The following is a 57,671-nucleotide window of genomic DNA, read 5'->3' as shown; positions in this document are numbered from 1 at the left end:
GCTCCTTCAATATCACGCCTGACAAAATGACAGCTGAGACCGGAAGAACGGATGTGAAAATGCCCGATACACCCGCCGGCACCTTCGTCACCCCGCTATACCATAAGTAAAACGCCAAAACAGTGACAAAAAGCGCGTAATACAGCACATACGACCAATCCAAAACAGTCGGCACGCTGTAATCAAATGAAGAGGCCTCAAACAAAGCAAACGGGAGAAAAAACAGGAAGCCGAAGAGCGATACGAAGGTCGAAATCGCCAGTGCCGAAATATGCGGGGATAGCAGCTTGGCCATCAATGTAAACAACGCTTCGCCAATGACTGCAGCAATGATCAGCATGTTCCCGAATAAGGCGTGCGGCGTCCCGTCTTGGCTCCCGGCTCCAAACAAATTAATCGCCATTACGCCGCAAACCGCCAGCAAAATGCCGATCAGCGTCTTTTTCTCAATTTTTTCTCTCAGCAGGAAAAAGGATAAAATACCGATCAACATGGGGGTTGTGCTTGTCAAAATGCCGCTTTCCGTTCCCGTCGTATATTGAACCCCATACAGCAGGCAAATACTGAACAAAAACACGCCTGTGAATGATTGCACCAGTAATACGAACACATCTTTTTTCGTCAAAGCCGGAAACCCTTTTTCAATGCAAAACAGCAGCATGAGCAATACGACAGAAGCGATCAAAAAACGCAATCCTGAGGAAAGAAAGACCGGAATCCGTTCGACCATCAGCTTGCCGACAACGACAGAACTGCCGACGATCGCCATAGCTGCTGCCAGAGATACATATGCGCCCATTTGTTTTTTCACCAATACTCCACCTGCCTTTTTGATGTATGGCAAAAAGCGCCTATCCAATGACAGACGCTTTTTCATTAATCATCACTGCTCAAAATGCCGAAGAAGCGGAGCAGGTTGATGAACAAGTTGATAAAGTCTAGGTACAGCGATAACGCCATAACCGGAATCAAGTCTTCCGTAATGTGGCGGTGCTTGATTTGGTTCAAATCATACAAAATGTAAAGGGAAAAGACGATGGTTCCGATCACGGAATACGCCATCATCGCCGCTGAGTTTAACGGGCTGAAAATGTTGAAAATCCCTACCACTGCGAGTGCGAGCACCGCAACCAGCAGAAACGACCACAGGAAGGATAAATCCTTCTTCATTTTTGCGCCGATTGTGCCCAAGACGGCAAAAATGACAAATGTAGAGCCAAAGGCTTCGAGCACGACATAGGCGCCGGCGATGGAAGCGTAATGGCTGACGATCGGAAATAAGGTAATGCCGGAAACGAACGCGAATGTATATACAAACGCATACCCGACCGCTTTTCTTCTGCGCATCCAGAAGGCCAGAATAATCATCGCCACTTCAAGAATAGAAAGCGGCAGCATCAAAGCGACAGGAACAAATTGGCCGATAAAAAGGCCGACAGTCGCGATCAGCAATGTGAAGACAAAGACTGTCAAAATGCGTTGCATGATCGATTGCTTACTCTCGTGAACCGTAGCTTGCATGTCAAAAATCCTCCTAAAAAATGATCTTAAAGGTCTATTATATAAAAATTGGATGAAATATGTATATGTTTTAAGGAGAATTTAATGAAAACAAACGCCCTTTACATTATCATTTTGATTCTTTCCTTTTCAGCGAAAAACGGTGCTTTTCTATTTTCTCAATTTGGGTAATCTGAGAATCATGAACCGTAATCTGAACCGTGCCGAAATCGAGTGTTTCCAGCGAGCTGATGATTTTTTCAATCACTTCCGGATCAATCGTTGATTTAGAAACCAAAAGACCTTCCCCCCTGTTGAATAGGTTTTAATTCACAGTATTCTTATAAGAATTATAATATTATGTTTTTTTCGATAAATCAATGGTGATTTCTGTTCAAATCAAAAAGGCATATGATCACCCGGTGACGGACAATCATATGCCTGGAAACTTCCTATTTGTTTTCTTCCAATTCCTCAACAATACAGCGGACACCCATGTTTTCTAATGCCTGCTTCAGCGTGCCGTACGTTTCATATTCACTAAAATCAAGCCCCAATTGAATCGATGTTTGGGCCACATCCGGGCGAATTCCTGAAAATACGGCTTTGACGCCTAATAAGAAAAGTGTTTTAGACAGGTTGTACAATTGCTGAGCCACCATGGTATCCACAATCGGAACACCCGAAAGATCAACGACGAGGCTTGTGATTTTTCTCTCGACACAGCGGACCGGCACTGTTTCTAAAATGACCTGTGCCCGTTTTGTATCAATGGAGCCGATAAGCGGCAATATCCCGATTCCATCGGCAATGGAAATGACCGGGCAGCCAAGCTCTGAGATCAGTTCCTGCTGAGATGTAAGCCTCATCAGCATGAATTTTTGGTACTGCTCGGAGAATTCAATAATCAGCTTATCGAACGACTGATTCACAATGCGGTTCCATCGGTCTGCATCCTCATTTGTCACAATCTCCTGATTCTCTTTTATAAATGTGGCGACTGCGTCCCAGAATGAGATTCTTGAATTGGATATGGCTTCTACGACCTCATGCACTTGAACATCCTGCTCTACCCTGTTTTTCGCAACGTTTTGCGCCCATTTTGTCATGTTTTCTTGAAAATCGGTTTGATCCTCCAGAAATGCGCTTGCGATTGTTATATTGGTAAATGTATGCTGCTCGGTTAAAAGTGTTTTCGTTTCTTCACTTAAATGGCTGGCGGAATATAGCTCGCCTTTTAGCTGGCAACGCAAACTGAACCATTTCTCAGTAATATCCGCAGTGTTGTCTATGATATATTGATATAATAATTGATCGATATTCACGGTCTGTCTCCTTTTTCGTAATAGAAGCACTTTCATTATAAAATGATAAATCGGAATTGTGAATAAGACTAGAGAAAAATCAAATGATTCTGCTCTCTGAGAGCATTCCAGCTTCATATCCTTAGGCGAATGCACCAATAAGAGTCCGCCCGCATAAACTGCAATGTACAGTTTACAATGAGAAAGGACGTTATCACATGTATTATGTTGATCCTTATATGTTTGCGGGGCATTTTTATGAGCCTTGGCCTGCTTTTGAATATGAATACCGATATCCATGGCCTGGCATTGGCAGCGGCGCTGTTCCGGGCTCTGGCGGCGGCTCCGGCCCTGGCATTGGCGGTGGCGCTGTTCCAGGCTTTGGCGGCGGCTCCGGCCCTGGTATTGGCAGCGGTGCCAGCCCAGGCTTCGGCGGTGCGCCCCAGGGACCTCCTCCTTCCCAAATACCAGCGAAACCCCCAAAACCGCAGGGTTCTCAAGGAGCCGTTTTGTTAGTTGAACCAATCACCATTCGTCCTTGCCTTTTCCGATTTACCTATGTTTGGTTAACCAATGGCCGCTCATTTTGGTTTTACCCGATCATCCTTGGCAGAAGATCCGTCGGCGGCTTTTATTGGGATTCCTCACGGCGCCGCTGGGTTTATTTCGCCTTAGACACAAATCACATCGATGTTGTGAGCTGCTCATTTTAATAATCAGCCGGTTTCCCGGCTGATTTTTTTATGTTACTTCGGCCGTAAACAGGTTATAGTATTATTATCTTTTCAACTTGGAGGTTTCCCTATGATCAAACAAATTGGCACTGTTGCTGTATATGTCGAGGACCAGCAGAAAGCGAAGCAATTTTGGACAGAGAAGGTAGGCTTTGATATTGCAGCGGACCACCCAATGGGACCTGAAGCAAGCTGGCTGGAGGTTGCGCCAAAAGGGGCCGAGACTCGTTTAGTCATTTACCCGAAAGCCATGATGAAAGGCTCAGAGCAAATGAAGGCTTCTATTGTGTTTGAATGCGAAGACATCTTTGGTACATACGAGAAAATGAAGACAAACGGTGTAGAATTTCTCGGTGAGCCCAATCAAATGGAGTGGGGCACCTTCGTTCAATTTAAGGACGAAGACGGAAATGTGTTTTTATTAAAAGAATAAACTGTTGCGCACGGCGGTTCGATTCCGCCCTGCGCTTTCTTTGACATTGAGAATGAATTTCATTTACAATTATTCATATGTGAGAATGATTGGAGTGAGACAAATGTTTGTACAGTTGAGAAAAATGACGGTTAAAGAAGGCTTTGCAGATAAAGTCATAGAACGTTTCAGCGCTGAAGGAATCATTGAAAAACAAGAAGGTTTAATTGATGTGACAGTGCTTGAGAAAAATGTGCGCCGCGGTGATGAAGAAGTTGTTGTCATGATTCGCTGGGAATCAGAGGATCACTGGAAGCAATGGGAAAAAAGCGATGCGCATATCGCCGGCCATAAAGCAAACAAAGGCAAACCAAAGCCTGACTATCTGATCAGCACTGAAGTGAGCATGTACCATGTACGTGCTGTCAAACAAGGGACATACAATCAATAAAAAGCTTGCGCCTTGCTGCAAGCTTTTTTCTAAGAGTCATGTTGATCTGCTTTGTTCGTATGTTACGGTATACAGCGGCTTATTTTTATGCCATTCTGCAAATAACACGTCCTCCGTCTTATCAATGTTCTTCTTTTTCAATTCTTGCTTCAGCCACTGTTCATCCACACCTGCTTCCTTCAGATTATCCCGGACAAGCTCTCCATCTATGATTAACGTGATTGGCAGGGAAACAGACTTCGAAGGAACCTGCAAATCCTTATTGGTCGGTTTGTCAAAGTCGGATTTTGGAAGCACACTGACCATCCCGTTTGTTTCCAAAATCGCATATTCTACTTCTTGAATCGAAAAGCTCCCCGCTTGCCTCAATAGGCTTTGCAGCTGGTTAATGTCCATCTTATTTTTCTTCAATACTTTATATTGAAGCTCCCCTTTGCGGATGACGATATTCGGCTCGCCCTCCAAGAACTTTCGCGATGATTTCATTTTTTGCGTGATAAATTCAATAATATAAATCAGCACGCCCCACAATAGCGAAGCAAAAATAATTTCTTTGATTTTGATTTCATGATCGTAAACGGCATTTCCGACCAATTCTCCTAAAATTAAAGCAGAGATAAAGTCAAACGGCGTAATTTGAGAAAATTGGGTTTTCCCGAGAAGCTTTAAGATGATAAATAAAATGCCTAAACCGCAGACCAGTTCTACCGCAACACTTAAATAATTTCCCATATTGATAGCACCTACTTCTTGATTATACTATCAGTATGGTCAATGCTTTCCTTTCTAAACCGGAAAAGCTCCGCTCAACGTTGCATGGTGCATTGGAGCATGTCATTGAAAAGCTGCTCTGCATCACTGCGATCAATCTTGACAAGCGGGTCATTGAGGAAGGCTTGAAACGCGAGGCCAGTATCCTTTGTTAAACCTGCGTCCGCCACTGCCTCCTGATTGGATATATGCCTAGCCGCCAGCATTTCCACACCTTTCGGAAGCGCTCCGGACAAAATCGGCTGGACACGGTTCCTTGTGATGAATGCGTTTGTTTCGACAATGGCTTGTATAGGGAGGTTTGAGACCTGGCCTTGATTCGGCATATTTACATTTGTGACGAGTTCACTCAATCCGAGAAGAGCCGCTATGATGTTCACGCCTTCTTCTCCCGAAGCTTTCTCAGCAACGCCCCGTTGTTGCACGATCAACCGTTCTGTTTCTTGTCGTTTCTCAGCTCTGTCTTGTTTTCTGAATGATATAGGTGTGAGATGAAATTTCCATACTTCAGGCTGTTTGAGGTATGGGCCGGGAAGAAACTCTGCCAGATGCCTGTCTCCCGCAGCAGGGATGGAGCCATACGTTTCAAATAAATCAAACGCAACACGGTGTGCCGAACAAAAGACGCTGTCCCTCCAGCTTTCCCCCTCCAGCTCATATCCTGATTCCCCATAGTGCGCGCTGAATTCACGGAATATAGGCAGCAGGTCAATATGGCGGTAAGAGGCTTTTGTGATCCATGTAAAATGGTTAATGCCGAGCACATTAACGCGGATATCCTCACGCCGCGGCACCTCTATCCCCAGCCTTTCCGTGACCATTTCCGCCAATAGCTTTTGCGTCCCGAATACCTCGTGGCAGCAGCCAATCGCTTTGATGCCGGGAAACACTTTATACAGCACTCTTGTACAGACAGACATCGGGTTTGTATAATTAATGACCCATGATTCAGGTGCGTAGTCTCTTATTGCCCGGGCAATTTCCGCAAATATCGGCACAGCACGCAAGCCCCTGATGATCCCTCCAGGCCCGACAGTATCACCTACAGACTGATAAATACCGCAGCGCTCAGGCAAGTGGACATCGACTTCCATATCATCCAGTGATCCCGGCAAAATGGAAATAATGACGATATCCGCGGCTGATAACGCCTTTTTCAAAGTAGAAACAGCCTCATATCTCCATCTGCCGTTCCCGCTGTGATTGCCGATCACTTCATTTTTCTGAGCGGCTTCAAAATCAAGATCATAGAGCGCCACCGTGCCTGACATACGTTCATCAATCGACAAATCACTCATCAGGCTTCTGACCCAGCCTTGGGACCCCCCGCCAATATAGGCAATCTTAATCTGATCTAATGTACTGATATGAAACACTCCCTTTCTCAGCCTTTCACCGAACCGATCAGCATTCCCTTTGCAAAGTGTTTTTGTAAAAATGGATAGACCGCCAAAATCGGCAGCGTCGCTATGACAATGACAGCGAGTTTAATTCCCTGCTCCGGCGGAACGGCATTTTGCATCGTATCGCCATTGGTCGCCGTTAAATCCGATAAAATCGTGACTTGGCGAAGCACCATTTGCAGCGGCCATTTTGCACTGTCATTGATATATAAGAGAGCGTGGAAGAAATCATTCCAAATCCCGACCGCATAAAACAGCGCAAAGGTCGCTATGACCGGCTTTGACAGAGGCAGGGCGATCCGCCAGAAGACGCCGATTTCGGAACAGCCGTCAATTTTTGCTGATTCCTCCAGCTCGCGCGGCAGCTGCTGAAAGAAGTTTTTGATAATAATAAGGTTGAACGGATTAATCGCCATCGGCAGAATCAATGCCCAATACGTATCCAAAAGGCCAAGTGATTTTACGACAAGGTACGTCGGAATCATGCCGCCTGAAAACAGCATGGAGAAAATCACCAGATTCAACAGCAGATTCCGTCCCTTCACATGCCGTTTCGCCAGCGGATACGCCATCGTGAAGGTAAAAAACAGCTGTACAGCCGTCCCAACCACCGTGATGAAGATGGACACGCCCATGCTTCGAAGGAACGTCGGTGTCGAAAACACATACTTGTAAGCATCAAGTGTAAAGGTTTTCGGGAAAATAAAGAAGCTCCGCTGGGCGAGTTCCGCTTCTGTCGCAAAGGAACCGGCGATAATATATAAAAACGGCAAAATGGTAATCGCGCCGACACCGCCGAGAAACAGAATGTTGCAGACGTCAAACACCCGTCCGGCTTTGGTGTTGTGCATCGTGTGAATTTCAGCCATACCTCTCCCTCCTCTAAAACAATCCTTCCTGATCAAACTTTTTCGCAATGTAATTGGCGCCAAAAATCAAGATAATCCCGACAACTGATTTAAACAAACCGACCGCCGTGCTGTAGCTATACGCCCCTTGGGTAATCCCCATCATGTACACATACGTGTCGAAGATGTCAGCCACACTGCGGTTGAGTGAGTTCGTCATCAAATACACCTGTTCAAAGCCAAGATTCAAAAAGCTGCCGATTCTTAAAATCAACAAAACGATAATGGTGCTTCTAATCGCCGGCAGCGTAATATGCCACATTCTCCTGAACCGCCCCGCTCCGTCCATGATGGCCGCTTCATACTGCTCTTGATCAACCGTAGCAAGCGCTGCCAAAAATAGAATCGTTCCCCAGCCTGTCTCCTTCCAAATGCTTTGCATCACAATCATTGGCCGGAACCAGTCTGCATCCGACAAGAAAGAAATCTGCTCACCTGTCAGGCTCATAATCAATTTGTTGATCACACCTGTATCGACAGTAAAGAAAACGAAGGTGATGCTGACCACAATTGTCCATGATACAAAATGGGGTACGTAAATAAAGGTTTGGATACATCTTTTATACACGGCCTTTCTTACCTCATTCAAAAGCAGAGCCAAAATGAGAGGCGCGGGAAAGGCAAACAAAAGATCCAGACTCGCCAGCATGAGGGTGTTGCGCAGCAGCCGGAAAAAATCCGGATTCATAAAAAAGTCTTTGAAATAATCAAAGCCGACCCATTCGCTTTTCCAGAAGCCGAGATATGGCGAATAGTCTTTAAAAGCGATCAGCACACCCCACATCGGCAAGTATTTGAAAATCAAGAAATAAAGCAGACCGGGAATAAGAAGAAGATAAAGCCATTTGTCCCGTTTGAGCGCAGCCATCCAGCTGATGCCTTTTCCAGCGGTGAGAACAGGTGCATCTCTCTTCTTCGGCACTGTTTCCATATCTGTTCTCCTTTCGTGATACCGGGGCGCCCGCCGAAAGGCAGGCGCATCGGTTTATTTTGACGATTGGTACAATTTGTTCAAGTCCTTCATCAGTTCATTGCCGCCGCTTTTTTTCCAAAGCTCCACCGCATCATCGAACCCTTTTTCATCAATTTCTCCAATGATAAATTGTGTTCTCGCGTCGAGGATGATGTTGTCAAGCTGGGCTCCTTTTTGGGTATAGACATCAGATACAAGCGACTCAGCAGGGTTAAAGACGGCTATTTTTTCTCCTTCGGTTATGATGTCCTTGCGATGCTGGAAGAGCTTGGTTTTCTGGTCTTCGATGTAATACTCGCTTTTCGGAATCGACATGCTGAACTGTGCCAAGCCTTCATGCTCATACAGGAGAGATTTATTGTTTTTTTCAAGTGAGGTGAATACGCCGTCCTTGAGCTCGTAATTGCGGCCCTTCACTCCGTTGTTCGTGAGAATCTGCGCTTCCTTATCATTCATCTTATCGAGGAAGGACAGCACCTCTTTCAGCTCTTTTTCGGTTTTGACGCTTGATTTTGGTATCGTGATCATGCCTGAATAACCAGATGTCGGGAAGGTGCGCTTGCCATTCGGTCCCTCAAGCGAGCCGACGATATCAATGATATCCTTGTTCGACTCATCCGCCTCCTCCATCGCGCTTTGGATTTGAGACGCTCTTGAGCCTGTATCAACGATGACACCCGCTTTTCCTTTTACAACCGGATCATTCCACTTCGCAGAATCCATGACAGCAAAGTCCTTATTGATCAAGCCCTCATCATAGAGCTTTTTAAAAAACGTGAGCGCATCCATGTATTCCTTCGTTGTAAAATCTGGAATCAGCTTTCCGTTTTCAACACCGTAGCGGTTCGGAGCGCCGAACCAGATTTGCAGAACATCCCATGGGCTTCCGTTGCCGAGTCCCATCCATTTCGGCACGACCATGCCGTACGTATCATCCTTGCCGTTTCCGTCAGGATCTTTTTCCTTAAAGGCTTTCAGCACTTCATAGAAATCATCAAGCGTTTCCGGCATATCCAGACCGACATTTTTCAGCCAGTCGGTTCTGATGATCATACACGCCCTGATCAGATCCCTCGTTCTGTAGATTCCGTACACCTCGCCGTTCACCGAGCTGTTCTTCAAAATCTTTTCATCTGCCTGGCTTAAATTCTTGTAGTCTTTTAAATAAGGAGACAGCTCCCAAAACGCCCCTGCTTTGACAGATTTGATAAAGCCGGCTGACTTATCTTTAATGACAATCGCGTGAGGCATCTCTCCTGAAGCCATGACGATGTTGAATTTGTCGTTGTAGGATGAATCAGGCACCCATGTGACCTTAATCTCTTTGCCTGTGTATTTTTCGAGCGCTTTTAATGAAGGGCTCTTATCACTTGGGCTTTCCGGCGATAAGAGCGGCGCCATAATTTTGATCGTATCTTTCGAACCGCTTGCTGAATTGGATGTTTCCGAATGGCTGCATCCGGCGATCATCATGGCAGCAAGCGGCAAGGCCATCCATTTTTTTCGCATTCTTATTTTCATGTTGCGTAAGTCCCCCTTTTTTCAATTTGCATTTCCCCTTTGCCCCTCTCAATATAAAGCGCTTACATAAATTCTTGCAATCTTCATTTTTTGCACCATTTCTCCTATGAAATTCCGGCTGTTATCCTTTTTTGCCCGATGTTTCTTTTTTTGCCGGAAGGGAATCTCCGATCAGTTCCAGCGCCGCTATGACATTTAAACACCATTGAGAGACAGTGTTCGTTGTCACCCATGGAAGCTCCTCTAGCTGCGTCCATGTCTCGATGCGCTCCGGTTTGATCGGAAGCGGCGTATGGCTGAGCTTATCTTCTAGCAAAAGATTCCACGCTTTGGCGGCGAGATGAGGATCTTGTTTTTTTCTCGCGGCGTAGGCTGTCATACCGGCGGCGAACATCGGCCAGTGAAAATGCCCGTCATGAAGAGCGCCTCCGCTTTTTTTCCGTTTTTCCTCATCACTGAGTGTGTAAAATTCGCCGAATTCACTCAGCATATCCTCCCATTCCCGGTCATCAAGAAGCTCAGCCAGCTCCATCCACACTTGCGGCGCGCCGAAGGCAATGATCATATGATATCCGCCCGCAATGCCGTCTCCCATGTGATGAAGCATCGAGGTCGCCGGGTCATATTCAAATGTCGGGCCGGATAATAAGCGGAGCGGCAGCAGCTTCAGACAGTTGATTCCAGTTTCGATTTTTTTGAGATATTTCGGATTTTCGGTCCGCTCCCATTCCGCCAGCCAGTTCGAGCAAAACGCCGCCCAGTCCGGTCCCGTTCTGGCGTGAGTCGGGTGCTTGCCTTTCTCGTAAAAAGCGCGCATCGGATCGGTTTTGACGAGGGCATAATCGGCATCCTTCACTTCTGTCAAAAGATCTCCCGTCCGCTCATCACCCGTCAGATAATAATAGAATTTATAAAGCCCGGCCATGCTGATTCTCGCTTCCTTGCAGCCGCATCCCCAGTGCACAACGTTATGCCGTGAACCAAGTCCTGCGTATTCACCGAGGTGAAAGCTGTCCGTTTCGCTCGTATGGCGGGTCATGGCTTCTGCCATGCGAAAGATATCCTCTCTGCCTGAGCGGAAAAACGTCTGCCACAGCCATAGGGTCGGAACGAGCTCATTGTTTTGCCATGCGTATCCGCCGAGATCGTACCGCCACATATGCCGGATCGGGTCATACGTATGCATGACATCGCCATAATGCCAAAAACCGTACCATCTGCGTTGCTCTACTTCCTTTTTATAAAACAGAAAGGCCGCATCGAGCTGTTCTTCCAGCTCTTTTTTGAGCGGATGGGATGTGTCAATGATGCTCCAAACCCCGAGTGCTTTTGATTCGTAATAGACGTCCGGCTCGCATACAATGAGCGGCGGCGCCTGCCATTTGTCAGCGAGCGCATTGAGGACTTCGTCAGACGGCATGTGCGAAAAGCACGCCAGGCTGATTTCATTTGTGTTCGCAATGCCTGTCGGATCAGAGCGCATTTCATCAAAGCCTTCATACGCGCTGGCCACGTGGGTGTTTCCTGTATAATGCCGCAAATCCATCGCTTCGCCGTCCGGGGGCCAAAGCCAGACGGTCATTTTGGGGCGGCTGCCGGCAAGACCTGTGATTTCCAGTGCTGAAGGGTATTTCTCAAAGAAATACCGCAGGCCGAGAGCCACACCGCCATTTTCTCCGCCCGCATAGCAAAGCCCCTTCGCCCGGCAGCCATGCAGCATGCCGATCCACGCATAATCTTTTCCGGTCCGTTTTGACAGGCTGTAATGATCGCTTGAATCCTGAACAAGCTTCACATCGTCCCAAACCGCATTCTGTGTTCCGTGCGCAAACCATTCCTTATGCTCTTCATCTGGAGACAGCATTTCGCCATTGATTTGTTTTTCATAAAGCGGATATCGTTCATTGAATTTACGTGTGCCAAACAGCTGGGCGGGTTCTTTGTACATCCCTTTCTCTCCCGCAAACCGGAAATGGCGGTTGTACGGCTCCCCCTCCAAAAAAAGGGCAAATTCGATACCGAGCCCCTTAATGAATTCTTGTTTACCGCTCCTGTCAATCAGCTGCGTGTGCACAAGGCCGATCTCAGACAGCCCGGCATAAAACGTCAATCGGATGACAAACGGCAGCCATTCTTCATTCGTTTTATGGAGCACATGCACTCCCTCGATTTTGACTACTGCTTTGACAGGACCACTCTGCTCAATCGCAGCCCGTTTGATAAAGCTGACAGACCTTTCATGCAAAAGAACCGTTTCCGCCGCTGACTCCTTTCTCGTTTCTCTTATGGCAACGAGCCTCCCGCCTGCGGCGATCGGCTTTCCATTGATCTGCAATGATTGAATGAAATCAGATCCTGTTTTATGAATGGTACAAACGACTGCTCCTGTATTCACTTGGATATCATGCTCTGTCTCATGAATGCTGAGCGATTCAGTTGGCTGCGGCACTTCTCTTTTGTGCACTGTAAAACTTTGGTTTTCCTGACCGCCAAACACCGCCGCGTGCTTCGTCCACTTGATGCTCCCGTCCGGCCAATAGGCCGACGGTTCGCTTTGCACATATCGCGTTTCCGCGTTTTCATTCATAAGCGCCAGACGATCACCCTTTTTTAATTCTCCTTTTTTCCATGGCACGCCCCACGTCACACCGCTTATCACCTTTGGCTGTCCTGATAACCATTTGATCTTTTTCATCGGTCTCTCCCTCCATAGAAAAAAGCTGATTCGATGCAAAGAATCAGCTGGGATTGTCAAATTGAATCACACGGTATTCATGCGGTCCGACCGCCAGCCTCCCCGCCTTTTCCAAGCGGTGCGTCAACAGATCTGTTCCCGCTTCCGGCAGTGTCACACTTCCTCCTTTTCCATCCATATTCACGATGATCCACACAAGGCCGTTATCGCCTTTGCGCGGGGCAACGATTGTGCCGGGCGTAACATCCGACCGGCTGGAAATAACAGCTTCCTCCGCGTAATGCCTAACGAGCGCTTCCAGCATCGCATCCCCTTCTTTCCCGGATGGAAGCGAGCCCAGCATGACAATTTTCCCCTCGCCGTAATTCCGTTCCGTCAGAAATGCATGGCCCGCCCCCGGTCCTGATTCAACCGTGCCAAGGGTGTTTCCGCTCTCTGTGTCAAACACCGCGCTCCATAGTCCGAGCGGCGCCGTGATGCCAAACGCTTTTCCTGTATTCACGTTCTCATTCATCGGAAAGGTAAACAGTGTTTTGATCCCTGACGTTTTCTCAAGTTCGCCAAGTCCGCAATCGGTATGAATCGTATGCTCGCATGTGCGCCCTCCTGTCAGCGGCCCGGCGATCCAGATGCCGCCCGCTTCAGCGAATGCCGAAGCTTTTTTGATAAATTCAGCAGACAAATACGGCACAAATGGCGTAAACAGCAAGCGGTAGCCGTCCAGCGGAGCGCCTTCCGGAATAAGGTCACGGTGAATCCCCGTGTTGAGAATACGTTCATAAAAATGCGTCACAAGCGAACGATGCCGGAGTCCCCGGTGAGGCTCAGTTTTAATAAATGCTTTTGCTCTGTCAGAGTAAGTCATCGCCGCCTCGGCTTGAACGGGTTCAGTCGATAGAATAATAGGCTCGATTTCCTTTCTTGCCCGCTCAACCGCCAGCACATTTTGGTAGCCGATGGCGGGTTCGCCCCAGGCGCTGAGAACCGAACCGTGGGAAATCTCGCTGCCTGAACGCTGCTGTCGCCATAGCCAGTAGCAAAATCCCTGGCTTCCTAAGGCGTAGGACGATACGGCTTCGGCCTGCAAATACCCGTCTGCGTGCGGGTAAGCGGAGCTTTCAAGCGAGGCGGCATACGACGGACTCGTTTCCAAAATCCAAAACGGGCGCCCCTGTTTCAGATTTCTCCATAAATCACAGTTCAATAAAAAGGCAGAGGCGTTTTCCTGCGAAGCGTACGTGTCATAGGAGGCAAAATCGAGATTCTGAAACATTCGCTCATTGTCCACGCTGAACATGACTGATCCGTTATGCGTGATCGGCGCATCTGAATAGCAGCGGATGATTTTGGCCTGTTCATCCGCAAACGAAGCGATCATCTCCATCGAAAACAGCTGATACATGGTGCTTAGAGAAGCGTGATGCAGAAACGGGGCCGGTCCCGGCTGCGGGACTTGCTCAAACGTCTGATAGGTTTCGCTCCACACATCGGTTCCCCAAGCTTCATTCAAGCGCTCAATCACCCCGTAGCGATTTTTGAGCCAGTCATGCCATAAGCGCAAACATGTCTCACACATGCATTCTGCAACATGGCATTTAAACTCATTGTCTAGCTGCCATCCGATCAGCCCCGGGAGCCGGCCAAGCTCCTTGGCGATGGCTGTGGTGATGATGGCGGCTTTTTTTCGGAAATACGGGTTGTTCGTACAGGCATGCTGACGGGAGCCATGCCCCATGATCTCTCTTTTTTCATTGACATGCATGCGTTCGGGCCGGCCGTGTGAGAACCAAATTGGCGGGGTAGGCGTCGGCGTGCACATAATCGTTTCGATCCCGCTTTCATACAGCCGGGCGATGATTTCTTTGAAAAAACCGACGTCAATTTTTCCTTCTTCAGGTTCCATGACAGACCAGGCAAATTCGCCGATCCGCACAACATTTACGCCAACTTCACGCATGATGTCAATGTCCTGCTGAATCGTCTCTTCATCCCATAATTCCGGATAATAGCAAGCGCCATGATACAGTTTTCTCATCCCATTTTCACCTTTCTTTGATGATCGATTCTGTCAATGGCAGGCCGAGCTCCTTTATGCCTTTTGCCACAAGTTTCGCCATTTCATTTGCGCCTTTTTTTGTAAAATGCGTGTAATCATTAATCCCTTCTGAAATCATAAAATAGGTGTACACTTTTTCCTCGCCCTTCTCAGTAAAGAAAGCGAGACTTTTCTCCATCAGATCAATGAGCTGGACATTCTCCTCTTCAGCCGTCTGCTTCATGGCAATGCAGTAATCAGGAAAATCGTTCAAAAACACGCCGTTTTCGTAATGAAAGCGGGCTACGGGGGTAATGAGAAGCGGATGGGCGCCTTTTTCCCGCGCGCCTGCGATATACTGCTTTAAATATTGTTTATAAGTAGTATAGGGCTCGGTGTAGCGCTCCGGCTTATTTTTTGACGCGTCATTATGGCCCATCTGCACGAACAGCCAATCATCCGGCTCGATCACATCGAGGATTGCCTGAAGCCTGCCCTCCTCCACAAATGTTTTCGAGCTTCTTCCCCCGATCGCTCTGTTGATCACTTGAATATGCTCAGGCAGATGCGAGCCGAGAAACTGCCCCCAGCCCCCTTGATTTGTGCTGTCTCCATACGTTTGAACAGTCGAATCGCCGGCAAGATAAATATGATTTGCCATTTTTTCATTCCTCCTCGTTTTTTCGTTTTATATGACATCAATCATGGACAGCTCTTCCTTTAAAACAGCCGATCGTGTAGCGCCTGAATATTGGCTGGTCCCGCCCGTTGATAAAATCATCTTGTTGCCTGCTTCTTATCCTTAGTCCTCCTACAGCGGCGCCTCCGCTTTACTTCCCGCTATGTACAGGGCGGGCTTCGGCGGTTTTTTCATTCCCGTTCCGAGGTGAAAGCTCGTGTGCGGCGGCTGGTTGTAGGCGGTATTCTGCCAGGCGATCCCGAGCCTGTAAACTGGATCATGCATCAGCGTGTAAAAGCGGTGGCGGGTGAGATGTGTCGTTGTATAGATACGGAGCGCGCTGCTGTCTTCCGTTCTCCATATCACTTCTTCCCGCCAGTCTCCGAACAGGTTGGCCTGAAGAACCGGGTTTCCTTTCGTGCCGTTGTTGGACAGCACGCCGGCCGGCTGAAATATCGTCTTCAGACAGCCGTTTTCAGCATCCCATTTTTCAATCTTTGGCCTGCCGATCGTTCCGTCCCAGTCATGATCAAGCAGTTCTCTGACCAAATCACCGTCCCACCAGATGGCGAAATTGGCTGAAGGGGGCGCTTTGTCGCTGATTTTTTCGCCTTTGCTCGTGAAAAGCCCGTACGACATGCCATCATTGCCCGGCGGATCAATTCCCCAGACGAGCGACCCTTTGTAGCTTGGGTCAATATGAGCCGCCATGCCCCGGCCAACGTCAGTTCCAGCATGGACGCCCCATAATATCTCACCGGTTCCGGCATCTCGCAGTGACAGTCCGTACGGCTTCGTTGCATCCTCATGCACCTGGAACACTTCAAGCCCTTTTCGTGACGGGTCCAGATCCCCTACATGCATCGCGTCTCCGTGCCCGAGCCCCGTTGAGTACAGGCCGGTTCCGTCATGATCGACAGCCATTGCGCCGTATATGATTTCATCTTTTCCGTCTCCGTCGACGTCCGCCACGCTTAAGCTGTGGTTCCCCTGTCCTGCATAGGCTTCATGTCCCGGCTGGTTGGAGTCAAATACCCAGCGTTTTTTGAGCCTTCCGTTTCTGAAATCGTATGCCACGAGCACGGCTCTCGTATAGTAGCCGCGCGCCATTACAAGGCTCGGCCGCTCCCCATCCAAATAAGCGATCCCGGCGAGAAAACGGTCCATCCGGTTTCCATATCCGTCTCCCCAATCCTCCAGCTTGCCGCGGGGCGGTTCATATTCCACGGTCGTGAGCGCCTCACCGGTTTCTCCTTTAAACACGGTCAAATATTCCGGACCGGACAAAATTCTGCCCTGTTCGTTTCTAAAATCGGCCTGCTCATCACCGATGATATGTCCTTTCCCGTCTGTTGTGCCGTCAGCTGTTTTCATGGCGATTTCTGCTTTTCCGTCACCATCCAGGTCATACACCATAAATTGTGTGTAATGAGCACCCGCTCTGATGTTTCTGCCGAGGTTGATGCGCCACAAAAAGGTGCCGTCCAGTTTATAGGCATCTATGAGCACCTCCCCGGTATAACCGTCATGAGCGTTGTCTTTTGAATTGGATGGGTCCCACTTCAGGATCATTTCATATTCTCCATCCCCGTCTATATCCCCGACACTGGCATCATTGGCGCTGTAAGTGTACGGCTTTCCGTCCGGCGCCACACCGCCTTCCGGTTTGGCAAGCGGAACCTCCAGGACATTTTCCTGCCAAACACGAGCTTCCTTGGAAAGCTTTTCTTCCCGTCCTTTATTGACAGCCGCCACTTGATAAACAGAGTCAGCCGTTCCATTTTGATCGAGAAAATTAGTGCTTTCAGCGATTGGATCGCGGGTGATCCGCTTTCCATCTCGATAAAGGTGAAAAGCCGTCGTCTCATGATCCGTGCCGAGAAAACGCCAGCTGACAAACACGCCCTGTTCTGTCTTTACCGCAATCAAACCTCTGGTCAGGTATTCCATTTGCCTCTTTTTTGGTTTCATTTTAATGGGAACGGGCTGCGCGCAGCCCGTTCCTTCCCCCTTTCAGTTAAGGCGTATACATATTCGGTTTTGGCTGTTCCGCCATGCCGTCTCCTAAAAAGAAGCTTGTGTGCGGCGGCTGGTTATAGGCGACATTTTGCCAGGCGATGCCAAGCCGGTACACCGGATCGTGCATCAGCGTATACAGCCTGTGCTCAGTCGGAATGGTCGTCGTGTAAATGCGCAGTGCACTGCTGTCCTCCGTTCTCCACACCACTTCCTCGCGCCAGTCACCGAGCAGATCAGCCTGAAGCGCCGGTGTTGCTTTTGTGCCGTTGTTAGCCGCTGCGCCTGATGCAGTCAGCACATTTTTCGATACGCCGTTTTGATAATCCCACTTATCAATTCGGTTGCTGTCCAGCTGTTCCCGGAGCAGATCGCCGTCCCACCAGATGCCGAAGTTGGTCGAGGACGGAACCCCGCTTCCGATTTTGACCCCTTTCGCCGAGTAAAGAGAACCGTTTGCCCACACCTCCTGTCCCGGATAACGCGGGTCAATATCAGCAGCCATTCCCCGGCCTACATCCTTGCCGGCATAAACGCCCCAAAGGATTTTTCCGGTTGCAGCATCCCGGAAAGATAAGCCGTATTTTGCATTTTTGTCCTCATGTACTTGAAACACCTCAAGCCCCGGCCGTCCCGGATCAAGATCTCCTGTATGGAGGGCATCCCCATGGCCTAAGCCGGTCGAGTACATGCCTTTCCCGTCATGATCAACAGCCGTTGAGCCGAAAATAATCTCATCTTTTCCATCCCCGTCAACGTCCGCGATGCTCATGTTGTGATTCCCCTGTCCGGCAAACGCTTCATTTCCTGACTTTGAGGAGTCCAGCGTCCAAAGCTTTGACAGCTTTCCATCCCTGAAGTTATAGGCAACTAGCATGGTTTTAGCGTAATACCCTCTGGTCATGATCAGGCTCGGCCTCTGTCCATCAAGGTAGGCAATGCCGGCGAGAAAACGGTCAACACGGTTGCCGTAGCTGTCTCCCCAATCCGACACATTGCCGCGCGCCGGTTCAAAATTTGCGGTGACAAGCTCTTTCCCGGTTGAACCTTGAAACACAGTGAGATATTCAGGGCCTGAAAGCACACGCCCCTGTTCATTTCTGTAATCAGCATTGGCATTTCCAATTACTTTGCCCGTGCCGTCTTTTGTCCCGTCTGCCGTTTTCATTGCCACTTCCGCTTTTCCGTCACCATCAAGGTCATACACCATAAACTGGGTGTAGTGCGCGCCCGCTCTGATGTTTTTGCCGAGATTGATCCGCCATAACTTTGTGCCATCCAGTTTATACGCGTCAATCAGCACGTCACCCGTATAGCCATCCTGTGAATTGTCTTTTGAGTTAGACGGGTCCCATTTCAGGATCAGCTCGTATTGCCCGTCACCATCCACATCGCCAACACTTGCGTCATTAGCGCTGTACGTGTAAGCTTCACCCTTTGGCGTCGTGCCGCCAGCCGGTTTATCCAGCGGGACGAAATGATACGGCTGCGCCCATACGGAGGCTTTTTCAGAAGCCGGCTGTTCGGTACCGTTTACAACAGCCCGAACCGTATACGTTGAGCCCGCCGAACCGTTTTTATCCACATAGTTCGTGGTTTTGACAGGCGCAGCATTCAGTTTTTGCCCGTCTCTGTACACATTGAACAAAACAGATGCGTTTTCAGTTCCAAGAAACCGCCAGCTGACAAAAATGCCCCCGTCCGTCTTGACCGCTACAAGCCCCCGGTTCAGCGCTTCCATCTGCCGCGCTGCCCCTTCAGCTTTCACAGGACATACAGAGGTTCCCATCACCAACAAGACCAGCAACGTAACAGCGGTAAACATGCGTTTCCTTCGTGTAATCATCAGACAGCTCCTTCTCATTTATATGTAAGCGCTTACTTAAATTGGATTTTATGCGCTTTGTGAGCTGTCTTCAATTTCACTTTTTTGCATCTGCCTATTTCGGACACTGCACTTTTTTGCGTATTTGTCATTTTTTTGTTACCCGGCTTGATGGTGCTGGGCCTCCGTCTTTTGAAATCCCCTAAGAGCAAAAAACATCAACACAAGCCCAAATAAACACGGGCCGTAAAATGGGATCAGGCCAGGAAGCGTATAAAGCAAATAAAGGACAAATCCGCACCCGATCAGCATACAGCCGGTTGTCAGCGGCCTCATGGCGCCAAACAGCAGTGCCTGCGGTATATATTTGCGAAGCGGGAGCTGGTAATGCACATAAAGGGGAAACACATACATCAGCGCGATGATATACAAAAGCCCTGCAAGCAGCGTGCAGCTTGTTACGGCAAAGGACAGCCAATCTGTACTGGCAGAAAAATAATGATAGTTGGCGGACAATATGAGCAAAAGAGCCGAAAACGCCAATCCGATCGCATTAACCTTGAGAAACTCTTTTTTATAGGTATCGAGAAATAACGGTAATACCGGGACATCCTTTTGCCCCATCAGCCATTTCCTTATAACGGCACACATCGCAGCTGTGCTCGGCGCCCATCCGAAAAGAACGCCGCCCAAAAGTGTAAACAACAGCCACAGCCCGTTGAGCCATGCTATTTTCACCACCGCTTCGCAGCCTGCATAAAGCGCATCCGTTACAGTCGTCTTCATCTTCTCACCGCTTGATGCACGGCAAAATCCCTGTAAGCTGCTTTCATGGGGGCCATCTGCCGGAACCCGATTTTTCCTTTTGTTAACACAGGCCCATATGTGCTGCCGTCGTCCATCCACTCAAGAATGGGCAGACCATTGATTGAAAAGTGCACATAGCCTTTGTCTTTGATCAGCTTCATACGATACGGAGAATCAGCGTCGTCTGGAGAAGGCAGCGGATCGGCCCCCATTGCGGCGAGGTGGAAACCGCGGCTTTTTCTTAAATTGCAGGTGCGGAATGCTCTTTCCTCCGGGTATTTTCTGCGGAAATACGACAGGTGGAGAGCGTTGATGTCCCCCGAATGATACTCGGGGTATTTTCCCGTTCTTTTCTGGAGACTTGGATCAAACAAATCCTCGCCTCCCATTCCCGCAGCAGAAAAAAACAGCATACACAATCCCGGCTGCTCGATCGGAGAGAAGTCCCATGTCACAATGATGCCGTCTGGAAAGGTTTCCGGACACCAAAAGACAAAGTGCGCTTCGTCCTGGACATGTGACAGGTGCAAGCTGTGATCGTCAAATGAGATCTGTCCGCCTCCCTCCATCCGCCAGTCCTTCACATCGCTTTTAGACCGGAGCGGATTGCGGTACAGGCACGCGCCTTCCTTATACATGTTCTTTCCCCTCTCGGCTCACAAGGTGGTCCTTAAGCGGAAGTCCGAGCTCTTCAATGCCTTCTGCCACAAGCTTCGCAACCTCCATTGCACCTTTTTCCGAAAAATGCGTATTGTCCTCAATACCGTGCGGGTAATTCGGATGTTCATTCGGCTGAAACCAAACGAACAATCGCTTCGACTCCTCCGGCCCGTATGCTTCATACAGCACCTTTGTTTTCGCAAGCAGATCAATCACAGGTACATCGAGCTCCTTCGCCAGTGCTTTCATCGCATCGGGATACTCACCGAGGGAATGCTCGATCCGTCCGTTTTCATCAAAGCGGCGGCGCTGCACCGATGTGACGAACACAGGATGCGCGCCCTTTTCGCGTGCCGTATCTGCAAACAAGGTAAGAAACTGCTGAAATGTGGAGTACGGCTTCGTCCCCCGCGGTTTTTGGTCATTGTGGCCGAATTGAATCAACAAATAATCGCCTTGTGTGATGCGTTCGACAATTGCTTGAAGCCTTCCTTCCTCCACAAAAGAATTGGTGCTCGCTCCTCCTTTGGCATGATTGTGCACCACTACCTCTTCAGAAAACAATTGCCCGAATACCTGCCCCCACCCCGCCATCGGCGCTTCATGAGGCGGGCAGTCACTCACAGTGGAATCTCCCGCTAAAAATACTTGAATTGGTTTCTTCATCACATGTTCTCTCCTTTCACGGCGTTTCCTGATACATTTGCCTGAAGACACCCGGCGGCATGCCGACCTGTTTTTTAAAAATCCGGTTGAAGTAATTGTGGCGGTAACCGACTTCTTCTGACACGTCATGAATTTTTTTATTCGTATTGACCAGCAATTCTTTCGCCTTTTCGATTCTGATCTGGGTCACATAATCGATAAAATTAATGCCGGTCACTTGCTTAAATGCCTTGCTTAACGTATAGGAATTCATGCCAAGCGCATCGGCACAGCTTTCCAATGAAATATCCGCCATATACTGTTCGTGAATCATCGCAATCACACGTTCTGCCAGCTGCTTTTGCTGTCTGTTTTTTCTGCCCTCAAGCTTGGAAAGGTAAGGCGTCACCACTACATCCATCAGCCAGGCCGCCGCTTCATTAGGTTCGCGCAATTCTGAAATATCAAGAAACGGGTTCCGATGCTGAAACAGTTCGCTAGGATTGAGCCCGGAATGCAAAATATCCTCCTGAATGCGGGAAAACAGCTGAATCAGGGCGGAATGCACATGCCTGTCTATGGCCGCTTTTTCCGACAGTTCCCTCATACATCCATCTATCAGTTCCTTGGCTTCCTGTTTTCTTTCCAGCCGGATGGCCTGAACAATTTGTTTTTCCAGCTCAAAAGGGTAATAAGGAGCGAACTGCTCATCCTGAGGGAAGTCGGCCTGCAAATCAATGACCTGATCCCGGTTAGCAAACTTCCTGCGGGATTTGCCGCTTTTCACATTCTGAAATAAAGAAGGGATTTCCGTGATACGCTCCGTTTTGCTGCTCAATGTCGAGGTCAGGCATAATCCGGTTACATCTCCAAATTGGCGTGCCAGCTCCGTTATATACACCTTGAGATCAGAGCTGTTTGTTTTCATCACAAGAACGGTGACAGAAAGCCGGTCGATATCAAGTATGGAGAGCTGAAAAACGCGTTTAGCCGCCAATTCCTCAGCGATATTAGTCAGTGTAAACACGGCAAGCTGTTCATCATCGCAACAGAAGATGCTTTTTTCACAACGGAGCCCTGTCACCTGTAGATCAAGCACATGAAACGCGTTTCCGCTGATGTTCCAGCCAGCCTCCTCCATCCGCAATCTGAGGCTTTCCTCGTTGTCATAGTAAAAATCGCCCTGTAAGAGATGCTGCAAAAAACTCTTTTTCATATGGGGCGTCTGACGCAGGAGCTGCTCTTGGAGCTTCCGGCTTTCAAGGGATAGATCCTGCCATCTCTTTTCAATCCACTTGAATTCATCCTGCCCGGACGCCTGCCATGTTTTCTTCTCTCCTCCGGTAAACAAGCCAAGCAAATGCTGAATGGGACGATAGATTTTTTTTGATGCATACCATGTCATGCATACCGCCAAACCGATGCAAATGACCAGCATCACGATGATCACTTTTGATAAAAACACCATCGGCGCTGTAATAGCTGAAAGAGGCGCCGCTGACACAAAGGTCCATTGCTGATGCATCCGGTTCATTTCTCCAAAGGAGACAGAATACACCTTGCCTTCCCATTCCATCTGAAAATGGCCGTTCTCAGCAGGCTGTTTTTTTATCTCTTGAAGTAAAGTCTTTTCAAAATCTTTTTCCCCTTCATGAAACAGCACCTCTTGATTTTGATCTAAAAGCAGCGCACTGCCATCAGGATAGGGGGACAAGCTTTGCAGGATTGATTCCATTTCTTTCGGATCAACCGCCAGCATGATCGCGCCGAACGGTTTCTCCGCCGCGCCCGGAATGAGCTGGATCAGCATCGCTTGATTTCCCGACCGTTTCCAATAAATGCTGTGGTCTGTGGCAAGCAGCGAGCGATACTTGCGAAGGCCCTCTTGTTCTGTCAAAGCGCTGTATTCAGGGCTCAGCACAAGTGGCCGGGGGCTGTTCAGAAAGATGGAAGCCTGCTCGATCAGCGGCTGCTGATCCCGCAAAAGAAACAGCTTTTTCGTTAATTGATAGGAGAACGTATAATCTTTCTCCAAATCCCTCTCGGCCAATCCGTTCATCAGTGAAGAATCGTAGGCCATCTGGGTGAGAGCCAGTTCAAGCACTCCCAGCTTCTCATCCATTCGGCTGACCTCACGCGCCACCTGTGTTTCATGCGATCTCTGCAGCTCTTTCTCCACCTTGTCGATCGAAAGAAAGTAGATTGCGCCGCCAGTCAGCAATCCGGGAATACAGGCAATCAGCAAAATGAAGACAAAGTTTCTTTTGAAATACGTTCCCTTCCAGCGAGAAACCCGTTCCTTCTGTTGAGGCTGTTTTTTCATCCCTTTCCCCCCGCCGCTGTCTTTACTGATACACGCGTTTTTTCGTTTTCAAAACATCAGCAAGAAACGTCAGCGCAAGTCCCTGCCCCCATCCTTGTATTCGTTTGTAAGGCACCTGTTTGTATCCTTCGGCATTTTTCATGACGGCTGTCCCGGCTGATACCTTGCTGACCCGTCCGTCCTCTTCCACCGCATCCAAAATGGCGGCAAGCGATTTCTGCACATATTTTGTATACAGCTTTCCGCTCGACATCAGAGCAGAAGCAATACCCGCTGATGCCGAAACCTCCAGATAAGAATCCGGATCATCCAAAATCGTATGCCACAGCCCTGATTCATCCTGAAGCCGGACAAGCGCGCTCAGCTGGTCTCTGAGCGATCCGTCGATGATCATAAAGGAAGGATGTGTCACCTCAATAAGGGGGAGCGCCTTTGCCATCGTGAGTGCCGCCCAGCCGTTCGCTCTGCCCCAATAAATCCCCGACAGATGATTTTGCGCTTTGTTGTCCCAGGCGTGGTAGTACAAATTCGTGACAGGGTCCTGAAGCACATCCTCATGTCCGTGAAACTGGCGCAGGCCGTCTTCAAAATAATCCTCACGCTCCATGATCCGCCCGATTCTCAGCATAAACAGCCCAGCCATCATCAGCGTATCCGCCCATGCCTGTTCAGGGAATACGTATTCTGCTGCATTCACCGTATGCTGAAGGATACCCTCGCCAAAGCGCGGCGCCTTATGCAGCACATATTCCGCCATTTCGGCCGCTGTTTCCAAATACACGTCATCACCCGTCACCTTGTGGAGGAACAAAAGCGTATGCCCGATGGAAACTCCGTTGATCGAAAGCGGCGGCAGCCCATCCTCCAGCTGTTCATCCACCCACGTTTTTAACAGATTGATATATTCCTCGTTTTCCGTCGCTTCATAGGCCTCCGCCACACCGTAAAACGCGACGCCGCCCGGCCAATCCCACGCAAAATCCATCTGAAATGTCCGTTTCACGATCCGGTCAATAACGGACGTCACCTTTTCATCATCAAAGATAAGCTGTGCCATCTGCAACACTCCTTTTTATTTTAATCCGGTCGTACTGATGCCCTGAACGATATATTTCTGAAACAAAAAGAAAACAAGAATCACAGGCAATAACGAGACGGCCGACATGGCAAACATCGCGCCCCAGTTCGAAGCCGACTCTGTATCGAGAAAAAGCTTCAGCGCAAGTGAAACAGGGTAAAGCTCCGGCTTATTCAAATACAAAAGCGGCTGAATCAGCTCCTCCCACTTCCAATAGAAGGAGAAAATCGCAGACGTCGCAAGCGCGGGGGCAATCAGCGGGAGAATGATCCGCCAAAAGCAGGCAAAGCGCCCGCATCCGTCGATTCGCGCGGCTTCATCCAGCTCCTCGGGAATCGTCCGGATAAACTGGATCATCAGAAAGATAAAAAACGCATGCCCGAAAAATTGCGGAACGACAATTGGTTTAAAGGAATTCAGCCAGTCTAATTTCGCAAACATAATATACTGCGGAATCATCAACACTTCATGAGGCAGCATTAACGTCCCCATCATGCACGCAAACCAAAATTTTTTTCCCTTAAACGGAATACGCGCAAATCCGTACGCAATGACAGCCGATGACAGGACGGCACCGATTGTTGACAGTCCGACAATGATCGCCGAGTTTTTAATAAACGTCAGAAACGGCTGTCCCGCGATACCCTTCCACCCTTCAGCATAGTTACTGAGAATAAAAGGGTCGGGAATGAGAGAATGTGAGGTTGTAAAAATACTGGCGCTTTCTTTAAACGAGCTGACAAACAGCCAAATGACCGGGTACAGCAGCAACACCGCCAGCGTTGCCGTAAAAACATGGAACAGTATGCGTTTGGGACTGACGCGCCCGGCTTTTTTTCTTTCTAAAACCGGGGCTTTTCTGACAGGCTCGTTGACCGGCTCCATCCGTCATTCCTCCTTTGACTCGTAATGAACCCAATATGACGATGTTTTAAACAATATGAGCGTAATCAGCCCGACAATGACAAGCATGACCCACGCCATCGCCGATGCGTAGCCCATTTGAAAATAGTTAAACGCACGCTGGAACAAATAGAGCGAATAGAGAAGTGTCCCGTCAAGCGGCCCGCCCTCGCCCTTCGAAATGATATAGGCAGGTGTAAATGTCATAAAAGCAGAAATCGTCTGCATCACTAGGTTAAAGAAAATAATCGGTGTAAGAATCGGAAGCGTGATCTTGAAGAAACGCTGCACCCGATTTGCCCCATCCACACTTGCCGCTTCCAAATACGAAGACGGAATGTTTTTCAGCCCGGCCAGAAAAATCAGCATTGACGACCCGAACTGCCAGACGGACAGCAGAATCAATGTCCACAGTGCACTTGTCGGATTCTGGTACCAAAGAATTTTTTGATCAATCCCGACAAAAAACAGCAGCGCATTGATGACCCCGTCATTGCCAAAAATATTGCGCCACATAATCGCCACGGCGACGCTCCCGCCGATGATCGAAGGCAGATAAAAGAGCGTTCTGTAAATGGCCGTTCCTTTTGCTGCATTGTTTAAAATGACAGCGATAAAAAGCGCGAAGCCGAGGCGGAGCGGAACCCCGGCAAGCACATACGTAAATGTCACCTTCAGAGACTGCCAATACTTTTCGTCACCCGTAAACATTTCCTTAAAGTTGTCGAGCCCGATCCATTTCGGCGCCGTAAACAAGTCATAGCTCGTGAAGGACAGAAACAGGGACGCCCCCATCGGGATCACCGTAAAGCATAGGAACCCGATGATAAACGGAGAAATAAAAGCATATCCCGCCAGATTGTCTTTTCTTATACTCCGGCTTTTTTTCATTGCGTCAGCCCCATTTCCCGTCAATTATTCCTCTCTAATATCTCATTGGCCTTTTTTCGGAACGTTTTGGCGGCTTTTTCCGGCGATACCTTCTGATACAGAATCTGATCTGACGTATCCTTCAGCAGCTTGATGACCTCCGCGCTTCCCACAGGCTCTGGCGGATCGGCTTTGCTGATGTTTTTTGACGCGGTTTCTACATACTCCACGATGTTGGCTTCTTCCTCATTCAGCTTCGGTTTAATCGCATCCGCCACCTTGTCGGAGACTGGAACGCCTCGCTCGCCTTTAATCAGCTGGTTCGCTTCCTCATTATTCACGAAGAAATTAATAAATTTCGCTGCCTCTTTTTTATGCTCAGAGCTTTTCGGAATGGAAAACAGCATACTCGGCTTCAATGTCAGCGCCTTTTCCTTCATTTGCTCCGGCGGCAGATAGAGAGACAGCGGCGAGTCTGTCAGCCGGGCAAAGCCCAAATATTGATTGGAGTAGTTCCATGTAATCGCTGATTTGCCTTTGACGATAAAATCGTCTTCCATCCCTTTAATCTGTGCGCTTTCATCAGGTGTTGGGGACGTTTTCGCTTTCACCAGCCTCAGCTGCCGTTCAAAGTAATCGACAAACATCTGATCATCTTGATACGCGAGGCCAGTGCCGTCTTCTTTATAAAAGCGCTCACCCTTTGTGCGCAAATAATAAGGGAAGAAAATATCAGGCGGATGCATTCCGTTGGAACCGTAGACACCGGCTTTTTCCTGAAGATCATACGCCAGCTTCTCGTAATCCTCCCACGTCCAGTTTTCCTGATTGATAGACACACCGGCTTTTTTCAGCAAATCTTCATTGGCAATCACAGACAGCACGTTGACACCTAGCGTAAATCCATAAAGCTTATTGTCGATTTTTCCGCCCGACAGCATATTCTCGTCGATTGAACTGACGTCAATCGTCCCATCCTTTGTATACGGCGTTAAATCTTCCAGCTGGTTCTTCTTTCCGTATTGGGCTAAGTAAGCGGTATCCATTTGAATGACATCAGGAAGCTGGCCGGCGGCAGACATGGGCGCAAGCTTTTTCCAGTAGTCATCCCAGTTCGCAAATTCCGCTTCAATATGGACGTGAGGATTCTTTTTCTCGTAAAGTTCAATTACCTTTGTTGTATAATCATGCCTTGGCTGCCCGCCCCACCACGCGATTCTGAGCGTAATGTCTTCTTTTTTCCCCGATGCCTCTTCGCCCACAGAACATCCGCTGAAAATAAAGACACAGACAAGCGATAACAGAACGTAACAAATCTTCTTCAAACCAATCCCCCCTTTAATGTAAGTGCTTACATTTTATTTTAAAGCGTTCGGATAAGGCGAAACACTCAAAAAACAGTGGCGAAAGTCAAAAAAACAGAGATGGCTATCCTGCGGAAGCGCCTCCCTGTTTTCTTCTGAATTCTGACGGTGTCAGACCGGTATATTTTTTAAAAACAAGACTGAAATACTTCGGATTATCGCCAAACCCGATTTCTTCAGCAATTTCTGATACACTCGCATCCCGCCTCATTTTCATCTGTTTTATCGCATGTTCAAGACGCACTCGTGTAACATATTGTGAAAATTTCTCGCCTGTTTCCTGCTTAAATAACTTCCCGAGATAATCAGGATTCATAAACAGCATATCCTTCGCCGCCCATTTTAAGGACAGATTCGGATTTCCGAGCTCGTCGGCAATAAGCCTGATCATTTTTGAAATCACTGCGCTCCCATGCAGGTCACCAGACGCTTCAGCTGTGTCACGAAACAGCTGCCCCGCGTGCCGGAGTTCTCCCGCCTGACTGATGGCCATCTTGCGGTCCGCAAAAACCTTCGCCGCCTTTTCAGCGGCGTTCTCCTCTACGGCGAGCACTGTCCATTCTCCGCTGCTGCAAACCGCTGTCAGTGCCGATCCGAGTGCCTCTCTGGCTACAGCATCAATAGATTGTTCCCCTTTTAAGATCAAGAGGCGGATCTTTTTTCCGGCAAGTGAAGGCGGCGGAGACAACTGGGCTACACCTGCGATCAAGCCTTCCAAGTATTGATCGGCTGCAAAGGAACGGATATGGTCCAGCTCGTGTTTCAGATGGGCTGTTTTCTTTTTGTGCACATCTTGCCGCTTCAGCTCAGCAATGATTTCCTCCAGCGAGCTGATAATCTGCTGTTCATTGCAGGGTTTCAGCAAATAATGCTTCACCCCATATTTCATGGCTTCCTTTGCGTACTCAAACTCTCCAAACCCGGACAGGACGATAAATTGCACCGACGGACTGATGGCTGACACCTTTTTGATCAACTCAAGCCCGTCCATGCCGGGCATTTTGACGTCTGTGATGACGATATGCGGCTGCTTATGTACAATCTTTTCATATGCTTCATGTCCGTTCTGCGCTTTACCGATCAATGAGGCGCCAAGCGACTCCCACTCAATGATTCCTGCCATTCCATCAAGGATAATCCTCTCATCATCAGCCAGCAGTATTTTATACATCACACCACCTCATTTCGGCACGGTATTGTGATCACAATCCTCGTCCCCTTTTCATGCTCACTATGAATCCGCAAGCCGTATGGCTCTCCGAATGTCAGGCTGATGCGCTCGCGAATATTCCAAAGTCCGATTCCTCTTCCGCCCGTTGATTCAAGAATCCGTCCATCCATGCCAGGGCCGTTATCTTCGACCGTAATACAGACACATTCCTTTGCCTTTTTCGCCTGAATCCGGATGGCGCATGGCCTTGTAAAGGGTTCAAGCGCGTATTGAATCGCATTTTCCGCAAGCGGCTGGAGCGTCAGTTTCGGAATGAGGCAATGCTTCACCTCATCGTCAATATCCAACGTGAAATTCAGGCGCTCTTCAAATCGAAATCGCTGAATGGTCATATAGTGACGTAAAATGTCCGCCTCCTCCTGTATGGTCACGATATCCTTTTTCATATGTATGCTGTTTCTCAGAAGAAAACCGAGCGATTCCACCATTTTTGAGATTTGCTTTTGCTGATTCGCCTTGGCCAGCCAATTGATGGACTCGAGCGTGTTATATAAAAAATGCGGATTGATCTGGGCTTGCAGTGCTTTCAATTCGGTTTCTTTAATGATGAGCTGTTTTTCCACATTTTCTTCCATCAGCTCATTAATCCGTTTCATCATGACAGTAAAATGACGGTTCAGCATGCCGGCCTCATCCTGTGTATGTTCCGGCAGAGAAAGCGACACACCTGCTTCAATGCCGCCGTGCTGTACCGATTTCATCGCGGTCACAAGCTGTTCAATCGGCTCCGTGATGCTGTTGGCGATTTTCCTTCCGAAAAGCAAAACCACACAGAAAAAGAGGAGAAAGCATGTGCCGATCACTGTTTTCATAAAGGAAATTTTCGCGAACATCTGATCAAAGGGGATAACGTTATAGTAGCTCCAATTTTGGTAGGATGATTGAAGATAAGAAATAAAGTAACGTTTGCCATTCTTTTTTATCAAGTCATAACCGGGGTGCTTCAGCGTCTCTTTTGCTGCCTCAGGAACATGCGCTGATGCATGTGCCGTATACACCAAATTCCCGCCTTGGTCAGCAATCATAATGTCTCCGACTGAATCGCCCCAATCCTTCGGCACATCACGAATCATTTGTTTTACATTGACTTGGATCAGCACCATGCCCAAGCCGTTCAGACTCAGCTGGTGATAGGACCTGATCTGCCGTGCTGAAATCAGGACAGGATCTGACCCGCCGAGCGTCATCCAAAGATTTCTTCCATTTTTCGCTTTCGCTCGCTTAAATACCTCTTCCTGCTCCTGCTGCAAAAGATCTGAAGAACTGCTTCCGGCTGAATACTCTGAGCCGCGGGCATCAATCAAATGAATGGAATCGATGTACTTTTCATCACTGGCATATCCCGCAAGCTGATCCCAAAGCTCCTGCTTCATTTGATATTGATCATACGTATCATCCCGATTTTGCATGCTCAGGATGCGCTGAATCTGTTCGTCTGTAATGATTTCATATGACACATCCTCTATCTTCTTCAGCTCGTCTTCGATCCTTTCAGAAGACATGCGAAGCACCTCCGAGGACTTGCGGTAAATCTGCTCATCATACACATGAAAGGCATACTGGACCCCGCTGTATACAAATAGAAAGGATACGGCCATAATCAACGATAGAAACACAAACAGCTTATCCTTAATCTTCATCCGCCTGTACCAGCCAGCAACTCTTTTCTTCATGCCGCCTTTTCTTTCTCCTGCCGCTGATCCATTGACCGAAACGCTTTAAAGGACAGCTTCGTTAAGATCAGGCTGAGTAAACTTCCGCTGAAAAACAATAGAAACGTGACATGAAACAGAACGAGACAAAGCACACCGACAGCGCCCGCTGCCATCAAAAGTGTCACCGCCGGACGGCTGAAAGCAATCAAAAAGCTGATGCTCAGCACCTCTCTGATTTTTACGTCAAAATGAGAAAATACCGGGAACACATACAGCACAACAAACGCGAAAATCAAACTAATGCTCAGGAATACATTGACGAGCACAGGCTGGTCCATCTGAGCCGCTATCCGCATATCCGCAAACAGAAACAGGGCAGCCGTCACAACGATAAGCCCGAGGATCTGTGATGCCCGCCATTCCTTTTTAAACGTCCGAAAAAAGACAGAAAACACCGGGGCATCTGTATTCCCCTTCGCCCATTCTCTCGCCACTGTAAACATCGCGGCAGTAGCGGGCATCAGCCCAAACACAACCAGGCCTGCAAGAGAAAACAAAATCCAAAGCACATTCAAATAGGCCAATCTCATCACCCACGTACAAAAACGATTCAGCCCATTTGTCACACTGTGTATCATCAACATCACCTTCCTGCTTCGGAAAACGCTTTCATTTTAAAGTAATATGTATTTCTCCTTTCGAAAGAAAATTCCTGCCGGTCTGTGAAAATTTCGACATGATGAGAGACGGCAGCAGCCTTATCTTTTCCTGTAACGCCGGATGGCATTATCGATCAAATATCCGGCAATGGCTCCGAAAATGACATTGAATCCAAGCATTCCGAGCGCAGCCCCTTCCCAGCCGCGTACATACACGAGGCTCTACCAGATCAGAAACACACCAAGGACGATCAGCCCGGCCAACATCCATTCCGGCCGACTTTTGTCAGGAAATCTCATCCGCATCAAAACGGATACGCCAGCAAACAGACAAGCCGTCACGATCCCTGTCACAAATAATATTGCCCACACATCGCCTGCCCTCCCTTTTAGAAAAAGACAAAAAAGCCCCCTGCAAAGGACGCTTATTCTGCCGTAATCTCTTTCTCAAACAAATGATATCCGGACGCATCAGCACCCATGAATTCATATCCCATACGCCGATAAAAGGAATGCAGGGCGTCGCTATCAGCGACACAGTCAAGCCGGATCCGCGTTTTTTCCGGAAAGTGTATGCCCGTCTCCGCCCATTGAAGGACGCGGGCTCCAAGCCCCTGTCCCGCAAACCGGCGGCTTACTGCGAGGCGATGCAAATAAATGGACTCCTCATGCCCATCGTCTCCCCAAAGCGCCCGGTCCCACTCGCTCGGTTCAGGCAGCAGCATCACGACAGCCGCAAGCTCTTCATCTTTTTTAAACACAAACACATGTCCCTTTTCAATTGACCCCGTGATATCATGTATATCTTGCCCTTTTAGAAGTCCGCTCCATTGGTTAGAACCCCGATCCCGGAGCCATTCAGCTGTTCGGACGAGCAACCCGGTAATCGATTCTGCATCCTCATAGACGGCCGGACACGCGTAAAATCCATCTGCAATCGTTTCGTTCTCAATCTTAAAAGCTGACATAAAGGCCTCCCAATCAAAAAGTAAGCTTGCACACACACCTTGATTATAATGCAGACCAAACTGCAAAAACAGACCATTTTCTCTGTATGTAAAAGGGTGTATGAAAGAGAGGCCAATCTGCCTATTAGAAAATCTTCTTTTTATCCCGTTCTTCTTTTAAAATTTCAACCGCTTCTCTGAAGCGCATAGAGTGTACGATTTCACGCTCACGCAAAAAACGCAGGGAATCGTTTAAATCAGGATCATCCGAAATATCAATCAGCCATTGATACGTCGCCCGCGCCTTTTCTTCTGCGGCAATATCTTCGTATAAATCGGCAATCGGATCGCCCTTCGCTTGGATATAGCTCGCGGTAAACGGCACGCCCGCCGCATTATGATAAAAAAGCGCGCTGTCGTGATTGACGTAATGATCGCCAAGCCCAGCTTCACGCAGCTGCTCCGGTGTGGCGTCTTTTGTTAACTTATAGACCATGGTCGCAATCATTTCCAAATGGGCAAACTCCTCCGTGCCGATATCTGTTAAAAGGCCGATGACCTTATCAGGAATCGTATAACGCTGGTTCAAATACCGGAGAGCTGCGGCCAGCTCGCCGTCCGCTCCGCCATACTGCTCAATCAAATACTTCGCCAGCGTCGGGTTGCACGTACTGACCTTGACAGGGTATTGCAGCTTCTTTTCATACACCCACATTCAGGCATTCCTCCTTATACTTGCCACGGCCATGGCCCTTTTCCCCAATCCCAATCCTTGCCCGCGGGGCTGTTGCCGAACTGCAGAAGCGGTCCGTAAGAGGATTCGAACTGTCTTTTTAAGTGCCTTGAATAGCCGGAATATTGATTGAATTGCTTCAACGCATCTTCATCATGAGGATGTGTATTTAAATAAAGACTCAGCTCAACAAGCACAAAATCAGCAGCCTGTATTTGCTCTAGCTGACGATAATATTCGGCGTCAACCTTTTTTGCCATGTGCGTCTCCCCCTCGATAAGGGTTTTCATAAAAATCATAGAGATCCTTCCAAAGGGTGCCTTTCCTCAAAGCCTCCATCGGCGAAAACTGCTCCATGTGCTCAGGCTGAAAGGTCATATAAAGGTTAGGGGGCGTTCTGTAATATTTCTTCCCTATGGGCGGACAGGGATCAAAACGGCTGTGAAAGGGCGTATATGATTTGACAGGCGTAAACGGCTGCATATCCTTCATTCCGGCTCCTCCTTTCTCAAAAACAATGACCTTAATAGGTATGAGGCAGGAGGCATGATTATGACTAAAACACGACTTAGCTTTTTCAATAAGAAGACCTTCGAAAGCGCCGAAGGTCTTCTAGACTATTCAGTCCAAAATGAGGTCAGTGTTTCCAATATGCAGCATGAGCAGCCGCAAACTCTGACAGCGAACGAGGTTCTTTTCCCGTCACACGCTTCACTGTATCCGTTACCCGATGTTCCGCACCATGGCTGATTGCCTCATCAAGCTTCGCCATAAAATGGGCATAATCCGCGGGCAAACCTCCTGCCTCCATTTTATGCTGCAGCTCGGAACGAGAAATGCTGACATGCTCCACCCGGCGTCCCGCCGCAGCTCCAATGATCTCCGCCGCTTCGGCATAGCTCAGCGCCTCGGGACCTGTCAGAATATGATGTGTTTGATGAGGAACATCATCAATCAAAGCCCTGACGGCTGTTTCTGCGATGTCATCAGCGTCAATAAACCCAAGTTTTCCTTCACCCGAAGCCGTTGTGATGCGCCCCTCCGTTTGAATAGACATGCGATGCTGGACATTGATGAAATTTTGCATAAAGTATGAGGGCCGCAGCACCGTCCATTCTGGAAACTCGCGCACTGCCTGGTGAAGCGCGCCAAACACGGGACCGTTCTCGGAGACAACAGACGCACTTTGCATCACTACCCGCTTTGCGCCGAGACGCTTTGCTTCCTTTAAAAAGGGAAGCACATAGGGAGCCGGATCAAGTACACCAACCGGAGCAACAAGATAGATGTCTTTTACCTGTTCTAGAGCAGGCGTAAAACTGGAGGCATCCTTCCAATCAAAATACACATACTCCGCACTTGCAAGCGCGCCCTTTTTTCGGCTTGCAATACGCACTCTGTATCCCAGCTTTATTAAACGGCTGGCAATTCGGCTGCCGACTGTGCCAGTCCCGCCCGTGATTAAAATCGGATTCTGTTTCATCGTTTTCCACTCTCCTCTGTTTGCAAAAATGATCCTCCAAAGGCCTCTTTTACAACAAGCGGATTCCAATAATCCTTATAACGCACAATGCGGCCATCTCTCGTTTCGATGACACTGATATAACTTTGGCGATAAGGCAGCCCAGTCTCAACCACATGGCCGTCACATTGAAACTCCGCAATCATCGTATTCGTATCTGCTGAACGGTACACTGTCGGAGCGGTAAATGAAGAAAGATGGATCTGCTTAGGATAATCCTTAATATAATCGTAAATGGCCGCTTTTCCTTCTATTCTTTTTGGTGATCCCTCCGGCGCATAAGGGAACTCAAATACAGCATTCTCATCCCAAAGCTCCGTCCAGCTCTTCATGTCCTTCTCAAGCATATAAGCCATAAACTTTCTCAATGTTTCACATGCTTTTTCAAATTCATTCATCAACATTCATCATCACCTCATTTTTATTTCTAGACTATTCAGTCCGAAAAATACATACATGGGCAAAGAATCCTTTACCACATGTTAATCAAGCACTGATAAACTCACGTCAACATGGTCCTGAAGCCGATCCATATCAGCCGTCACTTTCGCAACAAATGTCAGAGACAGCCTGCTTTGATTCAGGTACCGGGCAAGCGCAGATATATCAGTATCTTCGCCATTCAATTCTCCTTGGTCCTTCGCTCTTAAAAGCGCCTGATAAAAAGCGTCCTCAAGCTGCTTGGATTGTCTTTCAAAATACCGGGCAAGCTCAGGGTCATGCGGGATCTGTTCAATCGCGCTGTTAATAATGTAGCACGCCTTCGCCCGTTCCGGATCCCTCAGGGCATTGACACCCTCCTGAAAAATATCACGAATGGCTTCCTTTACAGATCCTGGCGCTTCAAGCCTTTCCATAACGGCAGCGTTTTTCCCTTCAAGATACGATTTCACAGCGGACAAAAACAAATCACGCTTCGTTCCATACGTATCATACAAACTTTGGCGCGCAATGCCTAAATGAGAGAGCAGATCCTGAAGAGACGTTCCTTCGTAGCCATACTCTCCAAAAACCTCTATCGCCCTGTGAAGAACAAGCGCCGTATCAAATTCTTTATTCCTCCCCAAAAAATGATCACCTCCTGAAACAAATGTTACCATTTTCCAGACTGAACAGTCAAGAAAAAAGCTAAAAAAACACTCTTGATCTGCAAGAGTGTCCTCTTTTTATCATCATCTTCTTTATTTATAACCGTCTTTTCCCCAGTGGCCCATATGGTGATGATGGTGGCCATAATGACCATCATGATGATGGTGATGATTATCCTTTCCAACATGGTGATGATGGTGATGAAGATTATCTTTTCCATCATGATGATGGTGATAATAGTGGTGATGGCCATCATTTTCATGGTGCATGTTCGGATAACTTACAGTTCCCGGAGAGCCTCCATAGCCGCCGCTTGGGTAACCGCCGGATCCTCCGTACGTTCCATATCCCGGATAGCCGCCGACTCCTCCATGTATGCCGTGATCTGGGTAGCCTTGCATGCCATAGCCCGGGTGGCCTCCATACATGCCATAGCCCGGATAGCCTGTGCTTTGCATGCCATAGCCCGGGTGGCCAATACCAAAGCCCTGATAATGACCAAAACCAGGTCCGCCATACATATGTCTTGTATCAGTCATATTCACTCTCTCCTTCACATAGGTTACAGTCCAGAGTATGAGAATATCTTATAGATCGTATAGGCGGCCGCCTACATACAGCTAAAACAATTTCCGGGACAAAAAAAGCAGGCCATAACAGCCTGCTCACTCCTTACTCACCTAAATCAACGTTATGATATACCTGCTGAACATCTTCCAAATCTTCTAATGCATCAATCAATTTTTCAAACTGTTCCTTTGCATCATCCGGAAGCGTTACTTCACTTTGCGCAAGCATTGTCAGCTCCGCTACTGTAAATTCCTCGACACCCGCGTTTTTAAACGCCTCTTGCACCGCATGGAATTGATCAGGCTCAGCATATACGATCACGCTGTCGTCCTCTTCTAAAATGTCACGTACATCAACATCCGCTTCCATCAGGATTTCAAGCGCTTCGTCAGCAGTTTTGCCTTCCACACCGATTACAGCCGTCGCGTCAAACATGTAAGCAACAGATCCGCTCACACCCATGTTTCCGCCGTTTTTCCCGAACGCCGCACGCACTTCCGGCGCCGTACGGTTTACATTATTCGTCAGCGCATCAACGATAATCATTGATCCGTTCGGCCCGAAGCCCTCATAACGAAGCTCATCGTAATTCTCTTCCGCTCCGCCCTTCGCCTTCTCGATCGCACGTTCAATGATGTTTTTCGGCACGCTGTAAGTCTTCGCACGCTCAAGCACAACCTTCAGCGCCTGGTTGGACTCCGGATCAGGCTCGCCCTGTTTCGCCGCCACATAAATCTCACGGCCAAACTTCGCATAAATCCGACTCGTATTTGCGTCCTTAGACGCCTTCTTCTCTTTAATATTGTTCCACTTACGGCCCATGATGTTCCACTCTCTTTCATATATATCAATCTAAATACTGTTATTCACTTTATCCATTATACCTCAAATGGTTTGGTTGTTTCGAGTGTCTTGCGTTAGAAATAGAAGGAATGCCGCGATGTGGAAAATGGAACGTCTTCCGTAAAGCAAGAAAAAGCCCTAGCTAAGGGCTTTCTTCTGATCACTAAGTTTGTAAGGGGAATGATCGATATACGTCGTATTTCGATCTGTTGATTCCTTAAATCCACCGGAGTTTGCTAGGAATGGAAACGACATGCTTCCGAAAACTAGAGTAACAGCCAGGCACATCATCACTTTTTTCTTAATAGGCATATAAACACTCTCCTTTTAAAATATCTTCTTGGGCTTTCAGCACTTTCCGATAAAACGCAGCGGCTTGTTCAAAGTGACAGCTGCTTTCAAAAACAGCGGCAGCACTCCGGGCACATGCTTCAATGTAAGCGTGCAGGTTCTTTTTTTCGAAGTAGCTTAAAAGATCATGAATTTTTCGTTCATCAACAGTCTCCTTGTACACGGCCTGCAAGAACAGAAACAATTCTTTATAAAATTTGTGAGAACGTGCTGTGATATGGTCTAATCCTTCCTCTATGAACTGAAACGCCTTCTGTGTTTGGCCCGCTTTACATAATGTCCAGCATAATCCAAACAAGACTTTCGGAAGCAGATCAGGCACTTTCTCTCTGCTTACTTTCGCCGCTTTTTGGAAATGTTCTACAGCCATCTGATCGTCTCCTGATCTGTCATAGCTGTTCGCGATGTTCAATAGAGAAATGGCGATAAACCTGTCATTTTGAATGTCCATTGCCAATTCCAGCGCCGTCTCTAAATGCGGGAGCGCTTTATCATAATGTTTGAAATCATCATAGTTGCCGGCGATCACAAACAAGCTTTGTATCGTTCTAATGCTGTATAGGGGATTTTTTTGATAAATGTCTAAGGCTTGAAGAATATGATGCATCGACACATGGGTTTGCTTCATGTGATAATACGCTTCGGCCACTTTAAAATGGAATTCCGCTTTCTCAATTTCATCTGACACAAACGGCAGTTCTTTCTCCGCCTCGCGATAATACCCGATCGCTTCCACATATTCTTTTTGATCAAATTCATACATGCCGCGGAAAAACAAAGAGTAGTATTTCAAAAGGCCTGTGAGTTTTTTCTGAGGGGTCTCAATCGTTTCAAGAAGCTCTGTCACTGTAGGGCGATTCCCGTATGTTTTTCCCGGCTCCAAATAATCAAGCATCAGCTGGTGACGAAAACACATCAGAGAATAATAGATCAGCAAATCCTGATCTTCTTCCATTTGCTGAATGTCCTGCTTCACCTCCGCTTTCAGAATCTCAGCATCCGGAACACTGAACTGGCGAATCATTTTATACCATTCATTAATCTTAACACCTACACGCGAAGACGGTATGGCTTGACTCAACGGCTTCCCTCCTTCTCTATGAGATATGTCATATTCTATCAATCCCAAATTTTGAAAACAATATAGAAGGAAGAAATTGTTTTTTCATCCTGTCAATTTGTTTTTCTACGCAAAAAAGACCCTTTACGCAAGGGTCTTTGTCATTCTATTTCATATACGTATTCACGAGCTCGTAACAGCGCTCTTTCGTCTGTTTGGCAAGCTCTTCCGTTTGGACGACTCGGGATAATGAACCGCCGCCCTCCTCATCATATCGTTTCTGGGCCGCAGCATCCCTATCCTTCATCCATTGGCGCTGTTTCACTTTTAATGCCGCCATGTCTGAAGCAGGAAGCTGTTTTTGCAGCACGCCGTATATCTCGTTCAGCAATCCGTCCCACATTTGATAATTGTAACCGTAATCCTCAATCATCTGATAATCACTTTGATAGTCATTGTGCTTTTCTTTCTGTTCTGTCGCTGACAATTTGGCAGCATAATCTGCTTTTGTGTTTCCCTTTTCCTGCTCACTGCTCTGTGTATCCGCGTTATCTGATGACTCGGTTTCCTCAGCCGTTTGAACTTTTTCTTGCTCCGGAGCCTCAGTCTCGTCTTCATTATTACTCACTATACTGGTATCCTTTGAGCTGATCGCCGCCTGTCTTTCCCCATTTGAACTTTTCACATTGAAAAGATAAGCTGTTCCGCCGGCAGCCTTCGATTCATAGGACTTCACAAATTCCGCCGTTTCACCGTTTCTAGACAGAATCGTTTTCGCTTCTTCTTTTGTCAGCTTGATATCATCCCCTTGAAGCGACTTGCTGTCCCATTTGTTGATCTTCCAATCGCCATCTTCCTTCACCAATTCAAACGTCCATAACGTGCCCATATTGTTTAACTCTGTTGCCGGGTCTATTGATGAAGCCTCTATCTTATTCTTGTCCTGTTCATAAGTAAAACGCACATCAAAATCAGTGCCGGGTTGAAAAGGAGCATCACACTCGCAAAAGTACTCCCCAGCCAAATCCTTTAAGGTCTGATCTGCAAACGTCTCTGTTGCATAAGGCAACAGACTAGGCCGCAGCTTGCTGAAATCAGCCTTATTCGCCGTGCTCCAGCCGTTTTCTGTTCCCGCTTTATCAAATGCATTGAAGATCGAATCTATATCGTTTTTCAAAGCTGATTTTACTTCCTGCTCCGTCAGCATCGCAACGCTCGCTTTCTTCACTGCTTGCTTTTCCTGATCCTTATCAGAAGCTCCGCTATCAGAACACGCCGATAATAGGAATAAAATAGATAAAAGCAGCGCACCCAATTTATAACTCATTGTCTCTTCTCACCCTTCTGCTCTCTCATGGTAGCTTTCTTATTTTATAGGTCTTTTGTAGGTTTGCAAATCTAAAATCAGATACCTAGACTATAGAACAATATATTTAAATAAACCTTAGCAGAGAATCAAAATCAAAATGGTAACTAAGGAATCATAATATAACAAAAAAAGCTCTCCTTCTTAAAAAGGAGAGCTTTTTCTTCATCTAGTCCATTTACTAGAATATACTGTTTGCATATAGTCTGAATGATCCCAATTATTATAAAGTTTTAGTTTCACTCTAGTCGATGCAGATTTTTTTGCAATATTTGTGAATGTAACATTTAGTTTTTTACCGTATGATGCATTTCCAGAAGCTGTATCAATTGTTTTCCAAGAACCATTTGTATAACGTTGCAAATATAATTTGCAATAAGCAGCACTTTCCCAAGTTCCTGTTCTCCCCATTTCAACTGTAGTATAAACATTCTTATAGTTTTCTGATGTGTGAATATAAGATTTTGATTCTACAGTTGCATGAAAAGTAAAACTCGTAGTTTTACTAACAGCCTTAGCCGATTGACCTGATCCAATGAATACTAGTCCAAATGCCATTACACCTGCAAGAACTAGTGTCATCAAGTGGTTTACTCTTTTCATTATCAAATACCTCCATCAATTAAAATTGTATAATACAGGACTTATATACATTATAAACCATAAAAACTAGAATTAAAATATATTTTCAAATTATATTCCTAGTAAATGCTTTCAATCTGAAGTTTTAATAAATTCTATTATTAAGCAAAAGACATTTGTAATTTACTCACCTCGTTACATATGAGTTGATTCAAGATTATAGCTATGAAGTCTAATCAACCACAACAAAATCCTGCACCTTCACCTGTTCCTCAGGCAAATCAAACTGATAAAGCATCTTCTTAGAATGGATATCAAACACACCCACATACCCGCCGATGCCCTTTTTATGCTCTTCCTGGGCAACTATATACAATAGATTCCCCTTAAACTTTGCTTCCATATAAGGGAAATTCAAACTATATGTATGAAAAGAAAATTCCTCCCCATACTCCAGCAAGTTCGCCTCACCCTCTTTGTCCTCGTACGCCACGTAAAAACTGCCGCTTTCTTTGTCATAGTATACGGTATCAGCGTATTCAAGATCATCAGGATACGGAATATATGTCGTTTTCCATGTCCCTTTTTCAATCACAGTCAATTTATGATCCGAGCTCGCGACAATAAATTCCTTCGAGTCTGCGAATTGATCAGCGTATGAGGCTAAGCTCAGGGTCTCAATCATTTCCTCTGTTTTTCTGTCAATCACGTAAATAGACATACTTTGAATGATATAAATATAGTTCTCATCACTGGCCCCAATCGTGACAAGCGAAGGCAAAGTAAGGGTATATTCCTTTTTCGTTTTTCTGTCGTTTATGTGGATCTCATTTCCCGTCGTATCAACATTATAGGCCTTAACAGAGACATCCTTCCCCTCATGCCAAAACGCAAATGGATCTGAAAGCGGATGCTCTTTGATCGCATCCTTCTCCCAGCGTGTAGTAAAAAGGCTCGTGTTCCGCCAATAATACAAGGTCTGTTGATGCATAAGATTTCGTTTGAATATAAGGCACATCCGCCACCTTAAACGTACGCCTGTTAAACCGTTCGCCTGTAGAGGTTGAAAGCAGCACGCTTTCTTTTATGAAAGGATTGGAGTAAATAAAAAAGATGCGGTCTTCTTCGGGGTGGATGGCGGAAGATTGGACAGGGATACTGTCTTTATTGCGTAACTGAACAAACAGTATGATGCATACCATTAACCCTAATAAACTGAATGTAATGCATTTTTTCTTCATCAAAATGCTCCTTTAACTGTCTACCAATAATCATTTCGACTATGTTTACACAATCCCTTCATGAATAAAGACACATGCCAAATGACTCATTTTTCCACTAAAACACGTTCTCACCCCCACCCTTATCCCACCCTGTGGTAAAATTTGTGATATTGAGCGAACAAAAGAAGGGAAATGGTCATGAAAGTATTTGAAGCGAAAACACTGCTTTCGGAAGCAACAGACCGTGCAAAAGAGTACAAAGAACTAAGAACGCAAATGGTAAATTTGAGAAAAGCATTAAAAAGCGTCGCTGATCTCAGTGACAGCGAATTCTCAGGAAAAGGCGCCAGCAACATCAAGGCATTCTATCACGACCACGTCGGCGTCACAGACCAGTGGATCGACTACATCGACATGAAAATCGCATTTTTCAACAGCATCGCCGGAGCCGCCGAAGACAAAGGCCTCTCAGACGCATACATCGAAGAATCCTTCCTGGAGCACGAACTGGCAAATGTCAATAAAAAATCAAAATCCATCATGTCCGAACAGAAAAAAGCGATGAAAGACATCTTAAACGATATCGACGACATCCTCCCGCTCGACCTGTTTTCAACCGAAACCTTCAAAGACGAGCTGGCCGATGCCAACGACAAACGCAAAAAAACACTGGAAAAATTGGACGCCTTGGACGAAGACCTGCAGACTGAATACGCCCTGTCAGAACCAAACGAACAATTCATCAAATCCGACTTCCAAAAGCTCCAAGAAGCAACGGGCAAAGGCAAAAACGCCACACCCATCCACTACAACGCCAAGGCGTATCGTGAGAGCGACATACATAAGAAAAAGGGAGACATTGAAAAGCGGACGGATGCTTACTTGAAGATTAAGAAAGAGGAAGCGAAGGAACGAGAGATTGAAGAATTGAAGAAAAAGCTTGCGGATGGTGTGTCTGATCCTGATGAATATTTAGAAATTGCGAAGAAGATTGGATATGAGAATCTTGAATCTTATCAACAACAGTATGTGATACAATTAGAAACGGCTAAGCAGGAAGCTAAAATTTTAAAAGGAATTGGTGAGGGATTATACGATTTTGGCAAAGACACTGCTCTTGGTGTGAAGGATATGATTTTAAATGCACCAGAGACAATTAACAGTGTATACAAATTTTTAAACTCCTCTCCCACACAACAACTTGCAACAGTTACATTTACGGGAGTTAATATATGGGCAGCGTTATCCGATTCATGGAAGCGTGATATGGTAAACGGAGACGCAGAGTCAAGATCACGTTGGATCACCTATTCCCTGGCCACTGTTGTAACAGCACTTATTGGAACTAAAGGTATAGATAAAGTTGGAAAGCTAGGAACACTCACAGCAAAAAAAACTATTACAAAAGGCAGCAAAGCACTTGTTACTACATCAGAAATGTTCAGTAACATGCTTTCTAATAGAACAAATCAATTTGCTTTTGCGGGTGACTTACAAAAAATACAAGATGTTCATAACGTTCTAAATACTGAACTTCTTAAAGATGTATCAAAAAAAGAAAGTGTATTATTTCAATCAAATAGTGGGAAATCACCTACGAACAGTAGTACTTTTGATGTTACATCTTTTGAAAAGAAAATGTATAGCATGAACATCAATGAAAAAATTGCTTTTATAAGAGAAACTGCCGCACCGATTGCTAAACAGAACGGCTGGAAAAAAGATTCTAAACTATCCACAATTAATAAACGAGATGTATACTACGATTCAAAAAGTAAAACATATTATGCTTTAGATACACAACATGGGCGCTTTGAAGTCCTAAATAAAAGAGGGAAACATCAAGGGGAAGTCGATTTTAACCTTAATCCTACTAAGGAAGCGGACAAATCAGGCGGACATGATTTAAGAATGAAATAGATATTTTTGGAGGTACCCTTATGGATAAATTGATTGCTGATGCCATTAATAAATTCTACAATAAAGAGTCTACACAAGAAGAGTATCTATCTTTATGTAAACAAGAAATTATCCTCCCTGACTCATTAAAAACTTATTTAAAAACAGAAAAAATAAGTTATGAAAATACAAATGAGGATGAAATTTGGCCTTCTGCTACATTTAGATTCGAATTTGAACCATTTGTAAAAAATGATTTTAATATAAGCTATAGCAGCAAATTAATGATTTCTAAGTTGGCTCCTATCTTTTACATACAACATGAATTTGAGTTAGAAAACATTGATCCAGAGAGAACAACTCCAATTCTAGATGGTTTTAGTACTCAAACGTATTCTATGTCTCAACAGAAACTAGACACAAAACTGAATCAAATCTTAAAAGAAATGGGATACAACCCTCTTGATTATCAAGAAATTAACGAAGTCATTTGTGATCTTGATATAAAAACAGCGCCTTTATTCGGTCCCCAAGTCACGGTAGAACTGGCATTATTTCATGATTTGCTAGAGCTTTGTCCAGAGTAGCAATGCTGGAGGATGAGTCTTTTTTGGAAAATGAATTAAATGCATCACATAGAAGCATAGCTGAAACCGTTAACGAAATGATACCAGAACTCTGATTCCATTTGAATTTGGTTTGATGAAAATGAATTCAAAATTTAATGTAGTAAAGATTGGTATCCTTTCACCTCTGCTTAATAAATCTAAAGCCCTCTTATTTGAGGGTTTTAAATTTATCTCATCTCACTTTATAAAAGGAGCAACATTTTGACAGTAAGAAAAGAATTAATAAAACAAATAAATTTAACAATCACAGCAATAAAAACAAACAATCAAAAGAATCCAACTCCAATGGTAAAAAACATATTAAAAGGATACAAAGAGACAAATGAATTTATCCTTCAATCATCGGATGAACAACTCGAAGAAGACCTCTCTAAAGTTAAAAATAAACTAGATATTCTGACAAGAGGATATCTAGAATTAGCTAACGACTACATGAATCCGATGCTCAGAGAAATGCATAAGACAGAAAAGCTTTTAAAAGAATATGATGAACTGGATTAAATACCCAAATCCCAAATTCATGAATAGAATTACACTACCCCTTCAAAAAAACTAACGCAAAAGCCCAAACTTCCATTTGCGGGACTTCAACAAAAATTTTTCTAAAAGAAAAAGATGGTCTCTAAACTTTTGTCTGGCTTATTTAAGCTACTTACCTCACAAAAAACTTATTGATTTTTTGTAACTAGAATTTTTTAATAATTCAAGAATGGAAATCTCTATCTAGTATTTTCAACAAAAATTTTTCGGGAGATTACAATATATTACATTTTATTGTAATCTCCTTTGTACTGTAACTAACCAATATTTATGTAGTATCAAAAAGACAGTGATTGACCGTCCCCTGCCTTAATGATTTTTCTTTTTTGGCAAAACGCACATTTACTTGGTGCTACTAAATTTTTATTTGAGCAAGTCTTTAGTGCACATCGCATAGCTATTATAAAGTAATCGTTTATGATTTGGTAAGTCCTTAGTTATTTTCTTAGGGATTCTTTTTTGACATAAATATTCTTCCTCACTCATACAGCTTGACCTACCACCGTTTATGGTTATTAATGTGTACAAAAGTGTAATAAAGAATTACCCCTTATTTTCTTTATCCCTTAGAACTAGTAGCATATGACATGCTACTTTTGTATAACTCTACTTCATTATTGTCTTTGTTGCTACTTCTTAATAAAGAACCAGGTCCCTATAAAAGATTACTTACATTTATTGTGTCTTCATTTATGTTCAAATGTCTAACAATTCTATTTTAAATCCAATTCCCAAGAAAATATAATAATCGCTCATCTTTTATATTCATCAGTCACATATCGTAACTCTATTAATCTTACCCCAATAAGCCAATTGTTGGTTCCATAAAGCTATCCAGAAACTCTTCTGTCACTCCCCGTATTTTTCTCCTTTGACACAATGAGTACAATTCTTCTACTGCTGAATAAGGGAAATATCGGACATTTAATTCGTGAAACTGTGGCCGATTCGCTTCCCTTAATACTTTGCTACGATCCTCATCAGGTGCGACGATGACATATCTTGTAGGAAATGGTGGCAGTGCCTCTTGAAGTCCTTTCATTCGGGTTAGGCCACTTGTTACACCTGTACTGTGTTCAACTTCCATGACAGCAGGCATTAATTTCCCATTTTTAAACCAAATGCAATCTATTAATTTAGCTGCATTATACGCACCATCAAATGCTGCAATTAATCTTTCATCCTGTAACGAATTTACTACTCCAGACATTTCCCCAACCCGCTTGTTGTTATACATAATTCCTTTATCATTTTGAGCTATCCATGTACGAAATCCTAATTGTTGGCCGATCATAATTAAAGCTACTTGAATCTGCGAATGACGTCTTTTAATTTCAATATCAATTTCATTATGAACAATTCCCTCTGGTAGAATCAGCGAATCGTAAAATGCATCTGCATTTGGGATTTCCGATATAACAATATCCGTTTCGATTTGTACCATTAATCCTAGTTCGTGAGGCCTTTCAGGGCACCACATAAGATGCTTGTGTCCATTCCTTATAGTAGAATTCGACATGGTACTTTCAATTCGTCCTGGATAACAATAGTAAAACTGTGGTGTGTGGGCGATAAGAGCCTCCAATACCGAGCGGGTGTTATAACTGCCACCTAAAACACGATCTAAGTTAATTGGTTGGTTCGGAAAAAAAGCGTTGGCGACTCTCCATATCATTTCAGCTGAAATAGATTCATCTTTAGCTGTAAAAGGTGTCCCTCCTTTACTTGGATCATAACGTTTAATAACAATAGGTCCTTCTGGCTTTGTAACACTCACTATTTTAATAAGACCTTTTGTTCTTGGATTGATATATGGGAATGATCTATTTTTCGGCAATTGATCAATATAAGCAACAATGTCAGCTGCGGTTAATCTCATTTCTCTTGTATCCCCCTAAAAAATCCTTAATGGTTTCTGCAATTCCCAAAGATGCTAAATATGGAACTCCATTCCCAACCGTTTTAAAGGCATCAGTTAAAGAAATATCCGTCGGAATTTCAAAATTCTTTGGTAATGACTGTATGGCTAATGCTTCTGCTACTGTCAGCCTTCTAGCTTTGTACGGATGTAAATGAACTTCGTTATTCCCGTATGCAGCCGTAGGTGAATATCTCCAGCGATGAAGGCGTTTGTAGGATTTTTTCGAGTCATCACCCTCTTCAATAACAAGAAATTTGGCTAAACCAGCCCTTGGAGTGAAAAATTGTTTGCTATTTGGATGATTGTCTACATCATTCTTACGGAACCAATGCTCAACAGTTAATTCCTCAATAATATCTTCTGGTTTTGGTATTACTGAATCCTCCTCAAATTCATTCACTATAGGCCAAGGGATATTTTCGATTTTTTCCATAGAGTATTTCAAATGATTCTCCCAAGGGAAAAGACCGTTAGGAAGAATGGCATCGATACCTTTATCTTCAATGTTGTAACCCACTTGATCTAATAGTTCACGTCGGAAACCAAGCAAGATAATCCGTTCCCTATGTTGAGCTGAGCCATACTCTAGAGAATTAATTAATCTTTCCGTTGTTACGTATCCATTTGCATGTAACTTACTTTTCATTTCTTCAAAAAACTCTCTATGTCTCTTTGTTCGCCATAATCCCTTTACATTTTCAAATAAGAAAAATGAAGGTTTATGCTGGCATATCAAATCCACATAGGTCCCTGACAGCTTTCCATTTTCTCCTTCTCTTCCTCTGTTCTTACCACCGACTGAAAAATCAGGACAAGGAGGTCCACCGATAAATCCAAAAACGCTATTTTCAGACTTAATTATGTCTATATATTCACGTAAATGCTCTTGCTCTAGTAATTCCGTTATATCACCATTGTGGTAGCCAAACCGTGGCTCTTCTATTTTAAGCATGTTTCTAGAATGTTTGTATGACTTTAAAAACGGTGTATGAATTTCATTTACATACACTACATCGAAACCGCTATTTTCAAATCCAAGATCTAAAAAACCTGAACCTGAAAAAAACGAAAATATTGGGTAACTCATTTTATTTGCAACCTCTCTGCATCTAATAATTGTGTTTTTGGCTATATCGAATTATATCATATTAGTACATTTTTTAATGTAAAAACAAAACAGGCAGTGCACTGTTTTCTTCAAGTAAACTAATGTATACATCACTATATCTTGTAAAGAAAGAAAGAAAGGAATGAAGTAGTAGAGAATCTTTAATCAATATTTGCGGACATACCATAGAGTAATAAAAGAAGGCATCAGAAACTATAGAGGATTTTTATTAAGGATTACGGATACATTAATTTCAAGTATTAAATCCTAATAATTCCACACCACATAATAGAAAGAATTGAAATAAAATAGATGGAGGCCCAGAATCGATAAAAGGTTCTCGGGCCCCTCTGCCTATTCCTTAATATTCTCTATCAACACACAGCACTCCACATGATTCGTATGCGGAAACATATCCACAGGCTGCACTTCGCGCGTCACGTACCCGCCATCCTCAAGCACCCGCAGGTCTCTCGCAAGCGTTCCAGAATTACAGGACACGTACACCACCCGCTTCGGTTTCATCTCCACAATTGTCCGCAGGAGGGCTTCGTCGCAGCCTTTTCTTGGCGGGTCGACGACTAGTGTATCGGCCGTGATGCCTTCTTCATACCACTTTGGAATCACGGTTTCCGCTTCTCCGATCGCGAACTCTGCGTTTGTGATGCCGTTTAATTCAGCGTTTCGTTTCGCATCCTCAATTGCTTCCGGCACAATTTCAACGCCGTACACTTTTTTCGCCTGCTTTGCCAGGAAGAGAGAAATCGTTCCGATGCCGCAGTAAGCGTCGATGACGGTTTCTTCCCCTTGAAGCTCCGCGTATTCCAGCGCTTTGTCGTAGAGCACTTTGGTTTGCTCCGGGTTGACCTGGTAGAACGATCTGGCGGAGATGGCGAATTTGACGTCTCCGATGAGGTCGTAGATGTATTCTTCGCCCCAGATAACGTTTGTTTCGTTCCCAAAAATGACGTTTGTTTTGTTCGGGTTGATGTTTTGCACGATGGATTTGACGTGCGGGAATTGCGCTGTGATGTCTTCGATGATCTTCGCTTTGTGCGGGAAATCGTTTGTTCTTGTGATGAAGACGATCATCATTTCGCCGGTAACCACGCCGTATCTGACCATGATATGGCGGAGCCAGCCTTTGTGGCGCTCTTCGTTGTAAGCTTTGACACCGTAGTTTGCGCAAATGTCTTTGACAGCTTGGACGGCTTCGTCGTTTTTGGATTGCTGGATCAGGCAGGCGCTCATGTCGATGATGTCATGGCTTCTTTGCTGATAAAATCCAGCGACGAGTCCGCCTTCTCGTTCTCCTACCGGCACCTGTGCTTTGTTTCTGTAGTTCCACGGGTCTTCCATGCCGAGTGTCGGGTGCACGGTCACGTTGGAAAGGTCCAGCTTGCCGATGCGTTCTAAGACGTCTTTGACTTGTTTCTGTTTAAACAAGAGCTGGCCTTCGTAGGTCATGTGCTGAAGCTGGCAGCCGCCGCATTGCTTGTAGATCGGGCATGGAGCGTCCGTTCTGTGCGGGCTTTCTTCCTTCAGCTCAATCAAGCGTCCGAAAGCAAAACCTTTTTTGACACGTGTCACTTTGATTTGCGCTTTTTCCTCGGGCAGGGCATTCGGCACAAAGATCGGGAATCCTTGAACCTTTGCGACGCCCGCTCCATCATGAGTCAAATCCTCAAATGTCACGTCGTAGTATTCGTTTTTTTCTACTGGGGTTTTCATTTTCATGTATGTTCACCTCTTGTTTTAAGCGAAAGAAAAACTTGGCTTACAAAGCCAAGTTTTTAGTCATCCAGCTGTTCCGCTTTCTCCTTCGGCATGACGACGTGAATGTGTCGGTACAGATTCACGAATTCGCCCGGCAGCATGCCGCCGTACTCGCCGTCCAGGTTCAGCTGCATCTTTTCTGATACATTGACTTTCACGCGGTTCGCTTTTGTATAAATAATGTGCTGGTCGTTGATGTGTTCGCCGCGAAGCGCCATCGTGGCAACCCTGATAAATTCAGCAAGGTTTGCTTTCTTTAGTATCATCAAATCAAACATGCCGTCATTCAGGCTGGAATCCGGCGCGAGCTTTTCGAACCCGCCGACGGAGTTTGTCAGCGTGACCAAAAACAGCATGATTTCACCTTGAAACAGCTTGCCGTCATATTCAATCTCGACTTCTGTCGGACGAAGTGAAGGCAGCATTTCCATTCCTTTTAAATAATAAGCAAGCTGGCCTAGCATTGTTTTCAGTTTGCTTGGCACGTCGTACGTCAGCTCCGTCAGACGGCCTCCTCCGGCGATATTGATAAAATACTGGCCGTTGACCTGTCCGATATCAATCGGGCGGGCGACGCCGTTAATGACCGTATCTGCCGCTTTTAAAATATCCTCGCGCGGAATGCCGAGCGCTCTGGCGAAGTCGTTTGTTGTGCCGACTGGAATCACACCGAGTGTCGGACGGTTGTCTAAAGGCGCAAGCCCGTTGACGACCTCGTTGATCGTTCCGTCTCCGCCTGCCGCAATGATCAGGTCAAACTCACGCAATGCCGCTTCCTTGGCAGCGTGTGTAGCGTCTCCTGCGCATGTCGTGGCATGGGTGGAGGTTTCATAGCCGGCTTGTTCAAATTTTTGCAGGACCTGGGCAAGATGCTTTTTAAAGATCTCCCGTCCTGAAGTCGGATTGTATATTATGCGTGCACGTTTCATTATCTCATCATCCTACTTAAGAGTATCCGATCCATTTTTACACTAACAACCTTTAATTATACTATGAGTTAAAAAAATCGCAACAAAATGTACATAATCTTACAGGTGAAAACGCACAAAAGCCTCAGCAGAGCTGAGGCTTTTTGTTTTTTTACTCTTCTTCTGTTCCAGGTTTTTTCTTGCGGAACTTCGCCAATACTTCATATACGATTGGCACGATCAGGAGTGTCAGAAGTGTTGAACTGATTAAACCGCCGATAACCGTGACGCCGAGTCCTTTTGAAATGACTTGGCTTCCGCCTTCGAAGCCGAGTGCTAATGGAATCAAGGCGCCGATTGTCGCAATGGCTGTCATCAGGATCGGACGGAGTCGTGTAGAGCCGGCTTCCAGGAGCGCTTCTCTCGTAGACAGGCCTTCCGCTTCCTTATGAATCACGCGGTCAATTAAGACAATCGCATTCGTGACAACGATACCGATCAGCATGAGCATACCGATCATTGCGTTCAGACTGATCGTTTCACCTGATACGTAAAGTCCGACCAGGGCACCGATGACTGTGAACGGCAATGAGAACAGAATCGCAAATGGCGCTAGTGCTCCGCCGAAGGTAATCACGAGCACAAGGTAAACGATCGCTATTGCTGCCAGCATCGCTAAACCGAGCTTCGTGAAGGAATCAGCGATATCCGCTGATACGCCGCCTGTGTCAATCGATACGTTATCAGGGTGGTCTAGCTTATCAATTTTCTTCTGGATAGCAGCTGATACGGCTGTGACGTTGTCAGAGGTAACCTCACCTGTGACATCTGCATAGACTTTTCCGTCACGTTTTGACACGGTATCTGATGTTGATCCTTCCTTCACTTTTGCCACATCGCCGATTTTGACTTCCTGGCCAGTCGCGGAAGTGATCTTTTTATTCTCTAAATCTTTCACACTCTTATACTCGTCTTTTTCTGTCTTAATGTTCACATCAAGCTCTTTGCCGTCTTTTTTCACTGTTGTGAGCGGTTCTTGTGATGTTTGTGACATTAAGGCCTGAGAAATTTGAGACGCAGTTAAACCGAGTTTGCTTAGTTTTTCTTGGTCAGCGACAAATGTGTACTCATCATATGTGCTGGAAAGGCCTGAGTTTACGTTTTTCAGATCCTTTTCATCTTTCATGATTTTTTCAATGTCTTTGACCGTGTCTTTAATATCGTTTTCAGAATCGCCATACACATAGTATGTTAATTCGTTGTTATTGCCTGAAGAGCTGAAGTCCTGTGACTTCCATTCTCCGCGGTCAGATTGCTTTTGGATTTCCTTCAGAACGTTATCTTTTTCTTTATCAAAGTCAGGTGTGTCGCTTTCATATTTGATATAGAATAACGCACCGTTAGAATCTCCTCCGGCAAGCGGGCTGCCAGAGCCTAATGAATACTGAACCGTATCGACATGCTTGCGGTCAAGCAGGATTTTTTCCGCTTTTTCAGCTTCATTTTCGGCTTCTTTTTTCGTTTCACCCGGTTCTGGGCTGTATGTGAGCTGCATCGTTTTTTCTTCCTCGGACGGCAGGTAGCTGGCACCGATTAGCGGTACAAGGAACAAGCTTCCAAGGAGCATCAGAACAGCGATGATAGACGTGATCCATTTGTGGCTCAGCGCCCAGTTCAATACTTTTTTATAGATGTTTGCAAGTCTGCCAGGTTTGTGTTCTTTCGCTTTAATCGGCGCGCCCGTTAATGATTTTTTGAACAGGCTGTGTGCGAGCATCGGCACAAGCGTGATTGAAATCACCAGGGATGCGGCAAGCGCAAAAACAATCGTTAAAGCAAACGGAATAAACAACTCACCGATTTGTCCGCCTACAAGTGCGAGCGGCAGGAATACCGCAATTGTCACAATCGTTGATGACATGATCGGTTTAAACATTTCCTTCGTCGCTTCACGAACCAATGCTTTTCCGCGGAGCGGCTCATCTTTGAGTCTCATTCGGCGATAAATGTTCTCGATCACAACGATGGAGTCATCGACTACACGTCCGATGGCAACGGTCATTGCGCCGAGCGTCATAATATTCAATGTGATATCAAGCTGATGCAGCACAAGGAGTGCGATCAGCAATGATAATGGAATTGAAACAACAGAAATTAATGTTGATTTGATATCTCTTAAGAATAAGAGAATAATCACAATCGCAAAAATAGCACCGAAGATGGCTTTGCTTAACATCGTGTCAACTGACTGTGTGATCGGCTCCGCCATGTCGAGAGTTGCGCTGTAATTGAAGCCTTTATGGTCTTCTTTGAACTTCTTCAGCTCAGCTTTGACATTGTCGGCAACCTCCACCGTATTCGCATCGTTTGCTTTGACGATATTGATGCCGATGCTGTCTTTGCCATTTGTGCGTGAAACAGATTCAGCTTTTTTCACATCTTTAATTGTGGCAATGTCAGAAAGCTTGACCGTCGGCACTGCTGTGCTTGCGCTTTGCTGCGCCTGTGCTGCCGCTTGTGCGCTTTGGGCTGCCTGTGCACTCTGCGCCGCCGCTTGAGATGCTGCACTGCTGCCTGCACTTGAAGCTGATGCCGTCGGGATTCTCATATTCTTCAAATCTTTAATTGTTTCAATATCGCCGCTGACGACGACAGATTTTTCTTCATTTCCGAATGTGTACAATCCAAGCGGAGTTGTCACATCTGAACCTTGAATCGCTTGCTTGACTGTATCTTCATCAAGGCCGTATTCCTTCAGTTTGTCTTCTTTGAAAGAGAATTCAACCTCTTCCACCTGCTGGCCTGATACTTGGACGGACGCAACGCCTTCTATGCCTTCAAGCTTAGAAACGAGGCTGTCCTCCACTTGTTTCGTCAGCTCTTGCAGATTATCTTTATCACTGGACACGCTCAGCGTCAGAATCGGGAATGAATTCAAGCTGTAGCGTGAAATCTCCGGATCCTTCGCGTCATCAGGCAGGTTGACGTTTTCTAACGCTTCAGCTGCTTCTGTTTTCGCTTTGTCCATATCTTTCTCATAATCATATTCAATCATGACCGACGATGCGTTTTCATAGGACGTCGAAGTCACAACACTGACACCGTCCAAGTTCTGCACGGCTTGTTCAACCGGTTTGGTCACTTCATCAGCCACTTGGCTTGGTGTCGCACCCGGATATGTCGTGCTGATCGTCAAGTAAGGCATGTTCACGTCAGGAATAGACTCTTGCTTCATATTCATACCCGCATACAAGCCGGCTGCCGTTACAATAATCGTCATCAGCCATACGGCGAATTTGTTTTTCAGAACGAAATTAATAACGTGATTCATCATATCCTCCATTACATTTTTTATTGACTGACTGGTCATTCTATATAATACTAAACGTTATAACGCAACAACGTCAACTCATATACCAGAAAATTTTACTAAATTTTTCAAGGATTAAGGGGAAGCACGTCATGAATGAAAAAAAAGAGAGAATCATAAAAACCAGCATTCGTTTATTTGCGAAAAAAGGATTCGCAGCTACGACGATCCAAGAAATCGCCAGTGAATGCGGCATTTCGAAGGGCGCTTTTTATTTGCACTTCAAATCGAAAGAAGCGCTGCTGTTATCTGCCTGTGAATATTATATCGGTATGTCTATGAACAAAATGAAAAATATAGAAGAAGATCTCGCCGGAAAGCCCCCTAAGGAAGTGTTAAAAAAGCAAATTGGCGCTCAATTTGAGGATTTTCGCGATCATAAAGATTTTATCGTTCTTTTGCTTACCGAAAATATCATTCCGGAAAATCAAGAAATCAAGCAATACTTTTACAAAGTAACCATGGAGACGGATAAGCTGTACCGGAACGCCTTGCTGGTATCCTATGGCGAAGGAATCGAGCGGTATGTCGCAGATCTGTCCATCATGGCAAGAGGCATTGTGCATTCCTATATGAACGTGATGGTATTTAACGGTGAGCTTAATATCGATGCAGAAGAAATCTCAGCCTTTATTATTGAGAGACTGAATGATCTTGTACAGGGGCTGAGCCGTTCTGCACTCAATCCGATTGTATCAAAAGACATTTTCAACCCGATGCCTGCGGGAAAAGACCAGCTGCTTGAGGACATTCAGAAAGTGAAAGAAAACAGCACGCTGCCCGAGGATATCACCGTGTCACTTGATGTTATCGAGGAAGAATTGACTCAGGATAAACCGCGCAAGCCGATTATTAAAGGCATGCTGTCCAATTTGACCGGAACCAACGACAAAGAAGTTGAAAGGCTTCGGGCCCTCATCTCTGTCTTTATCTCAATTTGACCATAAAAAAAGCAGCCTCTAAGGGCTGCTTTTTTATTAGCGTTTTTTAATTTCTTCAAGCAGAATTTTGTTGACCATCGGCGGGTTGGCTTGTCCTTTGGACGCTTTCATAATCTGTCCGACTAGGAAGCCGATCGCGCGGTCTTTTCCGTTTTTAAAGTCTTCGATTGATTGAGGATTGTTGTCAAGCGCCTCAGTGACAAGCTTCAGAAGCACGCCTTCGTCAGAAATCTGAACAAGGCCTTTCTCTTTCACAATCTTCTCAGCGTCGCCGCCTTTTTCAATCAATTCTTTAAACACTTTCTTCGCGATCTTAGAAGAAATGGTTCCTTTTTCAATCAATTTGATCATGCCGGCAAGGCCTTCAGGTGTCAGGGCAACATCGGCAAGCTCTTTTTGCTCAGCGTTTAGGTAAGCTGACACTTCACCCATCAGCCAGTTAGACGCTTGTTTGGCTTCAGCGCCTTTTTGAACGGTTTCTTCGAAGAAATCAGCCATTTCTTTTGTCAGCGTCAGAACCATCGCGTCATATGCAGGCAAGCCAAGCTCTTCGATATAACGCTTGCGGCGCTCATCCGGAAGCTCAGGAATGCTTGCTTTTACGCGTTCCTTCCATTCATCATCAATGTAGAGCTCGACTAGATCCGGCTCTGGGAAGTAACGGTAGTCGTCAGATCCCTCTTTGACACGCATAAGAATGGTTTTCTTCGTTGCTTCATCATAACGGCGAGTTTCTTGCTGGATGACGCCGCCGGAAAGAAGAACCTGCTCCTGGCGTTTTTCTTCATGCTCAAGGCCTTTTTGAACAAACGCAAAGGAGTTCAAGTTTTTTAATTCTGTTTTTGTGCCGAATTCCTCTTGGCCGATCGGACGAAGAGAGATATTGGCGTCACAGCGAAGTGAGCCTTCTTCCATTTTACAGTCAGAAACGCCTGTATACTGGATGATGGATTTCAGCTTTTCAAGATACGCGTACGCTTCTTCCGGCGTGCGGATATCCGGCTCTGATACGATCTCAACAAGCGGCGTTCCTTGGCGGTTGAAGTCAACAAGAGAATAGCCGTCGCCTGTGTGTGTCAGTTTTCCGGCATCTTCTTCAAGGTGAAGGCGCGTGATGCCGATGCGTTTTGTTTTTCCGCCGACTTCAATTTCGATCCAGCCGTTTTCGCCGATTGGCTTATCAAATTGAGAAATCTGATACGCTTTCGGGTTGTCAGGATAGAAATAGTTTTTGCGGTCAAACTTCGTATCCGTTGCGATCTCACAGTTGAGCGCCATAGCGGCTTTCATTGCGAATTCAACGGCTTCTTTGTTCAGAACAGGCAGGACGCCCGGGTATCCGAGGTCAATAACGCTTGTCTGCGTATTCGCCTCCGCGCCGAATGGCGTTGGAGAGCTTGAGAAAATTTTTGATTTTGTTTTTAACTCAACGTGGACTTCAAGTCCGATTACCGTTTCAAAGTTCAATTCTTTTCACCCCTTACAGTTCAGGTTTTGCTTTATGATGGTCTGTCGCTTGTTCAAATGCATGAGCAACGCGGTATACAGTGCTTTCGTCAAAGTGTTTTCCGATGATTTGCAGGCCGAGCGGAAGTCCGTCTGCTAATCCGCATGGCACGCTGATTCCCGGTACGCCGGCAAGGTTGACCGGAATCGTTAAGATATCGTTTGCGTACATTGTGAGCGGATCCTTCGTGTTTTCACCGATTTTAAACGCAGGTGTCGGTGTAGTCGGTCCAACAATAACGTCATATTTTTCAAATACGTCTTCAAAATCCTTCTTAATCAACGTACGCACTTTTTGCGCTTTTTTGTAGTACGCATCGTAGTAGCCTGAGCTTAAAGCAAACGTTCCAAGCATGATGCGGCGTTTGACTTCATTTCCAAAACCTTCAGCGCGCGTTTGCTTGTAAAGGTCGATCAGGTTATCCGCGTTGTCTGTGCGGTAGCCGTAGCGGATGCCGTCAAAGCGTGCAAGGTTCGCTGACGCTTCAGAAGATGACAGCAGGTAATATGTCGCAAGCGCGTATTTACTGTGCGGAAGAGACACTTCTTCCCATGTAGCGCCGAGACCTTCAAGGACTTTCAGCGCTGCCAAGACAGATTCTCTCGCTTCTTTGCCGACACCTTCACCAAGGTATTCTTTCGGAACGGCGATTTTCAGTCCTTTGATGTCTCCAGTTAATGAAGAAAGAAAATCAGGCACGTCCACATTTGCACTCGTGGAGTCCATTTTGTCTACGCCGGAAATCGCTTGAAGTAAAAACGCGTTATCCTCAACCGTACGTGTAATCGGCCCGATTTGGTCTAATGAAGACGCAAATGCGACCAGACCGTAACGAGATACACGTCCGTATGTAGGTTTTAATCCGACAACGCCGCAGAAAGATGCCGGCTGACGGATGGAGCCGCCTGTGTCAGATCCAAGAGAAAACGGAACTTCTCCCGCAGCAACCGCAGCTGCAGATCCGCCGCTTGAACCGCCGGGAACTGTATCCAGGTTCCAAGGGTTTTTCGTCAGCTTGTAAGCTGAGTTTTCTGTAGATGATCCCATGGCGAATTCGTCCATGTTCAGTTTTCCGATTGTGACCGCTTCAGCGTCTTGAAGGCGCTGAACGACAGTAGCATCATAGATCGGATCAAAGTTTTCGAGAATTTTGCTGGAGCATGTTGTGCGCAGCCCTTTTGTTACGATATTATCTTTTACGCCGATCGGCATACCGAAAAGAAGACCGTGCTCAGAACGGCCGTCAACCGCCTCATCAAGCTCCTTCGCGTATGCGCGCGCTCTTTCTTCATCTAATGCCAAAAAGGCTTGTACCTTATCATCAACCGCTTGGATGCGTTTATAAGATTCATCAACCAGATCAG

General features: G+C 46.0%; 50 protein-coding genes and 4 pseudogenes (2 of these 54 cut by a window edge). 7 read left to right on the top strand and 47 right to left on the bottom strand.

Annotated features, from left to right (window positions below; genetic code table 11):
* From MHB62_RS03840 to MHB62_RS03825, 4 genes are all read right to left on the bottom strand, one after another.
* On the bottom strand, window positions 1–877 hold the 5' portion of the coding sequence (locus MHB62_RS03840) for a DMT family transporter (protein WP_003243771.1). The gene continues 116 nt to the left of window position 1, outside the view; only the first 877 of its 993 coding nucleotides appear in the window; it begins with the start codon at window positions 875–877; its stop codon lies beyond the left edge, outside the window.
* Entirely contained in the window at window positions 877–1,521 is a 645-nt protein-coding gene (locus MHB62_RS03835) for a Bax inhibitor-1/YccA family protein (protein ID WP_003244397.1), read from the bottom strand. The genes MHB62_RS03840 and MHB62_RS03835 overlap by 1 nt, the downstream gene beginning before the upstream one ends.
* A gap of 109 nt (window positions 1,522–1,630) precedes the next feature.
* A complete protein-coding gene (locus MHB62_RS03830) occupies window positions 1,631–1,798 on the bottom strand; it encodes a YezD family protein (protein ID WP_003244522.1) in 168 nt (55 codons plus the stop codon).
* Window positions 1,799–1,952: 154 nt separating this feature from the next.
* Window positions 1,953–2,825, bottom strand: coding sequence for an STAS domain-containing protein (locus MHB62_RS03825; protein WP_032722991.1), 873 nt, complete (start codon window positions 2,823–2,825; stop codon window positions 1,953–1,955).
* A gap of 197 nt (window positions 2,826–3,022) precedes the next feature.
* On the opposite strand from MHB62_RS03825, the gene MHB62_RS03820 reads away from it, so the two are divergent.
* The 3 genes from MHB62_RS03820 (at window position 3,023) to hmoA (ending at window position 4,401) form a co-directional block, all read left to right on the top strand.
* Window positions 3,023–3,517 (top strand): hypothetical protein, encoded by a 495-nt coding sequence (locus MHB62_RS03820; RefSeq protein ID WP_003244106.1) that lies wholly within the window; start codon window positions 3,023–3,025, stop codon window positions 3,515–3,517.
* A 91-nt stretch (window positions 3,518–3,608) separates the two neighbouring features.
* On the top strand, window positions 3,609–3,971 hold the full coding sequence (locus tag MHB62_RS03815; protein WP_003233803.1) for a VOC family protein: 363 nt from the start codon (window positions 3,609–3,611) through the stop codon (window positions 3,969–3,971).
* Window positions 3,972–4,074: 103 nt separating this feature from the next.
* Window positions 4,075–4,401: a heme-degrading oxygenase HmoA gene (gene hmoA, locus MHB62_RS03810; RefSeq protein ID WP_003243958.1), complete on the top strand. Its 327-nt coding sequence runs from the start codon at window positions 4,075–4,077 to the stop codon at window positions 4,399–4,401.
* Between the two features lie 36 nt (window positions 4,402–4,437).
* Here hmoA and MHB62_RS03805 read toward each other — a convergent pair whose 3' ends face one another.
* From MHB62_RS03805 to MHB62_RS03630, 36 genes and pseudogenes are all read right to left on the bottom strand, one after another.
* Complete coding sequence (locus tag MHB62_RS03805; RefSeq protein WP_015252601.1) at window positions 4,438–5,133, bottom strand: DUF421 domain-containing protein; 696 nt, start codon at window positions 5,131–5,133, stop codon at window positions 4,438–4,440.
* 74 nt (window positions 5,134–5,207) lie between these two features.
* Window positions 5,208–6,548 carry an alpha-galacturonidase LplD gene (gene lplD, locus MHB62_RS03800; protein WP_032722990.1) on the bottom strand — a complete coding sequence of 447 codons (1,341 nt, stop codon included), beginning with the start codon at window positions 6,546–6,548 and terminating at the stop codon, window positions 5,208–5,210.
* Between the two features lie 8 nt (window positions 6,549–6,556).
* Entirely contained in the window at window positions 6,557–7,444 is an 888-nt protein-coding gene (locus MHB62_RS03795; RefSeq protein WP_003242715.1) for a carbohydrate ABC transporter permease, read from the bottom strand.
* Between the two features lie 13 nt (window positions 7,445–7,457).
* Window positions 7,458–8,414 carry a sugar ABC transporter permease gene (locus MHB62_RS03790; RefSeq protein WP_003244086.1) on the bottom strand — a complete coding sequence of 319 codons (957 nt, stop codon included), beginning with the start codon at window positions 8,412–8,414 and terminating at the stop codon, window positions 7,458–7,460.
* Between the two features lie 54 nt (window positions 8,415–8,468).
* Window positions 8,469–9,977, bottom strand: coding sequence for an extracellular solute-binding protein (locus MHB62_RS03785; protein ID WP_003244341.1), 1,509 nt, complete (start codon window positions 9,975–9,977; stop codon window positions 8,469–8,471).
* A 121-nt stretch (window positions 9,978–10,098) separates the two neighbouring features.
* Window positions 10,099–12,672 carry a hypothetical protein gene (locus tag MHB62_RS03780; RefSeq protein ID WP_015715481.1) on the bottom strand — a complete coding sequence of 858 codons (2,574 nt, stop codon included), beginning with the start codon at window positions 12,670–12,672 and terminating at the stop codon, window positions 10,099–10,101.
* A 43-nt stretch (window positions 12,673–12,715) separates the two neighbouring features.
* Window positions 12,716–14,707 (bottom strand): beta-galactosidase YesZ, encoded by a 1,992-nt coding sequence (gene yesZ / locus MHB62_RS03775; protein ID WP_003233811.1) that lies wholly within the window; start codon window positions 14,705–14,707, stop codon window positions 12,716–12,718.
* A gap of 7 nt (window positions 14,708–14,714) precedes the next feature.
* On the bottom strand, window positions 14,715–15,368 hold the full coding sequence (locus MHB62_RS03770) for a rhamnogalacturonan acetylesterase (protein ID WP_003233813.1): 654 nt from the start codon (window positions 15,366–15,368) through the stop codon (window positions 14,715–14,717).
* Window positions 15,369–15,518: 150 nt separating this feature from the next.
* Window positions 15,519–17,357 (bottom strand): rhamnogalacturonan exolyase, encoded by a 1,839-nt coding sequence (rhgX, locus tag MHB62_RS03765; RefSeq protein WP_050496390.1) that lies wholly within the window; start codon window positions 17,355–17,357, stop codon window positions 15,519–15,521.
* A gap of 46 nt (window positions 17,358–17,403) precedes the next feature.
* Entirely contained in the window at window positions 17,404–19,266 is a 1,863-nt protein-coding gene (gene rhgW / locus MHB62_RS03760; RefSeq protein WP_080010605.1) for a rhamnogalacturonan lyase, read from the bottom strand.
* A gap of 120 nt (window positions 19,267–19,386) precedes the next feature.
* Complete coding sequence (locus MHB62_RS03755) at window positions 19,387–20,013, bottom strand: YesL family protein (RefSeq protein WP_019712814.1); 627 nt, start codon at window positions 20,011–20,013, stop codon at window positions 19,387–19,389.
* On the bottom strand, window positions 20,010–20,672 hold the full coding sequence (locus MHB62_RS03750) for a YesU family protein (RefSeq protein WP_019712813.1): 663 nt from the start codon (window positions 20,670–20,672) through the stop codon (window positions 20,010–20,012). Before MHB62_RS03750 ends, MHB62_RS03755 begins: the two co-directional genes overlap by 4 nt.
* A complete protein-coding gene (gene rhgT, locus MHB62_RS03745) occupies window positions 20,665–21,363 on the bottom strand; it encodes a rhamnogalacturonan acetylesterase (protein WP_080015531.1) in 699 nt (232 codons plus the stop codon). Before rhgT ends, MHB62_RS03750 begins: the two co-directional genes overlap by 8 nt.
* Before the next feature lie 13 nt (window positions 21,364–21,376).
* Window positions 21,377–23,662 carry a transcriptional regulator YesS gene (gene yesS / locus MHB62_RS03740; RefSeq protein WP_019712811.1) on the bottom strand — a complete coding sequence of 762 codons (2,286 nt, stop codon included), beginning with the start codon at window positions 23,660–23,662 and terminating at the stop codon, window positions 21,377–21,379.
* Window positions 23,663–23,684: 22 nt separating this feature from the next.
* On the bottom strand, window positions 23,685–24,719 hold the full coding sequence (gene yesR / locus MHB62_RS03735; RefSeq protein WP_019712810.1) for a rhamnogalacturonyl hydrolase YesR: 1,035 nt from the start codon (window positions 24,717–24,719) through the stop codon (window positions 23,685–23,687).
* Window positions 24,720–24,734: 15 nt separating this feature from the next.
* On the bottom strand, window positions 24,735–25,625 hold the full coding sequence (locus MHB62_RS03730; RefSeq protein WP_015252615.1) for a carbohydrate ABC transporter permease: 891 nt from the start codon (window positions 25,623–25,625) through the stop codon (window positions 24,735–24,737).
* Between the two features lie 3 nt (window positions 25,626–25,628).
* On the bottom strand, window positions 25,629–26,558 hold the full coding sequence (locus MHB62_RS03725) for a carbohydrate ABC transporter permease (RefSeq protein WP_003233835.1): 930 nt from the start codon (window positions 26,556–26,558) through the stop codon (window positions 25,629–25,631).
* Window positions 26,555–27,838 (bottom strand): ABC transporter substrate-binding protein, encoded by a 1,284-nt coding sequence (locus tag MHB62_RS03720; protein ID WP_015715472.1) that lies wholly within the window; start codon window positions 27,836–27,838, stop codon window positions 26,555–26,557. Before MHB62_RS03720 ends, MHB62_RS03725 begins: the two co-directional genes overlap by 4 nt.
* Before the next feature lie 103 nt (window positions 27,839–27,941).
* Window positions 27,942–29,048: a two-component system response regulator YesN gene (gene yesN, locus MHB62_RS03715; RefSeq protein ID WP_019712809.1), complete on the bottom strand. Its 1,107-nt coding sequence runs from the start codon at window positions 29,046–29,048 to the stop codon at window positions 27,942–27,944.
* Complete coding sequence (gene yesM, locus MHB62_RS03710; RefSeq protein WP_019712808.1) at window positions 29,048–30,781, bottom strand: two-component system sensor histidine kinase YesM; 1,734 nt, start codon at window positions 30,779–30,781, stop codon at window positions 29,048–29,050. The genes yesN and yesM overlap by 1 nt, the downstream gene beginning before the upstream one ends.
* Window positions 30,778–31,407 carry a YesL family protein gene (locus MHB62_RS03705; RefSeq protein ID WP_019712807.1) on the bottom strand — a complete coding sequence of 210 codons (630 nt, stop codon included), beginning with the start codon at window positions 31,405–31,407 and terminating at the stop codon, window positions 30,778–30,780. Before MHB62_RS03705 ends, yesM begins: the two co-directional genes overlap by 4 nt.
* A 114-nt stretch (window positions 31,408–31,521) precedes the next feature.
* A pseudogene (locus tag MHB62_RS03700) lies at window positions 31,522–31,825 on the bottom strand (YesK-like family protein).
* Between the two features lie 22 nt (window positions 31,826–31,847).
* Complete coding sequence (locus MHB62_RS03695; RefSeq protein ID WP_019712805.1) at window positions 31,848–32,390, bottom strand: GNAT family N-acetyltransferase; 543 nt, start codon at window positions 32,388–32,390, stop codon at window positions 31,848–31,850.
* 124 nt (window positions 32,391–32,514) lie between these two features.
* Complete coding sequence (gene cotJC / locus MHB62_RS03690; protein WP_003233850.1) at window positions 32,515–33,084, bottom strand: spore coat protein CotJC; 570 nt, start codon at window positions 33,082–33,084, stop codon at window positions 32,515–32,517.
* Window positions 33,085–33,098: 14 nt separating this feature from the next.
* Window positions 33,099–33,362 carry a spore coat protein CotJB gene (gene cotJB, locus MHB62_RS03685; RefSeq protein ID WP_003219491.1) on the bottom strand — a complete coding sequence of 88 codons (264 nt, stop codon included), beginning with the start codon at window positions 33,360–33,362 and terminating at the stop codon, window positions 33,099–33,101.
* Window positions 33,346–33,594 (bottom strand): spore coat-associated protein CotJA, encoded by a 249-nt coding sequence (cotJA, locus tag MHB62_RS03680; protein WP_003219489.1) that lies wholly within the window; start codon window positions 33,592–33,594, stop codon window positions 33,346–33,348. Before cotJA ends, cotJB begins: the two co-directional genes overlap by 17 nt.
* Window positions 33,595–33,719: 125 nt before the next feature.
* A pseudogene (locus MHB62_RS03675) lies at window positions 33,720–34,585 on the bottom strand (NAD-dependent epimerase/dehydratase family protein).
* Window positions 34,582–35,028, bottom strand: a complete 447-nt coding sequence (locus MHB62_RS03670) for a nuclear transport factor 2 family protein (RefSeq protein ID WP_032722988.1) — start codon at window positions 35,026–35,028, stop codon at window positions 34,582–34,584. Before MHB62_RS03670 ends, MHB62_RS03675 begins: the two are co-directional and overlap by 4 nt.
* A gap of 78 nt (window positions 35,029–35,106) precedes the next feature.
* Complete coding sequence (locus MHB62_RS03665; protein WP_032722987.1) at window positions 35,107–35,691, bottom strand: TetR/AcrR family transcriptional regulator; 585 nt, start codon at window positions 35,689–35,691, stop codon at window positions 35,107–35,109.
* A 114-nt stretch (window positions 35,692–35,805) separates the two neighbouring features.
* On the bottom strand, window positions 35,806–36,252 hold the full coding sequence (gene yeeK / locus MHB62_RS03660) for a spore coat protein YeeK (RefSeq protein WP_015715466.1): 447 nt from the start codon (window positions 36,250–36,252) through the stop codon (window positions 35,806–35,808).
* A 133-nt stretch (window positions 36,253–36,385) separates the two neighbouring features.
* The gene (locus MHB62_RS03655; protein WP_003233863.1) at window positions 36,386–37,105 is read right to left on the bottom strand and encodes a YebC/PmpR family DNA-binding transcriptional regulator; all 720 of its coding nucleotides are present in this window, start codon (window positions 37,103–37,105) and stop codon (window positions 36,386–36,388) included.
* 159 nt (window positions 37,106–37,264) lie between these two features.
* Window positions 37,265–37,438: a phosphatase RapH inhibitor PhrH gene (phrH, locus tag MHB62_RS03650; RefSeq protein WP_032722986.1), complete on the bottom strand. Its 174-nt coding sequence runs from the start codon at window positions 37,436–37,438 to the stop codon at window positions 37,265–37,267.
* On the bottom strand, window positions 37,428–38,558 hold the full coding sequence (gene rapH, locus MHB62_RS03645; protein WP_032722985.1) for a response regulator aspartate phosphatase RapH: 1,131 nt from the start codon (window positions 38,556–38,558) through the stop codon (window positions 37,428–37,430). The genes phrH and rapH overlap by 11 nt, the downstream gene beginning before the upstream one ends.
* A 145-nt stretch (window positions 38,559–38,703) precedes the next feature.
* Window positions 38,704–39,864 carry a lysozyme inhibitor LprI family protein gene (locus tag MHB62_RS03640; RefSeq protein ID WP_032722984.1) on the bottom strand — a complete coding sequence of 387 codons (1,161 nt, stop codon included), beginning with the start codon at window positions 39,862–39,864 and terminating at the stop codon, window positions 38,704–38,706.
* Between the two features lie 204 nt (window positions 39,865–40,068).
* Window positions 40,069–40,506 carry a hypothetical protein gene (locus tag MHB62_RS03635; protein WP_015252628.1) on the bottom strand — a complete coding sequence of 146 codons (438 nt, stop codon included), beginning with the start codon at window positions 40,504–40,506 and terminating at the stop codon, window positions 40,069–40,071.
* 211 nt (window positions 40,507–40,717) lie between these two features.
* Window positions 40,718–41,726 (bottom strand): annotated as a pseudogene (locus MHB62_RS03630) (hypothetical protein).
* A 180-nt stretch (window positions 41,727–41,906) separates the two neighbouring features.
* Between MHB62_RS03630 and MHB62_RS03625 the strand changes: the two are divergent.
* The 3 genes from MHB62_RS03625 (at window position 41,907) to MHB62_RS03615 (ending at window position 44,737) form a co-directional block, all read left to right on the top strand.
* On the top strand, window positions 41,907–43,628 hold the full coding sequence (locus tag MHB62_RS03625) for a T7SS effector LXG polymorphic toxin (RefSeq protein ID WP_152550853.1): 1,722 nt from the start codon (window positions 41,907–41,909) through the stop codon (window positions 43,626–43,628).
* A 20-nt stretch (window positions 43,629–43,648) separates the two neighbouring features.
* Entirely contained in the window at window positions 43,649–44,194 is a 546-nt protein-coding gene (locus MHB62_RS03620) for a hypothetical protein (RefSeq protein ID WP_032722983.1), read from the top strand.
* Window positions 44,195–44,437: 243 nt separating this feature from the next.
* Window positions 44,438–44,737, top strand: a complete 300-nt coding sequence (locus MHB62_RS03615) for a hypothetical protein (RefSeq protein ID WP_032722982.1) — start codon at window positions 44,438–44,440, stop codon at window positions 44,735–44,737.
* An 835-nt stretch (window positions 44,738–45,572) separates the two neighbouring features.
* Here the strand turns inward: MHB62_RS03615 and MHB62_RS03610 are convergent.
* The 5 genes from MHB62_RS03610 to srfP form a co-directional block, all read right to left on the bottom strand.
* On the bottom strand, window positions 45,573–46,655 hold the full coding sequence (locus tag MHB62_RS03610) for a restriction endonuclease (RefSeq protein WP_200878692.1): 1,083 nt from the start codon (window positions 46,653–46,655) through the stop codon (window positions 45,573–45,575).
* Window positions 46,636–47,784 carry a DNA cytosine methyltransferase gene (locus tag MHB62_RS03605; RefSeq protein ID WP_032722981.1) on the bottom strand — a complete coding sequence of 383 codons (1,149 nt, stop codon included), beginning with the start codon at window positions 47,782–47,784 and terminating at the stop codon, window positions 46,636–46,638. The genes MHB62_RS03610 and MHB62_RS03605 overlap by 20 nt, the downstream gene beginning before the upstream one ends.
* Before the next feature lie 375 nt (window positions 47,785–48,159).
* The gene (gene rlmD / locus MHB62_RS03600; protein ID WP_032722980.1) at window positions 48,160–49,542 is read right to left on the bottom strand and encodes a 23S rRNA (uracil(1939)-C(5))-methyltransferase RlmD; all 1,383 of its coding nucleotides are present in this window, start codon (window positions 49,540–49,542) and stop codon (window positions 48,160–48,162) included.
* A 56-nt stretch (window positions 49,543–49,598) separates the two neighbouring features.
* Window positions 49,599–50,510, bottom strand: a complete 912-nt coding sequence (locus MHB62_RS03595; protein WP_003233894.1) for a diacylglycerol kinase — start codon at window positions 50,508–50,510, stop codon at window positions 49,599–49,601.
* A gap of 151 nt (window positions 50,511–50,661) precedes the next feature.
* On the bottom strand, window positions 50,662–53,820 hold the full coding sequence (gene srfP, locus MHB62_RS03590; RefSeq protein ID WP_032722979.1) for a surfactin resistance protein SrfP: 3,159 nt from the start codon (window positions 53,818–53,820) through the stop codon (window positions 50,662–50,664).
* Between the two features lie 131 nt (window positions 53,821–53,951).
* Here srfP and MHB62_RS03585 point away from each other — a divergent pair.
* A pseudogene (locus MHB62_RS03585) lies at window positions 53,952–54,822 on the top strand (TetR/AcrR family transcriptional regulator).
* Between the two features lie 14 nt (window positions 54,823–54,836).
* Here the strand turns inward: MHB62_RS03585 and gatB are convergent.
* The gene (gene gatB, locus MHB62_RS03580; protein WP_003219444.1) at window positions 54,837–56,267 is read right to left on the bottom strand and encodes an Asp-tRNA(Asn)/Glu-tRNA(Gln) amidotransferase subunit GatB; all 1,431 of its coding nucleotides are present in this window, start codon (window positions 56,265–56,267) and stop codon (window positions 54,837–54,839) included.
* A gap of 13 nt (window positions 56,268–56,280) precedes the next feature.
* Window positions 56,281–57,671 carry the 3' portion of an Asp-tRNA(Asn)/Glu-tRNA(Gln) amidotransferase subunit GatA gene (gene gatA, locus MHB62_RS03575; RefSeq protein WP_003242878.1) on the bottom strand. 67 nt of this gene lie beyond the right edge of the window, so 1,391 of the gene's 1,458 nt are visible here — the last part of the coding sequence; its start codon lies off the right edge, out of view; its stop codon occupies window positions 56,281–56,283.

Origin of the sequence: Bacillus sp. FSL K6-0255 (assembly GCF_045040725.1) — a bacterium.
GTDB lineage: Bacteria > Bacillota > Bacilli > Bacillales > Bacillaceae > Bacillus > Bacillus subtilis.
The sequence above is the reverse complement of the archived record's forward strand: the minus strand, read 5'-3'. Positions and strand labels throughout refer to the sequence as shown.

Excerpts from the sequence above, each read along its gene's own strand:
- MHB62_RS03835 (WP_003244397.1), bottom strand. The coding sequence starts at position 1,521 with ATGCAAGCTACGGTTCACGAGAGTAAGCAATCGATCATGCAACGCATT.
- MHB62_RS03820 (WP_003244106.1), top strand. The coding sequence starts at position 3,023 with ATGTATTATGTTGATCCTTATATGTTTGCGGGGCATTTTTATGAGCCT.
- MHB62_RS03815 (WP_003233803.1), top strand. The coding sequence starts at position 3,609 with ATGATCAAACAAATTGGCACTGTTGCTGTATATGTCGAGGACCAGCAG.
- hmoA (WP_003243958.1), top strand. The coding sequence starts at position 4,075 with ATGTTTGTACAGTTGAGAAAAATGACGGTTAAAGAAGGCTTTGCAGAT.
- MHB62_RS03805 (WP_015252601.1), bottom strand. The coding sequence starts at position 5,133 with ATGGGAAATTATTTAAGTGTTGCGGTAGAACTGGTCTGCGGTTTAGGC.
- MHB62_RS03795 (WP_003242715.1), bottom strand. The coding sequence starts at position 7,444 with ATGGCTGAAATTCACACGATGCACAACACCAAAGCCGGACGGGTGTTT.
- MHB62_RS03790 (WP_003244086.1), bottom strand. The coding sequence starts at position 8,414 with ATGGAAACAGTGCCGAAGAAGAGAGATGCACCTGTTCTCACCGCTGGA.
- MHB62_RS03785 (WP_003244341.1), bottom strand. The coding sequence starts at position 9,977 with ATGAAAATAAGAATGCGAAAAAAATGGATGGCCTTGCCGCTTGCTGCC.
- MHB62_RS03780 (WP_015715481.1), bottom strand. The coding sequence starts at position 12,672 with ATGAAAAAGATCAAATGGTTATCAGGACAGCCAAAGGTGATAAGCGGT.
- yesZ (WP_003233811.1), bottom strand. The coding sequence starts at position 14,707 with ATGAGAAAACTGTATCATGGCGCTTGCTATTATCCGGAATTATGGGAT.
- MHB62_RS03770 (WP_003233813.1), bottom strand. The coding sequence starts at position 15,368 with ATGGCAAATCATATTTATCTTGCCGGCGATTCGACTGTTCAAACGTAT.
- rhgX (WP_050496390.1), bottom strand. The coding sequence starts at position 17,357 with ATGAAACCAAAAAAGAGGCAAATGGAATACCTGACCAGAGGTTTGATT.
- rhgW (WP_080010605.1), bottom strand. The coding sequence starts at position 19,266 with ATGAGAAGGAGCTGTCTGATGATTACACGAAGGAAACGCATGTTTACC.
- MHB62_RS03755 (WP_019712814.1), bottom strand. The coding sequence starts at position 20,013 with ATGAAGACGACTGTAACGGATGCGCTTTATGCAGGCTGCGAAGCGGTG.
- MHB62_RS03750 (WP_019712813.1), bottom strand. The coding sequence starts at position 20,672 with ATGTATAAGGAAGGCGCGTGCCTGTACCGCAATCCGCTCCGGTCTAAA.
- yesS (WP_019712811.1), bottom strand. The coding sequence starts at position 23,662 with ATGAAAAAACAGCCTCAACAGAAGGAACGGGTTTCTCGCTGGAAGGGA.
- yesR (WP_019712810.1), bottom strand. The coding sequence starts at position 24,719 with ATGGCACAGCTTATCTTTGATGATGAAAAGGTGACGTCCGTTATTGAC.
- MHB62_RS03730 (WP_015252615.1), bottom strand. The coding sequence starts at position 25,625 with ATGGAGCCGGTCAACGAGCCTGTCAGAAAAGCCCCGGTTTTAGAAAGA.
- yesN (WP_019712809.1), bottom strand. The coding sequence starts at position 29,048 with ATGTATAAAATACTGCTGGCTGATGATGAGAGGATTATCCTTGATGGA.
- yesM (WP_019712808.1), bottom strand. The coding sequence starts at position 30,781 with ATGAAGAAAAGAGTTGCTGGCTGGTACAGGCGGATGAAGATTAAGGAT.
- MHB62_RS03705 (WP_019712807.1), bottom strand. The coding sequence starts at position 31,407 with ATGTTGATGATACACAGTGTGACAAATGGGCTGAATCGTTTTTGTACG.
- MHB62_RS03695 (WP_019712805.1), bottom strand. The coding sequence starts at position 32,390 with ATGTCAGCTTTTAAGATTGAGAACGAAACGATTGCAGATGGATTTTAC.
- cotJC (WP_003233850.1), bottom strand. The coding sequence starts at position 33,084 with ATGTGGGTGTATGAAAAGAAGCTGCAATACCCTGTCAAGGTCAGTACG.
- cotJB (WP_003219491.1), bottom strand. The coding sequence starts at position 33,362 with ATGGCAAAAAAGGTTGACGCCGAATATTATCGTCAGCTAGAGCAAATA.
- cotJA (WP_003219489.1), bottom strand. The coding sequence starts at position 33,594 with ATGAAGGATATGCAGCCGTTTACGCCTGTCAAATCATATACGCCCTTT.
- MHB62_RS03670 (WP_032722988.1), bottom strand. The coding sequence starts at position 35,028 with ATGTTGATGAATGAATTTGAAAAAGCATGTGAAACATTGAGAAAGTTT.
- yeeK (WP_015715466.1), bottom strand. The coding sequence starts at position 36,252 with ATGACTGATACAAGACATATGTATGGCGGACCTGGTTTTGGTCATTAT.
- MHB62_RS03655 (WP_003233863.1), bottom strand. The coding sequence starts at position 37,105 with ATGGGCCGTAAGTGGAACAATATTAAAGAGAAGAAGGCGTCTAAGGAC.
- phrH (WP_032722986.1), bottom strand. The coding sequence starts at position 37,438 with ATGCCTATTAAGAAAAAAGTGATGATGTGCCTGGCTGTTACTCTAGTT.
- MHB62_RS03640 (WP_032722984.1), bottom strand. The coding sequence starts at position 39,864 with ATGAGTTATAAATTGGGTGCGCTGCTTTTATCTATTTTATTCCTATTA.
- MHB62_RS03635 (WP_015252628.1), bottom strand. The coding sequence starts at position 40,506 with ATGAAAAGAGTAAACCACTTGATGACACTAGTTCTTGCAGGTGTAATG.
- MHB62_RS03625 (WP_152550853.1), top strand. The coding sequence starts at position 41,907 with ATGAAAGTATTTGAAGCGAAAACACTGCTTTCGGAAGCAACAGACCGT.
- MHB62_RS03620 (WP_032722983.1), top strand. The coding sequence starts at position 43,649 with ATGGATAAATTGATTGCTGATGCCATTAATAAATTCTACAATAAAGAG.
- MHB62_RS03610 (WP_200878692.1), bottom strand. The coding sequence starts at position 46,655 with ATGAGATTAACCGCAGCTGACATTGTTGCTTATATTGATCAATTGCCG.
- MHB62_RS03605 (WP_032722981.1), bottom strand. The coding sequence starts at position 47,784 with ATGAGTTACCCAATATTTTCGTTTTTTTCAGGTTCAGGTTTTTTAGAT.
- rlmD (WP_032722980.1), bottom strand. The coding sequence starts at position 49,542 with ATGAAAATGAAAACCCCAGTAGAAAAAAACGAATACTACGACGTGACA.
- MHB62_RS03595 (WP_003233894.1), bottom strand. The coding sequence starts at position 50,510 with ATGAAACGTGCACGCATAATATACAATCCGACTTCAGGACGGGAGATC.
- srfP (WP_032722979.1), bottom strand. The coding sequence starts at position 53,820 with ATGAATCACGTTATTAATTTCGTTCTGAAAAACAAATTCGCCGTATGG.